This window comes from Streptomyces sp. NPDC058650 (assembly GCF_042717315.1).
Taxonomy (GTDB): domain Bacteria; phylum Actinomycetota; class Actinomycetes; order Streptomycetales; family Streptomycetaceae; genus Streptomyces.
This window is the reverse complement of the sequence record NZ_JBHXRL010000004.1, coordinates 19,384-73,548: the sequence shown is the minus strand read 5'-3', so window position 1 is coordinate 73,548 and position 54,165 is coordinate 19,384. Positions and strand designations below refer to the sequence as shown.

The window sequence follows — 54,165 nt, the reverse complement described above, 5'->3', positions numbered from 1 at the left end:
TCGGGCGTGACGGCGGAGAGGGGGAGCTTCCCGGCGAGGTAGATGTCGCCGAGGCCGTCGACCGCGTAACTCACCCCGTACAGCTTGAGGTTGCGTTCGAGCAGCCAGCGGTGGACGCCCGGCTCGTTCTCGTCCGGGTGCCGGATGACGAAGGCGTTGAGGGAGAGCGAGTGGCGGCCGGCGCGCAGCGAGAGCGTCGTGAAGAGCTTGCGCGTGCCCGGGAGTTTGACGACGTACGAGCCGGGCTCGGGGGACTCCCACTCCACTTCCGCGTCCTGGAGCGTGGACTCGATGATCCGCCGTACGTCCGCGGCGACGTCACCCTTGGTCACGCCGCTCTTGGTCACGCCGTCCTTGGTCACGTCGCCCTTGGTCACGCTGTCCGCGTCCACGCCGTCCCTGGTCACGTCGTCCCTGGTCACGTCCTCAGCCATGGTGGGAGCGTACGCGACGGCGGTTCTCGCGGACCCGGTGGTCGTGCATGGCGGCCGTGTACACATCGGCCGTGCCCGAGGCCGCCGTGTCCCAGCCGAACGACCCGGCGTGCAGCGCCGCCGCCGCGCCCATCCGGTCCGACAGGCCCGGGTCGGCGACGAACCGGCCGAGCGCGCGGGCGTAGTCCGCCGGGTCGTGCCCCTGGACGAGGAAGCCGGTCACGTCGTCCCGCACGGCGACGGGCAGACCGCCCACCGCCGCCGCGACGACCGGGGTGCCGGCCGCCTGCGCCTCGATGGCGACCAGGCCGAAGGACTCGCTGTACGAGGGCATGACGAGGACGCTGGCCGCGCGGAACCAGTCCGCGAGCCGGTCCTGCCCCACCGGCGGGTGGAAGCGCACGACGTCCGAGATCCCGAGCCGGGCGGCGAGCTTCTGGAGGCCCTCCGGCTTGGCGAGGCCGCTGCCGCTCGGGCCGCCGACGACCGGGACGACCATGCGCGAGCGCAGCGACGGGTCCTGCTCCAGGAGCCGGGCGGCGGCATGCAGCAGGATGTCCGGGGCCTTGAGGGGCTGTATGCGGCCGGCGAAGACCGGGATGAAGGCGTCCTGCGGGAGCCCGAGGCGGGCGCGGGCGGCGGCGCGGCCGTCGGCGGGGCGGAAGTGGTCGAGGTTCACGCCCGGGTGGACGACCGCGATCTTGCCGGGGTCGGCCTCGTAGAACCGGGCGAGCTCGTCGGCCTCCTCGGCCGTGTTGGCGATGAGCCGGTCGGCGGCCGAGACGATCTGCATCTCGCCGATGACGCGGGCCGCGGGCTCGGGTGTGTCGCCCTCGGCGAGCGCCGCGTTCTTGACCTTCGCCATGGTGTGCATCGCGTGGACGAGCGGGACGCCCCAGCGCTCGGCGGCGAGCCAGCCGACGTGGCCGGAGAGCCAGTAGTGGGAGTGGACGAGGTCGTAGTGGCCGGGGCGGTGACCCGCCCACGCCTGCATCACGCCGTGCGTGAAGGCGCAGAGCTGGGCCGGCAGCTCCTCCTTGGCCAGACCCTCGTACGGGCCGGCGTCGACGTGCCGGACGAGGACGCCGGGGGTGAGCTCGACGACCGGCGGGAGGCCGCCGGTGGTGGCCCGGGTGAAGATCTCCACCTCGATGTCGATGGCGGCGAGGCGCCTGGCCAGCTCGACGATGTAGACGTTCATGCCGCCCGCGTCACCCGTGCCCGGCTGGTGCAGCGGGGAGGTGTGGACGCTGAGCATGGCGATCCGGCGCGGGGTGCGGTTCCGGCCGGGGAGCCGGAGCCGGGTCGGCGCCTGGTGCCGGTGCCGGGCACCGGCGAACCGGGACACGTACTGGCTCACGTCGGCGGTCCTTCCGCTCGGGGGAACTGCGCTGCGTCGGGCATGACAGCTGAAGGGCGGGTGACGCCCTTCAGCCCCGACAACAGCGGAATGCTCCCTTTCATTTCCGGCGGCCCGGGCGCTTTGCCAATTCATTACCGGTCGAGAACAGTGAGGAGCGGTCGCGGAACGGCCGCCGAACGGTCACACCTGGTCGCGACCGGTCCGCCGTACCCCACCCCTTACGCTCGTGTCATGGCCCCGCGCACCACCCGCCCCGTCGGCACACCGACCCGCGGGACCACCAACCCCAACCGTCTGCGCCGCATGGACCGCTGGATCGCCGCCGTCCACGGCCCCGCCCTGCGCCGCTCCCCCGAGCCGCCGCTCGCGGTCGACCTCGGATACGGGGCCGCCCCCTGGACCGCCGTCGAGCTCCTCGCCCGGCTGCGCACCGCCGAGCCCCGCACCCGGCTCTACGGCATCGAGATCGAGCCCGCCCGCGTCGAGGCCGCGAAGCCGTACGAGCACGAGGGCATCTCCTTCCTGCACGGCGGCTTCGAGGTGCCGGTGCCCGGCACGGTCGCCCTGATCCGGGCGGCGAACGTGCTGCGCCAGTACGACGAGGAGCAGGTCGCGGCCGTGTGGGCCCGGCTGTGCGGGCGGCTCGCGCCCGGAGGGCTGCTCGTCGAGGGCACCTGCGACGAGATCGGGCGGCGGCACGTGTGGGTGGCCCTCGACCGGAGCGGTCCGCGCACGGTGACCTTCGCGACCCGGCTCGGCTCGCTGGAGCGGCCCTCGGATCTGGCGGAGCGGCTCCCGAAGGCGCTCATCCACCGCAACGTACCGGGCGAGCCGGTGCACGCCTTCCTCCGGGACTTCGACCGGGCGTGGGCGGCGGCCGCCCCGTACGCCTCGCTGGGCGCGCGGCAGCGCTGGATCCGCTCCGTACGCGAACTGGCGGCGGACTGGCCGCTGACGGACGGTCCGCGGCGGTGGCGGCAGGGCGAGGTGACGGTGCGGTGGGAGGCGCTGGCGCCACGGCGCTGACGATGCCCGGGCCCTGCCGGCCCTCCCCTTCCCCGGGCGCTTTCCCCAACTCCCGCTGAATTTCGCGTACGTCGGGAACGCCACCCGCGCATCACTCGTCCCCTTGAGGAGGACCGGCCCGACAGGCCCAGGTTTCCCCTGTTGTTTTCCGGTCTCGCATGGCACTATCGCCAAGGTCACCGCTAAGTTACTGACGGTAAATCAGATAGAGACGCGGGCCGTTTACGAGGGGGAGCTTGTGAACCGACGTCGCCACACCACCGCCGCGATCACCGTGATCTGCGCCCTGGCGGTGCTGGCCTCACCCGCGCTGACCCTCCAGGCCGCCGCCGCGCCGCTGCCCCCTCCCCTGCCGAAGAAGAGCCTGGAGGAGGTACGCAAGGAGATAGACGGCCTGTACCGGCAGGCCGCCGTCGCCACCGACGCGTACAACCTCGCCGAGGAGAACACCAAGGAGCAGTCCGCCGAGATCGTCCGGCTCGCCCGGATGATCGTCGAGGGCCGCGAGAAGGTCGAGGACCTCAAGGCGAAGGCGGGCGCCGCCGCCCGCGCCCAGTACCGCAACGGCGGGCTCCCGGAAGGCGCGCAGCTCGTCCTCACCGACGACCCGCAGCTCTTCCTCGACTCCGCGGGACGGCTCAAGGCCGGGGCGAAGGCCACCACGGACCTCCTCGGCGAGATGACCCGCACCCAGGCCGAATTGGGCCTCTACGCCAAGGACGCCGGCGACAACTGGACCAAGCTGGAGGCCCACCGGGTCAAGCAGGCCCAGGCGAAGAAGGAGATCAACGACAAGATCGCCGCGGCCAAGAAGCTGGAGTCCGCACTCGCCGCCGAGGAGCGCGAGCGACTGCGCCGCCTTGAGGAGCAGGCGCAGTACCGGGCCCAGACGACGTGGCTCGACACCGGCATCCTCGGCGACCTCAAGACCGGGGCGACCGCGCAGGGCAAGACGGCGGTGCAGTTCGCGACGGCGCAGATCGGCAAGCCGTACGTGTGGGGGGCGGAGGGCCCGGACTCGTTCGACTGCTCCGGCCTGACCCAGCTGGCCTGGGCCAAGGCGGGGCTCCCGATCCCGCGCACCTCGCAGGAGCAGTGGAGGCTGCTGCCGCGCGTGGACATCAAGGACATGCGCCCGGGCGACCTGATCGTCTACTTCAAGGACGCGAGCCACATCGGGATGTACATCGGCAAGGGCGCGATGGTGCACGCGCCGCGCCCGGGCCGGAACGTGACGATCGCGGGGGCGGGCTCGATGGAGATCCTGGGAGTCGTCCGACCGGGGTAGCGCGGGCCGAGGCAGTCACGGGCCGGGGTGGCAGCCGGCCGGGGCCGCATTCCGGCGGGACCCGGCAGGATTCCGGCGGCGTTCCGGCGGCGTTCCGGCGCGAGCCCAGCCGCATTCCCGTGGGGTTCCGGCGGGATTCCGGCCCTCTGTGACCGGATTCATCCGCCCGACCTGACGGACGTCCCGCACCCGGCGTGACCTTTCTCATTGCCGCCGGGCCCCTCCCACGGCCCCCGCGCCCCTTCCCACGACAACTACCTCCCCTTCCGCGGCATATGCCAAGCCCGGGGAGGCCACTCCCCCACTGATCACCATTCCGTTGCGCACCGACCTACCGCTAGGGTCCGGGACGGGCGGGGCGCCACCCGGCGCCCTGCGCACCCTCGGGGGGAGGGAAGGAAGCTCCGGACCGATGCCCGTATCCGTACCGCGTCAGAGAATCGTCTCTGCTGCCGCGGGACCCGGCGACGCCACCGCTATGGACGCCACCGTTATGACAGGCACAGGCACAGGAACCGACCGCGATCGCACCGATCTCACTCTCCTGGTCGTCGAGGACGACCCGGCGGGTGCCCTCGCCGTACCCGAACTGCTCGACGCGGCGGACGCCTCCGGGACGCGCGTACGCATCCGTACCGCCCGCAACCTCACCGAGGCCGAGCGGCTCCTGACCGACGACGTCCACTGTGTCCTCGTCGACCTCTCGCTGCCCGGCCCCCGCGCCGCCGCGGGGGACGACCCGCTCGCGCCGCTCCGGCACATCCTGCGCCTCGCGCCGCGCCACGCCGTCCTCGCCCTCGCGGCCTCGGCGGACGCGGAGCTGGCGGCCGAGGCGGTACGGGTCGGGGCCCAGGACCACCTCTTCCGCGAGGAGCTCGACGGGCGGCTGCTCACCCGGGCCATCCGGTACGCGGTCGAGCGCAAGCGCGCCGACGCCGTCCAGGTGAAGCTGGCCGAGTCCCGGCTGCGGGCCCAGGAGAACGCCCGCCTGGAGCGCGGGCTGCTCCCGACCCCGCTCCTGGAGGGCTCGGACCTGCGGTTCGCGGCCCGCTACCGGCCCGGCCGCTCCCGCGCGCTGCTCGGCGGCGACTTCTACGACACCGTCCGCACGCCCGACGGCACCGTCCACGCCATGATCGGCGACGTCTGCGGTCACGGCCCCGACGAGGCAGCCCTCGGGGTCGAGCTGCGGATCGCGTGGCGGGCGCTGACCTTCGCGGGGCTGTGCGGGGACGAGCTGCTCTCGACGATGCAGCAGGTCCTGGAGCACGAGCGGGAGAGCGAGGAGATCTTCGCGACCCTCTGCACCGTCGACATCGCACCCGACGGGCGCCGGGCGGGCCTCTGCCTCGCCGGCCACCCGTCACCGCTGATCGCCCGGCAGGGACGGGCGGCCCGGCTGCTCCCGTACGAGGACGGCGGCCCGGCCCTGGGGCTGCTGCCGCGCGCCCGCTGGCCGCGCCGCCAGGTGGAGCTGGGCGGGGCGTGGAGCCTGCTCATGTACACGGACGGACTGATCGAGGGCCGCTCGGCCGGCCCCGGCTCGCCGCGGCTCGGCCAGGACGGGATGGTCCAGATGATCAACCGGCAGCTGGCCGAGGGCCTGCGGGGCGAGGAGCTCCTGGAGGCGGCCGTGACGGAGGTGCGGTCGCTGAACGGCGGCGAGCTGACGGACGACGTAGCCGTCCTGGCCCTGGAACGGGACAGGGCCCGGGGATAACCCCAGGCCCTGCCCCGCAGAAATCTCCTGCGCTCCGCTATCGGCCGCCGTTGTAGGGGCCGTACGGTCCGTCGCTGCTGGAGCCGCCGCCACGGTGGCCCCGGCCTCCGCCGGAGACCTGCGCGAGCGCGGGGCGCACGTCCACCATGAAGACGATGGCGGCGATGACCCCGGCGATCTGCAGGAACAGCATCGGCACCAGCAGGTTCAGGGCGAGGTTGATGCCCAGGATGATCAGCCAGAACTTCTTCGTCTGCTTCTCGGCGGCGCGGTAGGCGTCCTCGCGCGCCATGGCGGCGAAGACGAGCGCGGCCACGGCGAAGCCGGTGAAGATCAGGAAGATCACCAGGGTGAGAAGGGAGTCGAATCCCGCGCGCAACATACTGAGCACCGCCTAGTGGTGATGTGGAGAAAGCGCCTCGCGGTCAAGGTACCCGTTACAACGCGTCGGCTACCCGTATTGGTGCCCGCCCTCTCCCCTCCTCCCTGAGTCCCTCACTCCTTCGCTCCTTCACTCCTTCTCGGCGGCGACCGTCGTCTTCTTGGCGGAGGCCTTGCGAGCGGTGGTCTTCCTGGCGGGCGCCTTCTCGGCCTCGGCCTCGGTCTCGGCCTCGGCGACCGGCTCGTCCGCTGACGGCTCGTCCGCCACGGGCGTCTCGTCCGACACCGGCTCGACGACGATGGCGATCTCCGTGATCTGCTCGGCGGCCTCGCCACGCCAGGCCTTGACGGCCTCCTCGCCGTGGGCGGCGACCTCCTCGTACTTCTCGCGCGCCTTGACCGCGTACTCGGCGGCGACGCCCACGCCGCGGAGGGCGAGGTCCTGGGCGGTCTCACCGAGCTTCTTGAGGTCCGTGTCGAGACCGCCGACGACGTCGGCGAACTTCGACTGCACGGTGACCTGGGCCTCCTTGGCCTGCGCGGTCACCTTCTCCTGCACGGCCTTCGGGTCGGTCTTCCGCACGGCCTCGATACGGGCGGGCGCCTCGGCGGCGATCTGCTCGATCAGGCCGGGGACCTTCTTGGCCTGCCGCACGGCGAGGTCGGCGGTGCCGGCGGCGAAGTAGAGAGGGGTACGCAGTTCGTCGATGATGGCCATGCTGGTGGTCCTCCCGGGTGTGACGTACGTACTAACGCGAAGGCGATTCGGCATCGGGTGCGGCGGCGGCCGGAACCTCGGCTCCGGCGGCCTTGGCGGCTGCCTCGGCCTCGGCGAGGTTCTCCTTGCGGAACGAGTCGTAGATCTGGAGCAGCACCTGCTTCTGCCGCTCGTTGATCGAGGGATCGGCCAGGATGACGGCGCGCGTCTCCAGCTCCTCCCGCTCCTTCTCGTCGAGGATCCCGGCCCGCACGTAGAGCGTCTCGGCGGAGATCCGCAGCGCCTTGGCGACCTGCTGCAACACCTCCGCGCTGGGCTTGCGCAGCCCGCGCTCGATCTGACTCAGGTACGGATTCGACACGCCGGCGGCGTCGGCGAGCTGCCGCAGGGACAGCTGCGCGGTCCTCCGCTGCTCGCGGAGGTACTCACCGAGATTGCCGACGTTGAGCGATGCCATGCCCCCGACCATGCCAGCCTCTGCTAACTATTGCAAGCAGGCGCTTGCAATAGTGTCGCGCGGCGTGGGCGTCAGTCAGTCGTCGAGGGCCTGGTAGAGCGTGGTCCAGAAGTCGTGGATGAGGCGCGCGGAGTCGGGGGTGGACATCCCCACCTGGGTGAGCAGGATTCCGGTGAGCCCGTTTTCCGGGTCGGCGTAGGCCGTGGTGCCCGTACCGCCGTCCCAGCCGAACTGGCCGACGGGCGCGTAGTCGCCGCGGTGGGTGCGGACCGCCATCCCGAAGCCCCAGCCGCCGTGCTGCCCTTGGCCGACGGTGACGTGGGCGATGTTCCCGTACATGGCGTCGCGGGCGGCTTGCTGCGCGGGCGCGAGGCGGTTCGTGGTCATCAGCTCGACAGCCGGTCGGGAGAGGATCCGTTCGCCGCCGTGCATGCCGTGGTTCAGCAGCATCCGGAAGTAGGCGTGGTAGTCGTCGACGGTGGAGACCAGCCCGCCGCCGGCGCCCTGGAACGCCGGAGGCCGGCTGGTCCTTCCGCCCTCCGCTTCGTCCCACACGAGGAACTCGCCGGTCTGCGGGTCCGGTCCGTAGAGGGGCGGCAGCCGGTCGATCTTGTCGGCGGGTACGTGGAATCCGGTGTCCTTCATCCCCAGCGGATCGAGGACGCGCTCGCGCAGGAACGTCTCCAGCGGCCGGCCCGCGACCCTGGCGACCAGCACGCCCAGCACCTCGTTGCTCAGGTCGTACTGCCACCGTTCTCCGGGCTGGTACGACAGGGGCAGCTCGCCGAGGCGGCGCATCCACTCGTCCGGCTCGGGCGCCGGGCCGGACGCCACGCTGTAGTCGGTCCGCTCGAAGGTCGCGGCCCTGATCGGGGAGTCCAGCAACGCGAAGTCCACGCCGAGCCCGAAGGTGGAGGTCAGCAGGTCCCGTACGGTGATCGGCCGCCGCGCCGGCACGGTGTCGTCCAGCGGGCCGTCGGGCCGTGTCAGCACCCGCCGGCCGGCGAGTTCGGGCAGCCACGGATCCACCGGCTCGTCCAGGCGCAACCTGCACTCGTCGAGCAGGATCATCGCCGCCGCCGTCGTGACCGGCTTGGTCGTGGACGCCATCCGGAAGATCGTGTCCCGGCGCATCGGCGCGCCACCGTCATGGCGCATCGTCCCGACCGCTTCGACATGCGTCCGGCCGCCGCGGCTGACCAGGGCGACCAGCCCGGGAATCCGCTTCGACTCGACGTGCCGTTCCAGCACCTCGCGCAGGCGCCGCAGCCCTGCCTCGGAGAAGCCGCCGTTGCTCGTGTACGTCGCGCTCGTCGCGCTCGTCGTGCTCGTGCTCGTCGTGCTCGTGCTCATCGTGAAGCTCCTTGCCCACAGCGTTCGATCCCCTGGAAGCCCCCTTCGCGGCGGCCGTGCGGCGAGCGTGCACCTTGACCCGAGGTCAAGGTCAACCGCTGTCGCGGCAGGGGGTGATGGGCGGGAACAGGCGCGCTACCCTCGCCCCTGTGATCGTCACCTTCCGCCCGCACCACGACGTCCGTGCCGTCGCCGACGCTCCGAAGGGGCGCTGAGCCGATGGCAGACGGACTCACGATCGGTCAGGCGGCGGCGTTCGTCGGCGTCACGATCAAGACCGTGCGGCACTATCACCGGCTCGGCCTGGTCGCCGAGCCGGAGCGTGACGGTTCCGGCTACCGGCGTTACGGGTCGGCCGACCTGCTCCGGCTGGTCCAGGTCCGGACCCTGGCCGGGGCCGGTGTGCCGCTGGCCGAGATCGGCGACCTGCTCGACGCCGATCCCGAGCGGTTCGCCGTCGCCCTGGACGACGTCCGGCGTCGGCTCACCGAACAGATCGAGGAGCTGACCGCGCGGCGCGACACCCTGCACCGACTCACCCACGGAGACCGGGCTCTGCTGCCCGACCGGGCCTGTGCGGTCCTGGACCGTCTCGCCGACCTCGGCTTCACCGCCGACTACGTGGCCGCTCAACGGGAAGCCCTGGTGCTGACCCGGGCGCTGGTTCCGGGGATCTTCGACAGCTTCCTGACCCGGCTCGAAGGCTCGCTCGACGATCCCGAGTCCGTCGAGCTGACCAAGCGCGGCGTGGACGCGAGGGCCTGGGACGCGGACGACCCGCGGATCGAGGAGCTGGCGTCCGCACTGGCCGACAAGCTGCTGGCCGACCGCGCGCTGCTGGCGATGCCGACCGGGTTCCGGCGCCAGTCCGACGCGGCTTCCCGGTACGGAGTGGTCAACCACCACCGGGAAGGCCAGGAGCCGTCCATCGCCCGGCTGAACGCGTTGGTCGAGGCGCACCTGCGCGCGGCCGGCATCGACGTCCCGCGTCAGTGACGGCCGCCGAAGCCGCCGAAGCCGCCGAAGCCGCCGAGGCCACCGGGACCGCCGAGGCCACCAAGGCCGCCGGGACCGCCGAAGCCACCGGGTCCGCCACGGCCGCCGGGTCCGCCACGGCCGCCGAAACCGCTGGTCAGGTGCCGTGTCGGCGTCGCGTGCGATGCTGGGGAACGTGAGGCTGGAGGATCTGGTGCGGTTGCGGCGCGCGCGGGACGTGATGGACCGCGACTACGCGCTGCCGCTCGACGTACCGGCGCTGGCCAGGGTCGCGCTGATGTCGGCCGGGCACTTCTCCCGCAGTTTCCGCGCCGCCTACGGCGAGACGCCGCACAGCTACCTCATGACCCGGCGCGTCGAGCGGGCGAAGGCGCTGCTGCGGCGCGGCGACCTGAGCGTGACCGAGGTCTGCTTCGCGGTCGGCTGCACCTCGCTCGGGTCGTTCAGCTCGCGCTTCACGGAGCTGGTGGGCGAGACCCCGAGCGCGTACCGGGCCCGGCGTCACGAGGCGGGAGCCGTGATCCCGGCGTGCGTGGCGAAGGTCCTCACGCGCCCGACCAGGAACGACTGACGGCGGACGGAGCGGCCGCCGAAGCGGTCACGATCGGAGAAGCGGATTCCGGATCACCGCCGTAGCGTCGAAGCCATGAACGTCAAACTCTCGCAGTGCTTCATCGCCGTCGACGACCACGACAAGGCGCTCGCCTTCTACCGCGACGCCCTCGGCCTGGAGGTCCGCAACGACGTCGGTTTCGAGGGGATGCGCTGGGTGACCGTCGGTTCGCCCGCGCAGCCGGACGTGGAGATCGTCCTCGAACCGCCGCTCGCCGACCCCAACGCCTCGGCCGCCGACCGCCAGGCCATGGCGGAGCTGCTGGCCAAGGGCATGCTGCGCGGCGTGATCTTCTCCACCGACGACGTCGACGCCACCTTCGAGCACGTCCGGGCGGCCGGCGGCGAGGTGCTTCAGGAGCCGGTCGACCAGCCGTACGGCGTCCGCGACTGCGCCTTCCGCGACCCGGCGGGCAACATGCTCCGGTTCTCCCAGCCCCGCCACGCCAACTGACCCACCGTCCCCTCCCTCCGCTCCTTCATGGCAGCATGCCCTGAGGTCAACAGGGAGGGTACGCATGACAGTTGAGACGCACACCCCGGATACGGCGGGCCCCCGGCGCCGCGCGGACGTCCTCGACGAGACGGCGACGCGCCCGGGGCCGCGCCGCTTCAGCGGCCCCGCGACCGGGGACGAGCGGCGGATGCTCGTCGGGTTCCTGGCGGACCAGCGCGCGACCCTGGTGCTGAAGTGCGCGGGCCTCACGGACGACCTGGCCGACCGCGCCGTCGCCCCGTCCACGCTCTCCCTCCTCGGCCTGGTCCGGCACCTCGCCGACGTCGAACGCCGCTGGTTCCGCGGGGTCCTCGCCGGTCAGGCCGATGCGGCGCCGCTCTTCTCCTCCCCCACCGACCCGGACGGGGACTTCGACGGCGCGACCCCCGACGCGGCGGCCGTCACGGCGGCCTGGGACGCCTGGCACGCGGCCGTCGCCTTCGCCGAACGCTTCACGGCCGAGGCCCCCGACCTCGACGTCTCGGCCCACGACTCCTGGCGCGGAACGGTCTCGCTGCGCTGGGTCCTCATCCACATGATCGAGGAGTACGCCCGCCACAACGGCCACGCCGACCTCCTCCGCGAACGCATCGACGGCACGACCGGCATGTGAGCGGCGCTCACCCCGCCCAGTCGACGAGCGCCGCGTAGTCGGCGTCGCCGAGCCCGCGCCGGGGGTCCACCCGGTGGAGGAGCGCCCGTCCGGGATGGCGGCCGGCGACCCACGCCCGGTCGACGGCCCCGATCTCGTCGTCCACCCAGGCGAACGACCGCCCCGCCGCCCACGCCACCAGCGCCGGCGCCTTCCAGTGGAGTCCCGGCACCCGCTCCTCCTCCCCGGGGCCGTCCGGCCAGGGGACGAGCGGCAGATCGGGCAGCCCGAGGCGCGGGGCCACCCAGGCGTTGGCGTCCTCCTCCCAGGTCGTCGCCCACACCAGCTCGTACGGGAGCGCCGCGAGCCGTGTCCCTTGCGCGGGGTCGAGCCGTGCGAGGAGCGGGCTGACGGACGGGGGCGGCGCGGGCGGATACGTCGGGTGCGGCCGTTCCCGTACGCCGAACGGGATCAGCGGCCCGTCCATGTCCAGGAAGAGCAGGGGCCTGGTCACACCCCCATCGTGCCCGGCCGGGCCTGCCCCCACCAGAACCTCGTCCGCTTCCTTACCATCCGCGACGGATCGACTTTCGTTACCCTGGCAGACATGACAGCCATGGCGCCCACCCGCACCGAGCCCGACCTCTCCTACCTCCTCGACCACACCAGTCACGTCCTGCGCAGCCGCATGACCGCCGAACTCGGCGAGATCGGGCTCACCCCCCGCATGCACTGCGTCCTCGTCCACGCCCTGGAGGAGGAGCGCACGCAGGCGCAGCTCGCCGAGATCGGGGACATGGACAAGACCACGATGGTGGTCACCGTCGACGCCCTGGAGAAGGCCGGCCTGGCCGAGCGGCAGCCGTCGAGCACCGACCGGCGGGCACGGATCATCGCCGTCACCGAGGAGGGGGCGAAGGTCGCCCAGCAGAGCCAGAAGATCGTCGACGGGGTCCACGAGAAGGCCCTGGCCTCCCTCCCCGACGAGGAGCGCGAGGTCCTGCTGCGTGCACTGAACCGCCTGGTCACCGGCCACCTGGAGACCCCCGCCGAGGGCCCGAAGGCGGCTCGCCGCGCACGGCAGCGCGCCTGACCCGGCCAACTCCTCCCGTAAAAAATAGTCTGCAACAAAACCATCTGCTAATGTCTCTCCTGTTGCCTCCACCGAACAGGGAACAGGAGAGAGAGCTCATGTCCGCGCCTGCCAGCACCCGCCCCAGCACCTCCCGCGCCAGCACCTCCCGCCGGCTCGCCCTCGGCGTCCTCGCCACGAGCATGCTGATGACGGTCCTCGACGGCAGCATCGTCACCGTCGCGATGCCCGCCATCCAGAGCGACCTCGGCTTCACCCCGGTCGGCCTCAGCTGGGTCGTCAACGCCTACCTCATCGCGTTCGGCTCGCTCCTCCTCCTCGCCGGCCGCCTCGGCGACCTCATCGGCCGCAAGCGGATGTTCCTCCTCGGCACGGGCCTCTTCACCGCCGCCTCGCTCCTCGCCGGCGCCGCCACCTCCCCCGAGGTCCTGATCGCCGCCCGCTTCCTCCAGGGCGTCGGCAGCGCGATGTCCGCCGCCGTCAGCCTCGGCATCCTCGTCACCCTCTTCGCCGAACCCCGCGAACGCGCCAAGGCCATCGCCGTGTTCAGCTTCACCGGCGCCGCCGGCGCCTCCCTCGGCCAGGTCCTGGGCGGAGTCCTCACCGACGCCCTCGCCTGGAACTGGATCTTCTTCATCAATCTCCCCATCGGCATCGCCGCCCTCCTCCTCGCCCTCCCCGCCCTGCCCTCCGACCGCGGCCTCGGCCTGAAGGCCGGCGCGGACGTCATCGGCGCGCTGCTCGTCACCTCCGGCCTGATGACCGGGATCTACGCCGTCGTCACCATCGAGGAGTACGGAGCCGGTTCGGCGCACACCCTCGGCTTCGGCGCCCTCGCCGTCGCCCTCCTGGCTGGCTTCCTCGTCCGCCAGACGAAGGCCGCCAACCCGCTCATGCCCCTGCGGATCTTCCGCTCCCGCAGCGTCTCCGGCGCCAACCTGGTCCAGATGCTGATGGTCGCCGCGCTCTTCTCCTTCCAGATCCTCGTCGCCCTCTACCTGCAGAAGGTCCGCGGCTACGGCGCCGCCGAGACCGGCCTCGCGATGCTGCCCGCCGCCGCCGTCATCGGCGTCGTCTCCCTCGGCGTCTCGGCCCGCCTCATCGCCCGCTTCGGCGAGCGGAACATCCTCCTCACCGGCCTCCTCCTGCTCGTCGGCGTCCTCGGCCTGCTGACCCGCCTCCCCGTCGAGGCCGACTACGCCACCGACCTGCTCCCCGTGATGCTGCTCGCCGCCGGCTTCGGCCTCGCGCTCCCCGCCCTCACCTCGCTCGCCATGTCCGGCGCCGAGGAGAAGGACGCGGGCCTGGCCTCCGGCCTCTTCAACACCACCCAGCAGATCGGCATGGCCCTCGGCATCGCGGTCCTCTCCACCCTCGCCGCCTCCCGCACCGAGTCCCTCACGGAGGCCGGCCGGTCCACCGCCGAGGCCCTGACCGGCGGCTACCACCTGGCCTTCGCCGTCGGCACCGCCCTGGTCCTCGCCGCTCTGGCCGTCGCCTTCACCGTCCTGCGTCCCGCACGGAACCAGCCGGAAGCCCCGGTGGGCTCGAAGGAGGACGCGGAGGAGGACTCGAAGGACGCGCGGCCCGCCCTCGTCACGCTGTGACAATGGCGCCATGAGAGCCGACCGCCTCGTCGCCGCCCTGCTCTTCCTCCAGACCAGGCAACGCGTCACCGCCGCCGAACTCGCCGCAGAACTGGGCGTGTCCGAAAGGACCGCCCGCCGGGACCTCGAAGCGCTCGCGAGCGCCGGGGTCCCGGTCCGTTCCCAGGCGGGCGTGGGCGGCGGTTGGTCGTTGGTCGGCGGAGCCCGTACCGATCTGACCGGCCTCACCGCCCCCGAGGTCCGCGCCCTGTTCCTCCTGATCGACAAGACGCCCCCGAGCCCGCAGACCCGGACCGCCCTGCGCAAGCTCGTACGGGCCCTCCCCGCGCCCCTCCGCGCGGGCGCCGAGGCCGCCGCCCGCGCCGGGACCGCCGACGGCACCGACTGGGCCGGCGCCCCCGTCTCGGTCCCGGAGGAGCCCCGACTGGCCGCTCTCCAGCAGGCCGTGGTCGAGGAGCGCGAACTCACGATCGGGTACGCCCGCCCGGGCCGGGAGCCGAGCGAACGGACCGTCCACCCGCTCGGGATCGCCACGAAGACCGGCGTCCACTACCTCGTCGCCGGTACGGAGCACGGCCCGCGCGTCTTCCGGGTCGGCCGGATCACCTCCGTGACCGAGACGGGCGCCCCCGCCGTCCGCCCCGAGGGCTTCGACCTCCCCACCGCCTGGCGCGCGCTCGCCGCCCGCATGGAAGGCCGCATGGTCGCCGCGACGGTCCGGGGCAGGGCGGCCCCGGGCACGGAGTCCGTCCTCGAAGGCCTCGTCGAAGGGCGGATACGGTACGGGGAACGCGCCCCGGACGGCTGGACGTCCATCGAGATCGACGGGCCGTCACCCGAGGTCGTCGCCGCCCGACTCGCGGGCCTGGGAGCCCGCGTGGAGCTCCTCGACCCACCCGGGGCCCGCGCGGCACTCGCCCGCATCGGCGCCGAACTCAGCGCGCTGTACGCGAAGCGGACACCGGATTCCGCGGCACCGACCCCGCCCCCGGCACCGGCCCCGCCCCCAGGCACGCCGGAAGCTCCTCCGCGTGCACCAGCGCCAGCCGCGACACGGCCCGGGTGAGCACCACGTACAACCGGTTCGTCCCGCGCGCCTCGGCCGCCACGATCGCGGCCGGTTCGACCACGACGACGTGGTCGAACTCCAGGCCCTTGACGGCCGTCGCGGGCAGCACGGTCACCCGCTCGCCCGCGCCCGCCCCCGCCCCCGCCCCGCAGCCGCGCACCGCCTCCTCCACCTCCCCCACGAGACCGTCGGCAGTGATCACCCCCACCGAGCCCTCCGCCGCGAGCGCGGCGCGCACGGCCCGGCGGGTCGCGGCGGGGAGGTCCGACGTCTCCGTCGCCCGGTGGACCGTCACCTCGCCGTCCGTTCGGACCGACCGGCCCGCCGGCACGTCCGCGCCCAGGTGCGGCAGGAGCCGGTTGGCGAGGTCCACGATCGCCGCGGGCACGCGGTAGCCGAGGGTCAGCGGCACCACCGGCGCCTCGGCCCTGCCCAGGTGGGCCAGTTGCTCGCGCCAGTCGCGGGCCGCCCACGGGGTGGTGCCCTGGGCGAGGTCCCCGAGGACGGTGAGCGAACCGAAGGCGGTCCGGCGGGCGATCGCCCTGCACTGCATGGGCGAGAGGTCCTGGGCCTCGTCGACGACGACGTGGCCGTAGCTCTCGGGGCGCTCGATCAGGCCCGCCAGCTCGTCGAGGAGGACGAGATCGGCGGCGGTCCACCGCGCCGAGCGGTACGAACGCGGCGGCCGGGTCCAGCGGATCGCCGCCGACTGGCCCTCCGTCAGCCCGCCGCCCGCCGACTCGCCCCCCGCCAGCCCGCCCCCCGCCGACTGGCCCTCCGTCGGCCCGCCGCCGGAAGCCGGGGCCCCCACCGCGTCCGGGTCCGTCAGTACCTCCGCGAGCACCTCCTCCGGTGTCGTCCTCGGCCAGCACGCGTCGAGGAAGGCGGTCACCTCCCTGGCCCGTTCGACGCGCCGCACCCAGGCCGCGCCCACCGCCCCCGACCGGCGTTCGGCCCGGAGTTGGAGGGCCCTGACGACCCGGGCGCGGACCCGCTCGCGCCCCGTGGCGTAGGGCGGCGCCTCCTCCCGTACCGCCGCGACGATCGCGGCGAGCTCGGCGGCCGGCAGCCGCCAGTGGTACGAGCCGTCGGGGACGGCCAGGTCGCCCGGCGGGACCGGGTCGACCCTGCCGTACAGCGCGCGGTGCAGCACCCCCGCCATGCGGGCGTCGTGCTTGACCCGGGCCGCCGCCTCCCCGTCCTCGGCCCGGACGGGGTGGCGGGCGAGCTCCTCGTCGAGCGTGGCCTGCCGGACGCCGGTCTCGCCGAGCGAGGGCAGCACCTCGGCGATGTACGACAGGAAGGCCCGGTGCGGGCCGAGGACGAGCAGGCCGGAGCGGCGGATCCGCTGCGGATGGCTGTAGAGGAGGTACGCGGCCCGGTGCAGGCCGACGGCGGTCTTGCCGGTGCCGGGCGCGCCCTGCACGCAGAGCGAGGCGGCCGGGTCGGAGCGTACGAGGTCGTCCTGTTCGGGCTGGATGGTGGCGGCGATGTCCCGCATGGGGCCGACCCGGGGTCGCTCGATCTCCCCGGCGACGAGCGCGCTCACCGCCTCCCCCGCCCCGCCGTCCGCGAGGCGTTCGTCCTCCAGGGCGGTGAGGTCCTCCGTGGCGCCCCGGCTGTGCGGGGCCCAGCCGAAGCGGCGGCGCCGGAGGACGCCCTGCGGGTCGTGGGCGCCGGCCTGGTAGTAGGCGCGGGAGACGGGGGCGCGCCAGTCGACGACGAGCGGCGGGGCGGCGGGGTCCTCGGCGATCCGGCGGCGGCCGATGTGGTGGGTCTGGCCGTCCTCGCGGTCGAGGCGTCCGAAGAACAGCGGGCCCGGGGGCTGTTCGCCCATCTCCTTGGCGCGGCTGCGGAGGTGGAAGCCGAGGGCCTCGGCGTCGGCGCCGGACGCGGCGACGTCCTCGCCGGTCACGACCTGTTCGGAGACGTCCGCGGCCATCCGGGTCAGGGCGGCGCGGCAGGCGTCGTGGTGGGCGCGTTCGCGGGCGAGCTCAAGGTCCAGTGACGTCATTCCGACAAGGCTAACGGAAAACGTTACCGGGTTACATTTTTTACTCGCCTACCCCTGCGCCGAAGGTCAGTACGGAAGGCCCTCCCGCAGCGCCCGGAACGCCCGCCCGGCCGCCGCCACCGCGTCCGCCTCCACCTCACCGGCCGTCTCGCCGCCCGCGATCCGGGCCGCGTTCTCCTCGGCGAGGACCCGCAGCACGGCCACGATCTGCCCGGCCGCGATCCGCGCGTCCAGCGGATCGCCGCCGAGCGCGTCCGCGAGGGCCGCCTCCGACCGCGCCCGGTACGCGTGGAGGCGCGCGACCAGGGCCGGAGTGCCGTACAGGAGCCGGTGGTACGCGAGCACGGCCGGGTGGTCGCAGAGACCGGTCACCGGGTCCCGCCGGCCGAGCCCGTCGAGCACGTGCGCGTACAGCGCGTCGAGCGGCGCGGCACCGGCCGGGCGCCCCGCCACCACCCGCGCGGCCTCGTCCTCGTGGTCCGCGAACCGGTGGAGGACGAGGTCCTCCTTGGCCGGGAAGTACCGGAAGAGGGTCGGCTTCGACACCTCGGCGGCGGCGGCCACCTCCGCGACCGAGACCGCGTCGAAGCCCTTCTCCAGGAAGAGCGCGACGGCGGCGTCCGACAGGGCCTGCCGGGTGCGCTCCTTCTTCCGTTCGCGCAGCCCGGGGACGGGAGCGGCGGAATCCGGGGCGCCGGAGCCGGGAGTGCCGGCGGAGCCCGGGGCGGCGGCGCCGGTGCCCCGGCTCATGACGCGCGCCCGTCCACCAGCACCGCGACCCCGTCCAGGATCCGGTCGAGGCCGAAGCGGAACTCGGCCTCGGGCTCGTCCGCGACGTCCAGCGCGCCCGAGTCCAGCAACCGCCCCACCGCCGGGTACTTCTCCGGGTCGGCGAGCCGCCTCAGCGTGCGGCCGTAGCGGGCGATGACCTCGTCCGGACGGGCGCCGCCCGCGGCCATCGCGGCGGCGAGGTCGGCGGTCATCAGGGCCTCGTTCTTCACGAATCCGGCGACGAGCAGGGTCACCGAGATCTTGGCGCCCTCGTCGAGGCCGGTGTCCTCCATGGCGACGAGGGCCTTCTCCCACCAGGCGACCATGTGCGGGGTCGCGGGCGGGCCGAAGACGGGGACCCGCAGCATCCAGAGGTTGCGGTGGTAGACCTCGCGCATCGCCCAGGCCCAGGCCCCCATCGCCTCGCGCCAGCCCGTGCCGGGCGGGAAGAGCTCGGGCGGGGCGCCGGTCGCGGTCTCCTGCATGAGGACGTACAGCTCGCTCTTGGCGGAGACGTACCGGTAGAGCGACATGGGCGAGACGCCGAGCTCCTTGGCGACCCGGCCCATGGAGACGGCGTCGAGCCCCTCGGCCGAGGCGAGGGAGACGGCCGCGCCGACGATCCGGTCCAGCGTCAGACCGGGCTTGGGCCCCTTCGAGGGGCGCTCCCGCAGCCCCCAGGCCGCCTCGATGCTCGGCGGCAGGAAGGTCCCGCCGTCGTCCGCGCCGTTACCGCCGTCGTCGCCCGCCATGACCCGCCGCCTCCGCACCTCGCACTCGTCCCGCACTTGACGCCCATCCTAGTAATGCGTAACCCTTACGCAGTAACGCGTATGCCATACGCAGTACGCGGCGCCGTTCACGGCACCTCGCCGCGACCGCATGAGCCCAGGGAGCACGCCATGCCACCTCCGGCCGTCGAAGCCACCGGCCTGACCAAGACCTACGGAGGCGTACGCGTCCTCGACGCGCTCGACCTCCACGTCGCGGCCGGCACGGTCTTCGCCCTCCTCGGCCCCAACGGCGCCGGGAAGACCACCACCGTCCGCATCCTCGCCACCCTCACCGCGCCCGACGCCGGCCACGCGCGCGTGGCCGGGCACGACGTCGTCACCGCGCGCTCCCGGGTCCGCCGCGCGATCAGCCTCACCGGACAGTTCGCCGCCGTCGACGAGACCCAGACCGGCGCCGAGAACCTGTGGACGGCGGCCCGGCTCTCCGGCCTCTCCCGGCCCGCCGCCGCGCGCCGCGCCACCGAACTCCTCGAACGCTTCGGCCTCGCCGCCGCCGGCGACCGGCTGACCAGGACGTACTCGGGCGGCATGCGCCGCCGCCTCGACCTGGCCGCCGGACTCGTCCGCGACCCCGGCGCGACCCGCGTGATGTTCCTCGACGAACCGACCACCGGCCTCGACCCGCGCAGCCGGCAGGAACTGTGGGCGGTGGTCCGCGAACTCTCCGCGAGCGGTACGACGGTCTTCCTGACCACCCAGTACCTGGAGGAGGCCGACCGGCTCGCCGACCGCATCACCGTCCTCGGCAACGGCCGCACCCTCGCCGAAGGCACCCCCACCGAACTCAAGGCCCGGTACGCCGCCCACCGCCTCGACCTCGTCGCGTACGACCAGGAGAGCTACCTACGGCTCGCCGCCCAAGCCGCCCAAGCCGCCGGGGCCACCCGAGCCGCCGGGCCCGCGCGTGCCGTCCACACCGCGCACCCGGCGACCCCCACGGCGACCCACGACGCCGCGACCCTCGACCCCGCGACCCGCACGCTCGGCGTCCCCACCGACGGCAGCGCCGTCCACGTCCGCGAACTGCTCGACGCACTCGACCCCGAGCGCCGGGACATCGCCCGCTTCGCCCTGCACACGGCCACGCTCGACGACGTCTTCCTGACCCTCACCGCCGACGACGACAAGGAGCCCAGCCATGTCTGACAGCCTCACCGGCGGCCTCACCGCCGCGAGCACCCTCGCCGGGCGCGGCCTCCGCCTCAGCCGCCGCAACCTCGACGCCGTCATCACCTCGATGATGATGCCGATCATGCTGATGCTCGTCTTCGTCTACTTCTTCGGCGGAGCCATCGACACCGGCACCCGGTACGTCACCTACGTCGTCCCCGGCGTGCTCGTCCTCTGCGCCGGATTCGGTGCGGCGGGCACCGCCGTCACCGTCAGCGAGGACATGCGGAGGGGGGTCGTCGACCGGTTCCGCACGCTCGACATCGGCGGAACGCCGTTCCTCGCCGGGCACGTCGCGGCCACCGTCACCCGCAACGCGCTCGCCACCACCCTCGTCCTCGGCGCGGCCTTCCTCATCGGCTTCCGCCCGACCGGCACACCGGGCGGCTGGCTCGCGGCGATCGGACTGCTGCTCGCCTGGATCACCGCCGTCTCCTGGCTGTCGGCGGCCCTCGGACTCGTCACCAGGACGGCGGAGGCCGCCGGCGCGATCACGTTCTTCATGATGTTCCTGCCGTACCCGAGCAGCGCGTTCGTGCCGATCGACACCATGCCGAGCTGGCTGCACGGCTTCGCCGAGCACCAGCCGGTGACCCCGCTCATCGAGTCGATGCGCGGCCTGCTCCTCGACCGACCGGTCGGCGACGCCCCATGGGTGGCGCTGGGCTGGTGCGCGGCCCTGCTCACCCTGGCGCTCGCCGCCTCCGGCTTCCTCTTCCGCCTCCGGACCCGCTGAGGTCAGAAGATGTCGGGCGAGAACGGCCGCAGCGGCGTACGGAACAGCAGGTCGGCACGGGCGGCCGCGCCCGGCGTGAGCTCCTCGACGCGCCCCAGCCGGGCCAGCCGTACCGCCGACTCGTCGCCGAACGCCAGTGTCCCCAACTCCGCGATGTCGAAAGCGAGATCGGCGGAGCCGGCGGACTCGGCGGTACGGACACAGGCCGCGCCCGCCGGGGAGGCGTCGAGGCGGTAGCGCCCGCCCGCCAGACCGTCCGCGTCCCGCAGGTCGAGGACGAGACTCCCCTCCACCGGATACGTCCGGCTCTCCAGGACCCGGACGACGTCGAGGACCCGGACCCACAGCATGTCGGCGTACGTCAGCGTCTTCGCCGCGCGCGGGTCCGGCAGGAGCAACGGCAGCAGATCGTCGGGCGCCCGGTAACCGGAGCGGACCGTGGTGATCCAGTCGATCGAGCAGACGTACTGCCAGAGGGCCCGCTCGGCAGCCGGGGTGACGGCGATCAGGTCCCGTACGGACGCGGTGTTCACGGGCTGCTTGGCGTCGTCCCACTTGTCGTCGGCGGTGTAGGCGGCGAACCCCTCCACCTCGCCGGACGCGGAGCGGTAGACCGCGTAGAACGGCTCCTTCCACGGGTCGAGCTGGTACCCGAGACCGGTGCCGAGCTCCCAGTCGCGCGTGCTGCGGTCGGTGACCCCGGCGCGGACGCCGGCGAGCCGGCGGTGCACTTCGGGACCGATCTTGCGGATCTCCTCGCCGTCGGCCAGGTCGATCCGGCCGCCGTCCTCCGGGCGCCCCGTGCGCCGCGGGTCGAGCCCGGCCCGCCGTACGTCGACGCTCCACTCGGTGCACCAGCTGGCCGGGCCGAAGCCGTACCGCCCGTAGATCGGGTACTCGGCGGCGATCAGCGTCGCGATCGCGTCGCCCCGCTCCTTCGCGGCGGCGAGGTCGGCGCGCATCATGCGGCTCAGCAGCCCCTGGCGCCGGTGCGTCGGGGAGACGGTGACCTGGGTGATGGCGTCGGCGGTGAGGCTGCCGCCGCCGACCGTGCTGACCTCCTGCCGGAACGACCGGAGGGTACCGACGATCCGGTCGCGGTCGAAGGCCCCCAGCGTCCGCGCGAGGTCGGAGTTCGCGAGGCGGTCGGCGACCAGGGCGTCGGGGACGCCGGGCGGCCGGAGGAACCCCGTCTGCAGGGCGAGGAGCCAGCCGGGGAAGTCGGATTCCGTCACCGCGCGCACGTCGACACTCATTCCCCGACCCTACGCAGCGCCGCCCCGGCACCGCACGCGGGTTTCCCCGACACCCGCCGCCCTTCACGACCGGGGGCCACCCGCCGCCCCTCAGGCCGGCCCTCCACCGCCCTCAGGACCGGCCATCCGTCGCCCCTCAGGACCAGCCATCCACCGCCGCCAAAACCGGGCCACCCGCCGCCCCTCAGGCCAGCAGGTCGTCGACCTGTGCCTCGCCCTCGCGGTAGCGGCGGGCGATCTCCCCGCTGCAGTCGTCGGCGGTCCGCTGGAGGCCCTGCCGCCGGAGCGAGATCTGCTGCTCGTACCCCGCGAGCCGCCCCATCGCCGCGTGCAGTTCCTCGTCCGTACGGGCCGTCAGGTCCGACAGCTCGACCTCCGACAGCATCTCGGACGCCAGCCGCCGGTACTCCTCGCCGCGCGGAGTCGACAGCGTCACGTGCCGCGCCGAGGTCCGGTGGCGCGAGGGCACGTCGGCGAGGATCTCGGAGAGCCGGTCGAGGACCGGGGCCTCCGGGTCGGTCCGCCGCGCCAGCTCGGCCCGCAGGATGTCGATCCGGCCCTGGAGCATCCGACGTACGTAGCTCAGGTCGGCCTCGTCGCTCTGCGCCTCCCGGCGCAGCGCGCGCAGCTCGGGCAGCCGCAGCGCGCCGAGGTCCGACTGCGCCCGGTCCGTCAGGGCCGGCTCTACGGTCCGCTGCACGGGCGGACGCGCGATCGGGCTTCCGCCCATGCCTCCTCCAGGGCTTCGTCCCGCACTTCCGGCGCGGAACAGCGGTACGGGGCCGGACGGCGTCGGCCCGGTGCCAGGTGCACTCATGAGAATCGTCCCCTCGACCGGTGCGGAGCCGCACCGCCTGACAGGCATCGTGCCACTCCCACCCGTGCACGTGCAGGCGCTCTGCACCCGTTCGGCCCCCCACTGTTCCCGGCCGGTACGTTGGGACACATGCGAGCCGTGGTGCAGAGAGTGGACGGCGCGAGCGTCGTCGTCGCAGGGGAGACCGTCGGAGAGATCGTCGGCGAGGGGCTGTGCGTCCTGGTCGGGGTGACCCACGACGACACCCCGGAGAAGGCCGCCCAATTGGCCAGAAAGCTCTGGTCCGTCCGGGTGCTCGACGGCGAGAAGTCGTGCTCCGACGTGAACGCGCCGCTGCTGGTGATCTCTCAGTTCACCCTCTACGGAGACGCCCGCAAGGGCCGCCGCCCCACCTGGAACGCCGCCGCCCCCGGCCCGGTCGCCGAACCCCTCGTCGACGAGGTCGTCGCGCAGCTGCGGAACCTGGGGGCGCACGTGGAAACGGGCCGCTTCGGAGCGGACATGCGCGTCTCGCTCACGAACCACGGCCCGTTCACGGTCCTGCTGGACGTCTGAGCCCTCGTACAGGCCCGGCCTACGACTCAGGCCCTGTCTACGGCTCGACGACCGTCTCCTGAGCCGCCGCCGTGTTCCCGACGACCAGCGGCGCGTCCACCGGGACGTTCCGCTTCACCAGCGCCAGGGCGATCGGCCCCAGCTCGTGGTGGCGGACGGCGGTCGTCACGAAACCGAGCTGCCGGCCCTCCTCCCCGTCGGCGGCCAGCCGGACCGCCGCACCGTGCGCGGGCAGCAGCACCTCGCTGCCGTCCAGGTGCAGGAAGACCAGTCGGCGCGGCGGCTTCCCCAGGTTCTGCACGCGGGCGACGGTCTCCTGCCCCCGGTAGCAGCCCTTCTGGAGGTGGACGGCGCTGCCGATGAGGCCGACCTCGTGCGGGATGGTCCGGTGGTCGGTCTCGAAGCCGAGCCGCGGCCGGTGCGCCTCGACGCGCAGCGCCTCGTACGCGAGGATCCCGGCGGCCGGGCCGTGCGAGGCGGCGAACGACTCCAGGTCGGCACGGGGCAGGAGCAGATCGCGGCCGTACGGGGTCTCCCGTACGACGACGCCCTCGGGGACCTCGGCGACGGAGCCGGCCGGGAGGTAAACGACCGCGAGGTCGTCCGTACGGTCGGCGACCTCGACCCGGTAGAAGAACTTCATCGACTCCAGGTACGCGACGAGCTCCTCCCGCGTCCCCGGCTCGACGTGCGCCCAGAGCGTCTCGCCGTCGTCGACGAGGTACAGGGCGTGCTCGATGTGCCCGTTCGCGGAGAGGACGAGCGCCTCGGTCGCCTGCCCGGGCGGCAGGTCGGTCATGTGCTGGGTGACGAGCAGATGGAGCCAGCTCAGCCGGTCGTCGCCGGTGACGGCGACGACACCGCGGTGGGAGAGGTCGACGAAACCGGAGCCGTCGGCGAGGGCGCGCTGCTCGCGGAACAGCTCGCCGTAGTGGGCGGCGACGCCTTCGTCGCGGCCTTCGGCCGCGACGGCGCCGGGCAGGGACAGCAGAGGGCTCTTCATGGAAGAAAGCCTACGACTCGCCGGCCGTGGCCTTCCCGGTGCACTCCGCGCAGCGGCCGAAGATGGCGAAGTGCTTCATGTCCGTCTCGAAGCCGAAGGCCTCACGGAGCTTCCCGGTGAACTCGGCGGCCACCTCGACGTCCGCCTCGATGACGCCGGAGCAGTCCCGGCAGACCAGGTGCAGATGGTGGTGCCGGTCGGCGAGGTGGTACGTCGGAGCCCCGTGCCCCAGATGGGCGTGGCTCACGAGCCCGAGCTCCTCCAGGAGCTCCAGGGTCCGGTACACGGTGGAGATGTTCACCCCGGAGGCGGTCCTGCGGACCTCGACCAGGATCTCGTCGGGCGTCGCGTGCTCCAGCGCGTCGACGGCCTCCAGGACGAGCTGCCGCTGCGGCGTCAGCCGGTAGCCGCGCTGCCGCAGGTCGCTTTTCCAGTCGGTGGTCACCACGCCCCCCAGTGTAGGAGGGCGCGGCGCGCCACCCCCAGGTGTCTAGCGGAAGAAGGCGATGCCGTCGTCCGGCAGGTCGCCGAGGTTGCGGGCCATCTCCGCGACCTCCTCGGGCGTCACGACCTTCTTCAGGTGCGCCGACATGTAGGGGCGGAGCGGGACCTCGGGGGTCGCCTTCTCGCCGACCCACATGAGGTCGCTCTTGACGTAGCCGTAGAGGCGCTTGCCACCGCTGTACGGGCCCGAGGCCGCCGTCCGGGCGACGGCGTCCGTCGCGAGGTCGATCTGCGGCTTCTGGTCGGCGAGCTCGCCGTACCAGATCTCGACGATGCCCTCGTCACGGACCATGACGATCTCGACCTTGCGGTCCTTGTCGATGCGCCAGTAGCCGCTCTCGCTCTCCAGCGGACGGACCTTGTTGCCGTCCTTGTCGAGGACCCAGGAGTGCGAGTGGTACTCGAGGAAGTCCCGGCCGTCGTGGCTGAACGTCACGGACTGGCCGAAGTTGCACTTCTCGGCGCCGGGGAAGTCGGAAACGCCCGCACCCTCCCACGTACCGAGCAGGAACGCGAGGGGGACGAGGTCCGGATTGAGGTCGGACGGGATCTCGATCATGAGCAGCTCTGGCGTTCTCTAGAAGTGGTTAGCGCTGGCCCTGGTACAGCTTCTTCACGGCCAGTCCGGTGAAGGCGAGCACGCCGACAGCGACCAGAACCAGCAGAACTTCGAAGAAAATGATCACAGGGTGCTCCTCGACTGAGCGGTGAAGGCGGAACGGGCCGGACCCCAGCTTAGTGGGCGGGGGCCCGGCCCACTCTGTGAGGTGGGTCTAGCGACACACGGTGGCGATCAGCCGAGCAGCTGCGCCTGGAGGGCGACGGTCTGCTGGAAGGGCACGACGAGCGCCTCGCCCTTACGGGTCTGGGTGATCAGCCCGAGGGTGTCGCCGGCCTGGATGTACGCCCACCGGGTCTGCTCGGGTCCGTACGGCTTCCGCTCGTCGAAGGCGTACAGGGAGAGGGAGGGCACCCGGACGTCCTTCAGTGCGGTGTCCGCCGTCTCGCCGTCGACGCCGGCCGGGAGCCTGCTGCCGCGTACGCCCGTGTCCAGGACGTCGTCCTTGAACGCGTCCGCGAACGCGACCGACGTGAACCGCATCAGGTACACCCGGGTGGTCGTGCCGTCCGGCGTCGTCCAGCCGCGGGCGGCGATGTGCCGCAGGGCGGACTCGGCCAGGGCCTCCTTCACCGCGACCCGGTCGTCGGCGTGGAAGTGCGCGAGGTAGGTGTCGAGACCGATCCAGCCCCCCTTCAGGCGGGGGTCGACCGTGGCGCCCTCCGGGGCGGGCAGCACGAGCTTGCGGAGGTCGGTGTGGTGGACCTCGCCGGCGTTCCCGTCGGAGTACGGACGCGGGACCCCCTCGGGCAGCGCCGGCAAGGCGATCCCGGGGTAGGTCCAGCGGCCGTCGGACTCGGTCGCGAGACCGGGCACCTCGGTGCGCTCCATGGACGTCAGCCCCAGGGCCGTACCGGCTCCGACGCCGCCGCACACGAGAACGGCGGCGGTCCAGCGGGCGATGGCCGCGAGCAGCGGCCGCCGGGACTTCTTCGGCGCGGGGACGGGTGTGGCTTCGACTTCGGCCTCGGCTTCGGCCTGAGGCACGGACGGTGCGGGGATCCGGGGCTCGACCTGAGCTTCGGCCTGGGCCTGGGCCTCGGTCTGCGGCTCGGCCTCCGGCTCGCTCTGTGACTCGGCCTGGGTCTGGGTCTGCTCGGTCATACGTACTCCCCCGGGGACTCGATGTGGTCGAGCTGCTGCTTGAGCAGGTCCGCCACGGCCGCCGGGTCGAACGGCCTGGCGCCCGCCGCCGTGACCGAGACCATGACCTCGGAGTCGTAGGCGACGCAGACCATGCCGTCGAGCTGCTCCTCCCGTTCCTTCTTCTTCAGCGTCTTGTCCTCGGGCATGAGGTAGCAGGCGGCGTTCCGGTGGTCCTTCACCTTGGGCCCCTTCGGGAACTCCAGGACCTCCAGGACCTCCTTGCGGAGCCTGAAACTGTCCTTGATCCGCTTCTTGTCCTTCATCCGCGTGATCTGGACGGAGAGGACGGCGGCGTCGGTCAGGTCCGTGAAGGAGCGGACCGCGATGCCCTGGATGCCGAGCCGGTCGACGTCCTTCTCGTACGCGCGCCGCTTCTTGCCGGAGAGGCCTTCGCCCTCCTGCTTCATCTGCGCGACGGCCTCCGCCTCGCCCAGCTCGCCGTCGTTACCGAACAGCTCGTGGTCGGGGCCGAGCGCGTAGCCGGGCGGCGCGGGCAGCAGCAGTTTGCTCAGCGGCGTGTCCGCCCTGCCGCGCGCGGCGGACTCGGCGGCAGGGTCGGTGTCGTTCGCGGTCGTCTCCGCCGGGCCCCACACCTCCGTCGGCGCGGTGCGGTCGGCGGAGGAGACGGTGACGGCGGTGTACGTCACGCCACCGCCCGCCGCGCCGAGGACCAGCACGGCGGGCAGGACGACCCCGAGCAGGGTGCGGCGCGCGCCGCGCTTCGGCTGCCGCGGGCCCTCGGCGGCGGCTTCACCGAGTGGGGTGGGTTCCATGGGTTCGGTGGGTTCGATGGGTACGTTCACGTCGTTCCGGTCCTCAGTCACAGGCGCCCCAGCTGTCGCTCGGCCAGCGAACGGATGTCCTTCTCCGCGATCTTCTTCGAGTCGAAGATGAAGATCTCGACCGCGATGTCGCCGCGGTGGAAGTAGGCCCTGGCCTCGTAGAAGTCCAGGTAGCCGGCCTCCCGCCGCACGGGGAAGACGTAGTAGCGGCCGTCGCCGGAGCCCTTGAGGGCCTCGCCCTCGCCCTCCGCGTACTCCTCGTCGGGCATGTAGCCCTGCTGGTCCTCGACGTGATCCTGCGCGCCGAGTTCGTCGCCCGGGCGGTACTGGATCAGGCGGACCTGGCTCAGCCGGTTCTCGCCCGTCTTCCAGGACGTGACCGCGACGCGCCGGATGCCCAGCTCCAGCTGGTAGCTCAGTGCCTCCCCGGCCCGCTCGAAGTCGGAGGCGTATTCGCGGACCGACATCCAGCCGTCGTGGTCTCCGAACTCGTCCTTCTTCGCGCCCGCGGGCTTCGGGACCAGCAGCTTTCGCAGGTCGCCCTGTGCCTTGGCCTGACGGTCCTCCGAGGCCGGGAGCGGATCCGGCGCCTGGCCCTTGGGAAGAGGCTTGGGATAGGCGAGGGCAGGCTGGTTCAGCGGCGGGAGCGGCGTCGGTTCACGCTGTGCCTGGACGCCGTATCCGACCGCCGTGCCGCCGACGAGGCCGAGGACGGCGGCGACGGCGATGAGCCCGACCGTACGGAGGGCCCGGCGGCGCGGTCGTACGACCTCGGCCGGTGCCGCCGTTCCCTGATCAGGGATGGTTTCTACGTTGTTCAACAGTCCCCCCACGAGACCTGAATCGCGGATTCCGTAACCCGCGCACCCTGCTGACACGTGAGAGCCGCATGGGGTTGCAGTGCCGCGCATTACAGTTCGGCATATGGCGAAGAAGCTCGTGATCAAGGTGACCGCAGGGGCCGACGCCCCCGAACGCTGCTCCCAGGCCTTCACGGTGGCCGCCGTCGCCGTCGCCAGCGGGGTCGAGGTCTCGCTCTGGCTGACCGGCGAGTCGGCGTGGTTCGCCCTCCCGGGCCGCGCGGCCGAGTTCGAGCTGCCGCACGCCGCGCCCCTGCCGGACCTGATCGACTCGGTCCTGGCGGCCGGCCGCGTGACGCTGTGCACGCAGTGCGCGGCCCGTCGCGAGATCACGGAGAAGGACGTCCTGGACGGCATCCGCATCGCGGGCGCACAGGTCTTCGTCCAGGAGGCCATGGCCGACGAGACCCAGGCCCTCGTCTACTGAGGACGCACTACTTCCGACGCTTCTTGCCGTCGAGTTCGTCCCACCACTCGTCCGACTTCGGATCCCCCGAAGGGTCGTCCCACCAGCGGTCCTCCGGGCCCCGGCGGTTCGCGATCATCGCGGCGAACGGGGGGATGACCATGGCGACGACGCACATGCCGATCGCCACCGGCATCGAGAAGAGCCGCACGACGGCCCAGGCGCCCACGAAAAGCACCAAGCAGGCGCCCATCAGCCAGAAGTAGACGTGGCGACGGCGTGCGTACACCTCTTCAGCGTACGTCCGGACCCCGAGTCCGGACAGACCGGAGGGCCGTGCCTCAAGTCCTGGAAATGGCGTCCAACCCCCCAGGAGGCACGGCCCTCCGGCCGGTATGCGAGGCTTCGCGCCGCGCCGGAATCCGGCGGCCGGAGGCCGACGCGGCGGCTCGAAGCCTGTGCGGCGCCCCCCGCCGAGCGGTGCGAGGGGCGTCAGAGAATCAGACCGCGATGGCGACCTCCGCGAGGCCGCCCTTCTGCGCCACGACCTGGCGGTCGGCGGTGCCGCCCGGGACCAGGGCGCGGACGGTCCAGGTGCCCTCGGCCGCGTAGAAACGGAACTGTCCGGTCGCGGAGGTCGGGACCTCGGCCGTGAACTCGCCGGTCGAGTCCAGGAGGCGGACGTAACCGGTGACGGGCTCGCCGTCCTTGGTCACGAAGCCCTGGATGGTGGTCTCACCGGGCTTGATCGTCGAGGCGTCGGGGCCGCCGGGCTGCGCTCCACACATGGTGTTCTGTCCTTACGGTCGAGGGGTCCGGAGAAGGGGAGGTCCGGAGGACTTACTTGTTGGCGCCGAGCTCGATCGGCACGCCGACGAGGGAGCCGTACTCGGTCCACGAGCCGTCGTAGTTCTTGACGTTCGTGACCTCGAGCAGCTCGTGCAGGACGAACCAGGTGAGCGCGGAGCGCTCACCGATGCGGCAGTACGCGATGGTGTCCTTCGCCAGGTCGACCTGCTCGTCCTCGTAGAGGGCCTTGAGCTCGGCGTCCGACTTGAAGGTGCCGTCGTCGTTGGCGTTCTTCGACCACGGGATGTTGCGGGCGCTCGGCACGTGGCCGGGGCGCTGCGACTGCTCCTGCGGGAGGTGCGCCGGGGCGAGCAGCTTGCCGGAGAACTCGTCGGGCGAGCGGACGTCGACCAGGTTCTGGGCGCCGATCGCGGCCACGACGTCGTCGCGGAACGCGCGGATCGAGGAGTCCTGGGCCTGGGCCTTGTACTCGGTGGCCGGGCGGGCCGGCACGGCGGAGCCGTCGACCAGGTCGCGGGAGTCGAGCTCCCACTTCTTGCGGCCGCCGTCGAGGAGCTTCACGTCCTGGTGGCCGTAGAGCTTGAAGTACCAGTAGGCGTAGGAGGCGAACCAGTTGTTGTTGCCGCCGTAGAGGACGACCGTGGTGTCGTTCCCGATGCCCTTGGCCGAGAGGAGCTTCTCGAAGCCCTCCTGGTCGATGAAGTCACGGCGGACCGGGTCCTGAAGGTCCTGGGTCCAGTCGATCCGGATGGCGTTGCGGATGTGGTTCTTCTCGTAGGCCGAGGTGTCCTCGTCTACCTCGACGATGGCGACCTGCGGGTTGTCGAGGTTGGCCTCGACCCAGTCCGCGTCGACCAGGACGTCGCTGCGAGCCATGCTGTTCTCCTCCGGGGCAGTGTGCGGCGGTGTGGTGCGGTTGGTGCGGGTTTGTGATCCGGTACGCGTCGTCGCGTGGCGTACGCGTGCGTACGGCTGCACAGGTCGGCCCCGACCGCGGTCGAAGGGCCTGAGGGAATACGGGAGTCGGCGCTCCCGCTCAGACTGAGCGACAGAGCATGGCGGCGACGCGGCACAGGTCTACTGCCCGCCGCTTCGTGAGATCCGCCTGTCGCTTCATGCCCTCGATCGTAGGGACGGACAGGCGGCCGTGTCACCGGTGTGTCATATTTTGAGACGCGATCGTCCGAGATGCGAGACGCGATCACCGTACGGGTCGGCTCCGGACGCCTCCGCGCGGCGGTGTCCGGTTCGGTTTCTGCGGATCGGACAGCGACGTCTCAGCATGTGACCAGGCGTGCCGTCCATGGGTCGAGCGGGGCCGAACGGGGCGTACGAGGGCGTACGAGGGCGCATGGGCGCGCACAGAGGCGTACGGGAGCGTGGCGACACAGCCGCGTGGTGATTGGCCGCGTGGTGATGGCCGGTGCCGCTCACGGGCCGCTCACGGGCCGCCGGTGGGGCACTCGCCGTCCTGGTGGGCCGGGACCGTGTCGACGTGCGCCGGCCGGAGTGCGAGGGCGCGGCCAGGGTCCGCGCGCGGGCCCCCGTCGCCCCCTCCGGGCCTCAGCCCGCCAGGGCGATGTCCTTGCCCGTCACCGCGACGGCGAGGCCGTCCGGCCTGGCCTCGACCTTCTCCACCTTCATCCCGGCGATCAGCCCGATCGGCCGCTCGAAGTCGGTCCGCTCGCGGACCAGTTGCTCCACACCCGGAATGCCCTCGCCCGGCACCTCGTCCGCGCGGACCTTGATCGTGTCGCCGTTCACCACGGTCACCGTGGACAGGACCGAGCGGGTCAGCGTGCGGCCCATGATCTCGACCCCGCCGGTGACCTTCACCTTCCCGTCGCCGCCGTAGGCGACGGTGGCCTCGCGGTCGGAGGCGGCCGTGAGGTCCGCGTACGAGATGAGGGCCGTGCCGGACGCCGAGCCCGCCCGCGCGCCCGACCAGTCGCCGGTGACGGTCACGTCCCGGAGCGCGGCCGTCAGCTCGCCGATCCGGATCTGCCGGCTGCCCGCCGTCGCCTCGACGCCCTTCGCCACCACGTCGACCTCGTCGAACCGCTTGTCCGCGACCTGCGTGAGGAAGGGGAAGCCCTTGATGTCGATCTCGATCGAGTCGCTCTTCGTCCCCGAGAGCTTCACCCGGCTCGCCGCCTCCGACTCGGCGTACGCCACGGCGAGCCGGTCGATCCCGACGAGCACCCCGCCCAGCACGACGGCCACGATCAACAGAATCCGCAGTGCTCGCATGGGTTGTGCGTCTCCCCGGTAGACAGAAATGCGACTGGATAAGTGTTCGGCCCCCCGACACGAAGATCGACGTGTCGAGGGGCCGATTGGTTCCCTTCCGGGTCCTGGCCGGACTCAGGCCAGGGCACGGCCCAGCAGGTAGACGGCGGGCGCGGCGGCCGTCAGCGGCAGCGCGATTCCCGCGGTCATGTGGACGAAGCGCGACGGGTAGTCGTAGCTGGCCACCCGCAGGCCGACCAGCGCGCAGACCCCGGCCGCGAGGCCGATCAGCGCGCCGGAGGTGCCCAGGTCGGTCAGCCCGCCGGCCGCGATGCCCGCGCCCGCGCCCGCGAGGAGCGCGACGACCAGCGAGACCGGGCCGGGCAGCGGGAGCGCCCGGGCGACGACGGCCGCGGCGACCGCGATCCCGCCGACGACGACCGCGTCCGGGGCGGCGCCGAGGTGCCCGGCGGCGACGACCGTCAGCGCGGCCGAGGCGACGCCGGCCATCAGGCCGTACATGCGCTCGTCCGGGTCGGCGTGGCTGCGGAGCTGGAGGACGAGACAGAGCAGGACCCAGGCGCCGAGCGTGCCCAGGATCGCGGCGGCCGCGTGCTCCCGGCCGGCGGCCAGGAGGGCGGCGTCGGCGACGAGACCGCCGACGAAGGCGAGGGCGATGCCCTGCCGGGCGGGCCACATGCCGTTGAGCCGGAACCAGCCGGCGGCGGTGAGGCCCTGGAGGAGGACGAGCGGGACGAGCAGCCCGTACGGGCCGAGGGTGGCGCCGCCGGCGAGCAGCAGGCCGAGGACGGCGGTCAGGGCCGCCGGCTGGAGACCGGGCTCGATCACGGGCGAGCGGCCTTCGGCCCGCGCGCGCTGGGCGTCGGTGATCCGGGTGTTGCCGGAGGTGGTCGGCGACGAATAGCCGGCCCCCGCCGCCTCGGCCACGGGAGCGGCGGCGGCCACGGGCTCGGGCGCGTACTCCACCGGTACGGGCGTGTCGTACGCCATGGGAGCAGCCGGAGCCGCCGGAGCCGCCGCGTACTGCTGCTGCTCGTACGGCTGCGGCTGCTGCGGCTGCTGCTCGTACGTCATGCCCTGCGGCGGCAGGTACGCCGTGTTGTCGTACGCGGGCTCGTACGCGGGCTGCGCGTACGGATCCTGGTGCTGCGCCTCGTACGCCACGGGCTGCGGCGGCTGCTGCTGGACCGCGGGCTGGAACTGCGTGTCCCAGGTCTGGCCCTCCCACGTCTGCGTGACGTCGTGGCCGTGCTGCCCGTTCGCGTACGGGTCGTACTGCTGGTCGTTGCTCATGCTGCGGGGTTCACCCTCCTGCGAACGGGGGGAGCACCTCGACCGTGCCGCCCTCGGCAAGCCGTACGGTCTCATGGCTCCGGGTGCCGACGGGGTCGCCGTCGATCAGGAACGAGCACCGCCGGAGGACCTGGGCGAGCTCGCCCGGGTGCTGCTCGCGGGCCGCTTCCAGGGCCTCCGCCAGGGTCTCGGCGGTGTACGGCTCCTCGGCGACACCGGCGGCGGCCTTGGCCGCGGCCCAGTAGCGGATGGTTCCCGCTGCCATAGCGGCGCTCCCTTCGTTCGTGTGCGCGCCGCTCCCCATGATGGGCTATCGGCGCGTGAGCCAGTCCCCCAGCCGCCCCTCCGTACCCCGCTCCAGGGCCGCGTGGCAGGACGACGGACCCGCCCATGGAGAAGCCGACCGTCACGCGAAGGCGCGGGCGGCGCGCCGGACGGCGCGCCGGACGGCCGATCCGGTGAAGCCGCGGGCGACGACCACGGCCGTTTCGGTGACACTTGCCGCAGGGGGTTCGTCAACCGACTCGATACGGACACCGTCATCCGTACGCAACATCACACGCCGCGGATCACGCGGATGGACGGAAGTGAGCGACGAGACATCCACCATGTGAAATCAGCTCTCTCCCTCTGAACTCATGTGGGCTATTCTGCTGGGCATGAGGATCCGGGCGACGCAGCCCCCGGGTCCTTTTGCGTTTTCCGACCGTTGTTACGGATAGGTGAACAAAAGCTCTCAGGGCGCGAGAGCTTTCAGTGATCTGTACGAAGCAGTGCACGTCCTCGCAGGGACCGAGGAGGAACCGCGTGATGAGCGAGCGAACGAAGCACGACCGACCGATGACAGGTGGCGCGGTATGAGCTCTCTGCTGCTCCTGACCAACGCCCTCCAGCCGTCGACCGAGGTGCTGCCCGCACTCGGCCTGCTGCTGCACAACGTCCGGGTGGCTCCGGCCGAGGGCCCGGCCCTCGTGGACACCCCCGGCGCGGACGTGATCCTCGTCGACGGCCGGCGCGACCTCCCGCAGGTCCGCTCGCTCTGTCAGCTGCTGCGCTCCACGGGGCCCGGCTGTCCGCTGATCCTCGTCGTCACGGAGGGCGGTCTCGCGGCCGTCACCGCCGACTGGGGCATCGACGACGTCCTCCTCGACACCGCGGGACCGGCCGAGGTCGAGGCGCGGCTGCGGCTCGCGATGGGCCGCCAGCAGATCGTCTCCGACGACTCCCCGATGGAGATCCGCAACGGCGACCTGTCGGTCGACGAGGCGACGTACAGCGCGAAACTCAAGGGCCGGGTCCTGGACCTGACCTTCAAGGAGTTCGAGCTCCTCAAGTACCTGGCCCAGCACCCTGGCCGGGTCTTCACGCGTGCCCAGCTCCTCCAGGAGGTGTGGGGGTACGACTACTTCGGCGGCACCCGTACGGTCGACGTCCACGTGCGGCGGCTGCGGGCGAAGCTGGGCCCCGAGCACGAGTCGCTGATCGGCACCGTACGGAACGTCGGCTACCGCTTCGTCACCCCGGAGAAGGTCGAGCGCGCGGCCGAGGAGGCCCGGGCGAAGGACACCCGGACGGAGGAGGCCGCCCGCGCCGCCCGTGTCAAGGAGGCCGACCGGGACGTCACTCCGGCGGAGGACAGGAACGTGGCGGACGCCACAGTGCGACCTGCCGGTAGGTAGGTCACCCCGCGTAGACTGCCGCGCGTGGCCAAGGTGACGCGGGATGACGTAGCTCGACTGGCAGGTACTTCGACCGCGGTCGTGAGCTACGTCATCAACAACGGACCCCGGCCGGTCGCCCCGGCCACGCGCGAGCGTGTCCTCGCCGCCATCAAGGAGCTGGGGTACCGCCCCGACCGGGTGGCCCAGGCGATGGCGTCCCGGCGCACGGACCTCATAGGCATGATCGTCCCGGACGCCCGGCAGCCGTTCTTCGCGGAGATGGCGCACGCGGTCGAGCAGGCCGCAGCCGAGCGCGGAAAGATGGTGCTCGTCGGCAACTCCGACTACCGGACCGAGCGCGAGGTCCACTACCTGCGGGCCTTCCTCGGCATGCGGGTCTCCGGACTGATCCTGGTCAGCCAGGGCATGAGCGAGCAGGCCGCGAGCGAGATCGAGGCCTGGGACGCCCGCGTGGTGCTGCTGCACGAGCGCCCCGAGGCGATCGACGACGTGGCCGTCGTGACGGACGACATCGGCGGCGCCCAGCTCGCCACCCGGCACCTCCTGGAGCACGGCCACGCCTACGTGGCCTGCCTCGGCGGCATCCCGAACACCCCGGCCGTCGGCGACCCGGTCGCCGACCACGTCGAGGGCTGGCGGCGCGCCATGGCGGAGGCGGGCCTCACGACCGAGGGCCGGCTCTTCGAAGCCCTGTACAACCGCTACGACGCCTACCAGGTGGCGCTGAAGCTGCTCGCGGGCCCGGACAGGCCGCCGGCCATCTTCTGCTCGACCGACGACCAGGCCTTCGGTGTCCTGCGGGCCGCGCGCGAGCTGCGCATCGACGTGCCGTCGGAGCTGGCGGTCGCGGGCTTCGACGACGTGAAGGAGGCGGCGCTCACCGACCCGCCGCTGACCACGATCTCCTCGGACCGCCCGGCGATGGCCCGGGCGGCGGTGGACCTGGTCCTGGACGACAGCCTGCGCGTGGCGGGCTCGCGCCGCGAGCGGGTCAAGCTCTTCCCGTCGGGCCTGGTCGTCCGCCGCTCCTGCGGCTGCGGCGAGTAGGCGTTCACGCCGGTACGGGCAGCGCGCCCGTACCGTGCGCCGGGCGCTCCGCCCTCGGTGGACGACGGCTCGGACGGAGCCCCGCCCAGGGGGATCCTTATTTCGGGCATACAGGGTTCTGTCGGGCTTCTCAGCCGGTCCTCAGGCGGCTCTCATGTACGGCTCCGAGAGTCATAGCCATGACGGACTTCCAGGAGCAGCAGCCGCAGCAGCAGCCGTACTACCCGCCGCAGCCCCCGAGGCCCCCGTACGCCCCGACGCAGCAGCAGGGTGACCGGCAGCCGCACGACGCCACGCAGCCGTACGAGACCACGCAGCCGTACGAGGCGGCCCGGCCGTACGAGGCGACCCGGCCGATCACCACCGAGCCGGGGACCACGATCTGGCCGTCCGGCGGGCACGTCCCTCCGTCCGGCGGGCACCTCCCGCCGCCGCCCCTGGACCCGCCGGTCGCCGTCGCGGCGGCCGCCGCCCCGGGCGCCGGGCGCCGCGCCAAGCGCGGGGTCGGGCTCCTCGCGGCCGTGGCCATCGCGGCCGCGGCGGTCGGCGGCGGCACCGCGACCCTCGTCCAGCAGCTCACCACCGACGCCCCCGCCACCGCCTTCTCGGGCGTGAACGGCACGAACGTCTCCGCGAGCAGCGTGGGCACGGTCGCCGGCGTCGCCCAGGCCGTCTCCCCCTCCATCGTCGAGATCTCCGCGACCTCGGACGCCGGCAAGTCCACCGGCTCGGGCGTGATCATCACCTCCGACGGCGAGATCATCACCAACAACCACGTGATCTCCGGCGCCTCCCAGGTCAGCGTGCAGCTCAGCGACGGCAAGTCGTACCGGGCGGAGGTCGTCGGCACCGACCCCGACAAGGACCTGGCGCTGATCAAGCTCCAGGGCGCCTCCGGCCTGAAGGCCGCCACGCTCGGCGACTCGTCCAAGGTGAAGGTCGGCGAGGAGGTCGTGGCGATCGGCTCCCCCGAGGGCCTGACCGGCACGGTCACCAGCGGCATCGTCTCCGCGCTCGACCGGGACGTGACGGTCGCCAAGAACGACGACGGTGACAGCTCCGGCCAGGACCAGCGGCAGCCGCAGTACGACCCGCGACAGGGCTGGCCGTTCGAGTTCGGCGGACAGCAGTTCAACGGCGACACGGGCACGTCGAAGACGACGTACAAGGCGATCCAGACCGATGCCTCGCTCAACCCGGGGAATTCCGGCGGTGCGTTGATCAATATGAACGGCGAGATCATCGGAATCAATTCGGCCATGTACTCGCCCAGCGCTTCGAGCGGTTCCACGGCCGGAAGTGTCGGCCTCGGATTCGCCATTCCGGTCGACACGGTGAAGGCCGACCTCGACGGCCTCCGTTCCGGCGGCGACAACTGACCGGTGTCCGGAGTGCGTGCGAGGCTGGTGCCATGACTGGCCAGGTGAACGAAGGCGCCCGCGAGCGCATCCTGATCGTCGAGGACGAGCCCGCCGTGCGGGAGGCCCTGCGCCGCAGCCTCGCCTTCGAGGGGTACGACACTCAGGACGCCGTCGACGGGCTCGACGCGCTCGCCCGGATCGAGGCGTACGCCCCCGACCTCGTCGTCCTCGACGTCCAGATGCCCCGGATGGACGGGCTCACCGCGGCCCGGCGGATCAGGGCCTCGGGCTCGACCGTGCCGATCCTCATGCTGACCGCCCGCGACACCGTCGGCGACCGGGTCACCGGCCTCGACGCGGGCGCGGACGACTACCTCGTGAAGCCCTTCGAGCTGGACGAGCTCTTCGCCCGGATCCGGGCGCTGCTCCGGCGCAGCTCGTACGCCTCCGCCGCCGCGGCCCCGGCCGACGACGACGTGCTGTCGTTCGAGGACCTGCGGATGGACCTGGCGACGCGCGAGGTGACCCGGAGCGGGCGGACGGTGGAGCTGACGCGCACCGAGTACACGCTCCTGGAGATGTTCCTGGCGCACCCGCGACAGGTGCTGACCCGGGAGCAGATCCTCAAGGCGGTCTGGGGCTTCGACTTCGAGCCGAGCTCGAACTCGCTCGACGTGTACGTGATGTACCTGCGGCGCAAGACGGAGGCGGGCGGCGAGCCGCGCCTCGTGCACACGGTGCGGGGCGTCGGCTATGTCCTGCGCGGAGGAGGAAGCGAGTGACCGACGACGCGGCCCGGCAGGCTGCCGACGGAGCGCCCAGGACCGGGAGCCGTTTCCGGCCCCTGGCCTGGTTCCGCTCGCGGCCGCTCCGGTCGCGGCTCGCGCTGCTCACCGCGTTCGCGGTGGCGGTCGCGGTCGCGGCGGTCTCGCTGGCCTGCTGGTTCGTGACGCGGGCCCAGCTGGAGGCGGAGATGGACTCCTCGCTGCGCAGCAGCAGGCTGGACGACGCCTCGGTGCAGAACCTGCTCACCCTGTGCCGCCTGGGCACGACGCCGCCGCCGGTGGGGGGCTCGTACACGGTGCAGGTGATCTTCGCCAACGGCAGTGTGTGCACCTCCGGGAAGGCCGCGATCCCCGCCGGCCCCGCCGACCTCGCGGTGGCGCGCGGCGGGCTGTCGTACGCGCTGCACACGGTGCAGGACGACGACGGCCGGGAGATGCGGGTCTACACGTACCCGCACGCGGGCCCGCCCGGGCTCGCGGTCTCCGTCGCCCGCCCGCTCGCCGAGATCGACAACTCGATGTCCACGCTGCGCTGGATGCTGCTCCTGGTCTCCGGGATCGGCGTCGTCGGCGCCGGCGCGGCGGGCCTGTGGGTGGCGCGGACCGGTCTCGAACCGGTGAACCGGCTGACCGGCGCCGTCGAGCACGTGGCGGCGACCGAGGACCTGACCATCCGCATCCCGGTGGACGGCGAGGACGAGATCGCCCGCCTGTCGCGGTCCTTCAACGTGCTGACGGCGGCGCTCGCGACCTCCCGCGACCGGCAGGCACAGCTGATCGCGGACGCCGGCCACGAACTCCGCACGCCCCTCACCTCCCTCCGGACGAACGTCGAACTGCTCGCGCGGAGCGAGGAGACCGGCCGGGCGATCCCGCCGGACGACCGCCGGGCCCTGATGGCCTCGGTGAAGGCGCAGATGACGGAGCTGGCGGCGCTGATCGGCGACCTCCAGGAGCTGGCCCGCCCGGACACGGTGCGGCCGGGACCGCTCGAAGTGGTGCCGCTGCACACGATCCTGCGCGCGGCCCTGGACCGGGCCCGGCTGCGCGGGCCGGAGCTGACCTTCGTCACGGACCTCGCGCCCTGGTACGTACGGGCGGAGCCGGCGGCGATCGAGCGCGCCCTCGTCAACGTCCTGGACAACGCGGTGAAGTTCTCGCCGCCCCGGGGCACGGTCGAGGTGACCCTGATGCGGGGCGAGCTGACGGTCCGGGACCACGGCCCGGGCATCCCGCCGGACGAACTCCCGCACGTCTTCGACCGTTTCTGGCGCTCCCCGTCGGCCCGCAGCCTGCCGGGTTCGGGCCTGGGCCTCTCGATCGTCGCCCGTACCGTCCACCAGGCGGGCGGCTCGGCGAGCCTCGCCCCGGCCCCGGGCGGCGGCACGGTCGCGACCGTCCGCCTGCCGGGCGCCCCGACACCGCCACCCCGATCGTCAGTTGTGCCGAAGAAGGGCCTCGACGAGGCCTGACCGGGTGTTCGGGTAGTCCATGGGGACGATCCCGAGCCCGGTCGCGCCGGACGCGGCCGCGCTGTCGAGGTAGCCGTGCACGCGCGGGTTGAGCCGGTCGGCGTTCCAGCGGGGCGGGAGCGCGGCGGCGGTCGACACGTAGTTGACGTACAGCTTCCCGGGCTGGGCGACCGCCTTGCGGAAGTGGGCCTCGATCTTGGGGTACTTGCCGAACGGCTCGGCCATGTAGTCGTCCTGGATGTCGAAGAGCGACCCGTCGCCGTAGCGGACGCCCGGCAGTCCTCCGTTGTCGGCGAGCAGGACGACCCGGCCGCGGGCCTCGCCGAGCAGCGGCAGTCCGCCGCCGATCCGGAAGAGGGAGCGCCAGCCGCGCGCGTCGAGGTAGTCGTCGAAGACGGCGCGGAAGGTGGCGTCGGACTCCTCCGAGTACTCCTGCTTGACCCGCATGAGGACGGTCTCGGAGGGGTGGGCGGCGAGGAAGGCCCGGCAGGCGACGAGGACGTCCCCGAACATCATGTTCTGGTACGAGGCGCCGTGGTGGATCGCGAAGGACCCGCCGGTCACCCGGCACCGGATGTCCAGGAACCGGATCCCGCTGTCCAGCTGCTGGGAGATGGTGGAGTTCTGGCATTCGGTCCAGGGGCCGCCGTACCGGGCCCCTGAGTCGTGCGTCCCGGGGATGGTCAGCTGCCGCAGGGCCGTACCGTCCCCGTGCGCCGCCATCCAGGCCCGTACGTCCACGGCGGACGCGGCGGGCGCCCCGAGCATCACTCCGGCCCCGGCGGCGAGAGCCCCCACGAGAAAACGTCGTCGCTCCATGGCCAGATGATGTCAGGGCCACGACAAACACACCAGGGTTCTTCCGGACGTACGCGAAAGGGGGCGGCGACCCGTCGGAACGGTCCGCCGCCCCCCCTCGCTCAGGGGCCCGGAAGGGCTACTTGACGACCGTGATGCGGTCCGTCGCCGGCGGAGCCAGCGGCGCGGTGGCCGAGGAGTGCGCCGCCAGGTAGGCGGTGAACATGTCCAGGTCGGACGCGCCGACCAGCTTGTTCTTGTGCTCCTTCAGGACCGGGAAGCCGTCGCCGCCACCGGAAAGGAACTCGTTCATCGCGACCCGGTAGGTCTTCGCCGGGTCGATCGCCTCACCGTTGAGCCGCACCGAGTCCACCACGATCTGGTCGGCACCGGTCTTCGTCATGTCCAGGGTGTACGTGAAGCCCTTCGACACCTGGAGGATCTTCGGGGACGCCAGGTTGAGGCCGCTGACCTGCTGCTGGAGCGTGGTGACGAGCTGGGCGCCGGTCAGGTCGACCGCCGTCATCATGTTGGTGAACGGCTGGACGGTGTACGCCTCGCCGTAGGTCACGACCCCGTCGCCCTCGGCGCCGGACGTCTTGCGGGTCAGCGGCGCGCGGACGCCGCCCGGGTTCATCAGGGCGAGCTGCGCACCGCCCTTGTCCGCCGGGGCCATGCCCTCCAGCTGCGCGTCCGCGATCAGGTTGCCCAGCGGCTTCTCGTACACCGTCGGTTCGAGGGGGTTGTCGATGTCGGCGGAGATGTGGCCGACGGGACGGCCGGCGATCGGCGCGGCCAGGTCCTTCCAGCGCTCGATCAGGGTGCTCATGTCGCGGGCCCGCTTCACGTCACGGGTGACGACGTGGTTCGCGGAGGCGACGGCGGTGCGGACGATGTCCTTCGTACGACGGTCGTAGGTGAGCGTCGTGTCGGTGTAGAGCCGGCCGAAGGAGGCCGCCGAGGTGATCGTGCGCGGCTTGCCCGCCGGGTCCGCGATGGTGCACGCGTAGGCCTGGTGGGTGTGGCCGGTGACCAGGGCATCGACCTGCGGGCTGACGTTCTTGGCGATGTCGACGATCGGGCCGGAGATGCCGTTGCCGGGACCCGGGCTGTCACAGTCGTAGTTGTACGCGCCGGAGGCCGGCAGGCCGCCCTCGTGGAGCAGGGCGACGATCGACTTCACGCCCTTGCGCTCCAGCACCTTGGCGTACTTGTTGATCGTCTCGACCTCGTCGCCGAACTTCAGGCCCTTGATGCCCTCGGCGGACACGATGTTCGCCGTGCCTTCGAGGGTGACGCCGATGAAGCCGATCTTGACGCCGTCGCGCTCCCAGACGAAGTACGGGTCGAGCAGCGGCTTGCCGCTCTTCTCGTCCGTCACGTTGGCCGCGAGGTAGGGGAAGTCCGCGCCCTTGAAGGTCCTGCCCTCTTCGAAGCAGCCCTCGGTCGGGTGACAGCCGCCGTTCTGCATGCGGGCCAGCTCGCGCGCGCCCTCGTCGAACTCGTGGTTGCCGACCGAGCTCACGTCGAGCTTCAGCTTGTTCAGCGCCTCGATGGTCGGCTCGTCGTGGAACAGCCCGGAGACCAGCGGCGAGGCGCCGATCATGTCGCCCGCGGCGGCGGTGACGGAGTACCGGTTGCCCTGGCGGGCCTGCCGCAGGTGCGTAGCCAGGTACTCGACGCCGCCTACGTCGTTGATCGTCCCGGTCGTGCCGTCTTCCTTGAGGTGGGTGAGCCGGCCCGACGAGCCGGTCGGCGGCTCCAGGTTGCCGTGGAGGTCGTTGAAGGACAGCAGCTGGACGTCGACCATCCGGCCCCATCCCTTGCCGTTCCCGTAACCGTTCTCGCTCCCGGCGGCGAACGCGTCCCCGGCGGCACCCGCCGACGACGGCATCGCGGCGAAAAGCGCCCCGACGGTCGCGAGTCCCGCACCGGCGGCCAGAATCCGCCGCCCGGTCTTGTTCTTCCGCTTCTTCCCCGGTATCGCTGCCATCTCTCCCCTTGCCCCTTGCCCCTTTTGCGGCGTTGATCTACGCACCCGTCTGCCGGTGCAGCCTAGAGTCAACGCGCGTAGCGCAACAGGGGGTAGCGGGTTACAAGACAGTTGCCGCCGCCTTTCCCCTGGGCGGCGGTACGTCACCGTAGGCTCGTACCCATGACTTCCGACGCGGCGCCGGCCCTCGAACCGGGACGGCAGATCCACACGTATGACGAGCTCTCCCCCGAGCAGGTCCAGGACGTACTGGAGCTCCTCGAGGCCGCCGACCGGGCCGACGGACTGCACGCCGTGTCCGAACAGGGGCGGCTCTACCTGCGGCACGGCCGCCGCGAGGGCGTGCGCCACTTCCTGCTCACCGTCGGCCCGCACCTGTACGGCTACGCCCAGCTGGAGGAGACCGACCCGATCGAGGCCCCGGCCGCCGAGCTCGTCGTCCACCCGAGCCACCGCGGCCGCGGCCACGGCCGGGCACTCGGCACCGCCCTGCTCGCCGCCTCCGGCAAGCGGCTGCGCGTCTGGGCGCACGGCGGCAAGTCGGCGGCCCGGCACCTCGCGCAGGTCCTGGGCCTGACGCTCTTCCGCGAACTCCGCCAGCTGCGGCGGTCCCTGACGCCGCTCGACATCCCGGAGCCGGTCCTGCCCGAGGGCGTCACCGTCCGAACATTCGTCCCCGGCCAGGACGACGCGGCCTGGCTCGCCGTCAACGCGACCGCCTTCGCGCACCACCCCGAGCAGGGCTCGCTCACGCAGCGGGACCTGGACGACCGGATGGCCGAGCCGTGGTTCGACCCGAAGGGCTTCTTCCTCGCGGAGAAGGACGGGAAGCCGATCGGCTACCACTGGACGAAGACGCACGCCGAGGAGCAGCTCGGCGAGGTGTACGTGGTGGGCATCCTGCCCGAGGCGCAGGGCGGCGGCCTCGGCAAGGCGCTGACGGCGATCGGCCTGCGGCACCTGGCGGCGCAGGGGCTGCCGACGGCGATGCTGTACGTGGACGCGGACAACACGGCGGCGGTGACGGTCTACGAGCGGCTCGGCTTCGCGACGCACGAGGTTGACCTGATGTACCGCACGGAGTCGTAGCCCGCGTAACGGCTGTTGCACAGGGGGCGGTTGACACCGCCCCCTTCTTTGCACCACCCTTTCACTACTTGATTAGTGAAAGGGTGGTGGAAGCGATCGTGGTCGAGTACCGCATCGACCGGCGCAGTGGCGTCGCCACCTACCTCCAGATCGTCCAGCAGACGAAACAGGCCCTCCGGATGGGCCTCCTGGAGCCCGGCGACCGACTGCCCACCGCACGCGAGGTCGTCGAAGCGACGGCCATCAATCCGAACACGGTCCTCAAGGCCTACCGCGAGCTCGAACGCGAAGGCCTCGTCGAGGCCCGCCGAGGCCTCGGCACCTTCGTCCGAGCCACCCTCGGCACCGGCCCCGCCGACTCGCCCCTCCGCGGCGAACTCACCGACTGGGCCCGCCGCGCCCGCGCCGCCGGCATGGACCGCGAGGACGTGTCCGCGCTCTTCACATCCGTACTGAAGGAACACTTCGAGGGGGACGACGCATGACGAGAGACGGCATCGCGCTGGAGGCCGATCTCCTGGGCAAGAAATACGGCGGGAGAGGACGCGGCTGGGCCCTGCGGGAGTGCGACTTCGCCCTCCCCGCCGGCCGGATCTGCGCCCTCGTCGGCCCCAACGGCGCCGGCAAGTCCACCCTCCTCGCCCTCGCCGCCGGGCTCCTCCGCCCCACCGAGGGAACGATCCAGGCCCCGGCTCGCGAACACCTCGCGTACGTCGCCCAGGACAAGCCGCTCCACCCCCGGCTCTCCGTCGCCGACACCCTGCGCATGGGCCGCGAGCTCAACCCGGGCCGCTGGGACGAGACCGCCGCGCAGCGCGTGATGGCCGACGAACTCGACCCGCGCGCCCTCGTACGCGACCTCTCCGGCGGCCAGCGCACCCGCGTCGCCCTCGCGCTCGCCCTCGGCAAGCGCGCCGCACTGCTGCTCCTGGACGAGCCGATGGCCGACCTCGACCCGCTCGCCCGCCATCAGCTGATGGGCCTGCTCATGGCCGACGCCGCCGAACACGGCACGACCGTCGTCATGTCCTCGCACATCCTCACCGAGCTGGAGGGCGCCTGCGACCACCTCCTCCTGCTCCACGGTGGCCGGATCCGCCTCGACGGGCCCGTGGACGAACTCCTCGCCGCCCACACCCTGCTCACGGGCCCGATCGCCGACCTCGCCCCGCACACGGTCGTCGAGTCCCGCACGACGGGCCGTCAACTCACGGCCCTGATCCGCCACGAGGGCCCGGTCGAAGGCCCCTGGGAGACGAGCGAGCCGTCCCTGGAGGACCTCCTCCTCGCCCACCTCCGCGCCCCCGAAGGAGCCACGGCATGAGCACCCTCGCCCTGAAGGGCCCCTACTGGGTGACGGTCCGCCAGTACCGACGGACGCTGTGGCTGGCGGGGGCCCTGGTGGCGCTGACCCTGACCGTGGTCGGCGGGCTGCGGATCTGGGACGCGCAGGTCCCCGACATCTACCTGGAGCAGCGCTACCGGGCCGTGTCCGGCGACAACCGCGGCTACCCATGGCTCCGCTTCGTCATGGAGTACGTCTCCGGCGGCATGGTCCTGCTCCCGCTGCTGATCGGCGCGTTCGTCGCCGGACCGCTGGTCGCCCGCGAACTGGAGTCCGGCACGTACAAGCTCGCCCTCACGCAGGCGATCAGCCCGGCCCGCTGGCTCGGCTCGAAGCTGCTCACCGCGGGGGCGGTGGCTCTCGCGACCGTCTGGCTGCTGACGGCGACCTACTGGATCGGGTGGGCACGGGTCGACGGCAGCAGTCAGTTCCACTGGGGGGACCGCGGCCCGTACGAGATCACCGGCACCGCCCTCACCGCCTACGTCCTGCTCGCCGTGGCCGTCGGCGCCCTCGTCGGCCTGCTCGTCCGGCGCACCCTCGTCGCCATGGCCGTGACCGGAGGGATCGTGGGCCTGGTCCTCCTCGTGCTCGGTGCCCTCCGCTGGGACTTCCTGTCGGTACGCACGGTCACCGGTCCGGCCGTGCCGGATGCCTCCACGGTGATGATGCCCGAGAACGGACTGATCATGGGACAGGGCCTGCTCTCCGACACGGGGCAACGCATGCCCGGCTGGTTCTGCGCATCGGACGCGCCTGCGGCAGCGTGCCGCACCGATGTGAAGGTCACCGCCGAGTACCTCGACTACCACCCCCAGTCCCACTTCTGGCCCACCCAGTTCATCGAGACCGGCATCGTCCTCGCTCTCGCCGCCCTCGCCCTCTTCGCCGCCTTCCGCGCCCTGCGCGCCCGGCACCCGTAGCGAAAACCCGTAGCAAAAGAGAAGGGGCGGGGCCCGCACACGGCCCCGCCCCCGATCAGCCCCCGATTCCCGAACGACATGTCGTCGTTACCGGCCATTCAGACGCGCTTGCGACGCTCACGCAATGAAGCGCTCCGTGACCACGCCCGGCAGGGCGGTCCTCCCCAAAGGGAGACTTCCCTCCCCCACGGCCCGCTCCGACGCGCCCGATGACCTCTTCGCGCGGAAGAATGGGGCCATGAGCAAGCAGCCCGCCGAGGTCCCGGTCCAGTCCTCCGCCACGCCGTCCGCCCAGACGTCCACAAACGCGTCCGCGACCCCGTCCGCGAAGACGTCCGCCTCGTCGTCGTCCCTCGGATCCATAGCCGCGCACCGCCCGCTCGGCGCGAGCGCGACCGCCGCGACCGACGCCACCGTCGCCGGCATGGACGCCGATCCCAACACGTACGTCGCCGACAGCACGCTCGGCGACGACCTGCCGCAGGGACGCTTCCTCGACCGGGAACGAAGCTGGCTCGCGTTCAACGAACGCGTCCTCGAACTCGCCGAGGACCCGACGACCCCCCTCCTCGAACGGGCGAACTTCCTCGCGATCTTCGCCTCGAACCTCGACGAGTTCTTCATGGTCCGGGTCGCCGGCCTCAAGCGCCGCATCGCCACCGGCGTCGCCACCCGCTCCGCCTCCGGCCTCCAGCCCCGCGAGGTCCTCGAACTCATCTGGACCCGCTCCCGCGAGCTCATGGCCCGGCACGCCGCCTGCTACCAGCAGGACGTGGCGCCGGCCCTCGCCGACGAGGGCATCCACCTGATCCGCTGGCCCGAGCTCACGGAGAAGGAGCAGGCGCGGCTCTTCACCCTGTTCCGGCAGCAGATCTTCCCGGTCCTCACCCCGCTGGCCGTGGACCCCGTGCACCCGTTCCCGTACATCTCCGGCCTGAGCCTCAACCTCGCCGTGGTCGTACGCAATCCGGTCAGCGGCCACCGCCACTTCGCGCGCGTGAAGGTCCCGCCGCTGCTCTCCCGCTTCCTCGAGGCCTCCCCGCAGCGCTACGTACCCCTTGAGGACGTCATCGCGGCGCACCTGGAGGAGCTGTTCCCCGGCATGGAGGTGCTCGCGCACCACATGTTCCGGGTGACGAGGAACGAGGACCTGGAGGTCGAGGAGGACGACGCCGAGAACCTGCTCCAGGCCCTGGAGAAGGAGCTCATGCGGCGCCGCTTCGGCCCGCCGGTCCGCCTGGAGGTCGAGGAGTCCATCGACCCGTACGTCCTCGATCTCCTCGTGCGCGAGCTGAAGGTCTCCGACGCCGAGGTCTACCCGCTGCCCGGCCCCCTCGACCTGACCGGGCTCTTCGGGATCGCCGGGCAGGACCGGCCGGAGCTGAAGTTCCCGAAGTTCATCGCGGGCACGCACCGGGACCTCGCCGAGGTCGAGTCGGCGTCCGCGCCGGACATCTTCGCCGCGCTGCGCGAGCGGGACGTGCTGCTGCACCACCCGTACGACAGCTTCTCCACCTCCGTCCAGGCCTTCCTGGAGCAGGCGGCGGCCGACCCGGACGTCCTCGCGATCAAGCAGACGCTGTACCGGACGTCCGGCGACTCGCCGATAGTCGACGCCCTCATCGACGCCGCCGAGTCCGGCAAGCAGGTCCTCGTCCTCGTCGAGATCAAGGCCCGCTTCGACGAGCAGGCGAACATCAAGTGGGCGCGCAAGCTGGAGGAGGCCGGCTGCCACGTCGTCTACGGCCTCGTCGGCCTGAAGACCCACTGCAAGCTGTCGCTGGTCGTCCGCCAGGAGGGCGAGCTCCTCCGCCGGTACTCGCACGTCGGCACCGGCAACTACCACCCCAAGACGGCCCGGCTCTACGAGGACCTCGGCCTCCTCACCGCCGACCCCCAGGTCGGCGCGGACCTGTCCGACCTGTTCAACCGGCTCTCCGGCTACTCGCGCCGCGAGACGTACCGGCGCCTGCTCACGGCGCCGAAGTCGCTGCGCGACGGGCTGGTCTCCCGGATCACCAAGGAGGTCGCCCACCACCGCGCCGGCCGGCCCGCGTACGTGCGGATCAAGGTCAACTCGCTGGTCGACGAGGCCGTCATCGACGCCTGCTACCAGGCCTCCCGGGCCGGCGTCCCGGTCGACATCTGGGTCCGCGGCATCTGCGCCGTGCGCCCCGGCGTCACCGGCCTCTCGGAGAACATCCGGGTCCGTTCGATCCTCGGCCGCTTCCTGGAGCACTCCCGGGTCTTCGCCTTCGGCAACGGCGGCGAACCCGAGGTCTGGTTCGGCAGCGCCGACATGATGCACCGCAACCTGGACCGCCGGATCGAGGCCCTCGTACGGGTCTCGGACCCGGCCCACCGGGCTGCGCTGACCCGGCTCCTGGAGACCGGGATGTCCGACACCACCTCCTCCTGGCACCTCGGCCCCGACGGGAACTGGACGCGGCACGCGACCGACCCCGAGGGCCGGCCGCTGCGGCACGTCCAGGAGATGCTCATCGACGCGCGGAGGCGCCGGCGTGCACAACCTTGACCCCCTGCGGGACGTCACGGCGGGGGAGGTCGTGGCCCCCTATCTCCACGCCCGGGCCGCGGACTTCCTCCGCGGCCTGCGGATCCACGGCGAGAGCGGCTCGGACTCGGCCGGTACGGACGAGGCGGCCCGTACGCTGCGGGCCGCCGCCCGGCGGATCAGCGGCACCCTCCACACCTTCCGGCCGCTGCTCGAACCCGCCTGGGCCGACCAGCTGCGGACCGAACTGGCGTGGCTCTCCGGGACCCTGGCCCTGGAGCAGGCCTGCACTTCCCGGCTCGTCCGACTGGTGGACGCGCTGTCCCGCCTGTCGAGCAGCGGCGGCCCGGTGCCCGCCGCCCGCGGCGGCGAAGGACCGAGAGCGGGCGCCGGTCCGGGCGCCGGCACCGGTCCAGGGGCAGGTGCGGGGCTCACCGTGGGTGCCGCCCGGGCCGGTGCCCTCCTCGAACGCCAGCTGACCCTGGCCCGGACACGCGCCCACTCGGCGGCCCTCCAGGCCCTCGGCTCCGCCCGCTTCCACGCGGTCGCCGACGCCGTCGCCCTCCTCGCCTCCGAGGTGCCGCTCGGCCCCGCCGGCGCGGCCCCCGCCATGGAGGTCGTCGACGCGCCCGCCGCGGTCGCCGAGCGGCGCCTCCTCGAATCGGTGGCCGCGCTTCCCCTGACCCGGGCGGCCCACCCGTACAACGCCGAGGCCCTGGCCCTCGCCGCCGGGGAGGCCCAGGACGCGCCCTGGCACCGGACGCGGCACCTGCTGCGCCTGCACCGGTACGCCTCCGAGGTCCTGCACACCGGCGGCGAGCCCGACCCCGTCCTCTACGAGTCCGCCCGCGCCCTGGACCGGCACCGCGACGCCGCCGAGGCCGCGTCGGCCGCCGCCGCGGCGGCCCGCACCCCCCGGATCGCCCCGGCGACGGCGTACGCCCTCGGGGTCCTCCACGCCGACCAGCGCCACGACGTCGAGGCGGCCCGCTTCGCCTTCCAGCACGCCTGGCGAAGAGCGACGGCCCCGGTCTCGTGACCACACCCGGCCCCATGACCACCCCGGACCCCGGTCCGATCCTGGCCGCCGGGTGCGTCCTCTGGCGCCCGGCGATTTCCGGCCACGGCATCGAGATCGCGCTCGTCCACCGGCCGAAGTACGACGATTGGTCGCACCCGAAGGGCAAGCGGAAGCGCGGCGAGACGGCCGAGGCCTGCGCGCTGCGCGAAGTCCTGGAGGAGACGGGCCGGCGCTGCGCGCTCGGCCCCCGCCTGCCCACGGTCCGCTACACGGTGGCCGGCCGCCCCAAGGAGGTCGCCTACTGGGCGGCCCGCGCCCTCGACGGCGCCTTCGCGCCGAGCCGCGAGGTCGACCGCCTCGTCTGGCTGCCGCCGGGCGAGGCCAGAGTCCGCATCACCCAGGCCCGCGACCGCGAGCTCCTGGACGCCGCCGTGGCGACCTCACGCCACTGACACCTCGTCCGGCGGACCCGCACCCGGCCTTACGGCACGGTTCACTTTCCGTTCACTCTCTTCGGTCGGGCGCTTCACCTGTTCTGCCTAATTTCGGACTCACACGGTGCATGAAGCGCAACGGTGCACCACCACCCGACACACGCCGCCGTAGAACGATCAGGACACTGGGTCCGCGGCAAGGCGGCTTCTGGAAGGAACACCCGAAAGTGAAGCTTTCGCGCAAGAACGGGCTTCGCGCCTCCGCGATCGGTGCCCTCGTCGTCTCCGGCGCCCTGGTCCTCTCGGCGTGTGGCTCGGACGACAACACGGAGACCCCGGCGAAGGAAGGCGGCAAGACGACGACCTCCGCCGCCGCGTCGAACATCGCGTGCGAGGGCGCCAAGGGCAAGCTGCTCGCCGCCGGCTCCAGCGCCCAGCGGAACGCGATGGACCTGTGGGTCAAGAACTTCCAGGCCGCCTGTGAGGGCGTCGAGATCAACTACCAGGGCATCGGCTCCGGCGGCGGCATCACCAAGTTCAACCAGGGCCAGGTCGCCTTCGCGGGCTCCGACTCCGCCCTGAAGGACGAAGAGGTCGCCGAGTCGCAGAAGATCTGCAAGGGCGGCAAGGGCATCAACCTGCCCATGGTCGGTGGCCCCATCGCCGTCGCCTACAAGCTGGACGGCGTGGACAACCTCATCCTGGACGCCTCCACCATCGCCAAGATCTTCGACAACAAGATCACCAAGTGGAACGACCCGGCGATCACCAAGCTGAACCCGGGCGCCAAGCTGCCCGACAGCACGATCCAGGCCTTCCACCGCTCGGACGAGTCGGGCACCACCCAGAACCTGGGCAAGTACCTCTCCACCGCCGCCCCGGCCGACTGGAAGCACGACCCGAAGTCGAAGTCGTGGCCCGCCCAGGGCGGCCAGGCCGCCAACGGCTCCTCCGGTGTCGCCACCGCGGTCAAGGACACCGAGGGCTCCATCAGCTACATGGAGCTCTCCTACGCCACCGCGAACAAGTCCTCCACGGTCAGCATCGCCACCGGCGCGGCCGCCCCGGTCGCCGCCACCTCGGAGAACGCCTCCAAGGCCATCGCCGCCGCCAAGGTCAAGGGCACGGGCAACGACGTCGCCCTCTCCCTCGACTACAAGACCAAGGCCGAGGGCGCCTACCCGATCGTCCTCGTCACGTACGAGATCGCCTGCGACAAGGGCAACAAGGCGGAGACCCTGCCGACCCTGAAGGCGTTCCTCAACTACACCGTGAGCGAGGAGGGCCAGAAGGTCCTCACCGACGCCGGCTACGCCCCGCTCCCGGCCGAGATCGCGGCCAAGGTCCGCGCGATCGTCCCCACCCTGTCCTGACCCCCGGCCGGGCCCGGCCCCTCCCCTAGGGGGCCGGACCCGGCATCCGGTGCACCGCCGCCAGGAGCCCGCACACCCGTACGGGCACCGCAGACCGGAGAAGCAGATGGCTACCACCACACCAGACATACAGAGGAGCCGGCGCGCCAAGAGCGCGTCCCGCCCCGGGGACCGCATCTTCAGCGGTCTGTCCCGAGGCTCCGGCATCACCCTCCTCGTGATCATGGCCGCGATCGCCGGCTTCCTCACCTACCGTGCCGTCCTCGCCATCTCGAAGGACAGCACCAACTTCTTCACCACCTTCGAGTGGAACCCCGCCGGCAACCCGCCGGTCTTCGGCATCGCCGTCCTCGCCTTCGGCACGATCGTCTCGTCGATCATCGCGATGCTCATCGCCGTGCCCATCGCGATCGGCATCGCGCTCTTCATCTCGCACTACGCGCCGCGCAAGCTGGCCAAGCCGCTCGCGTACGTCGTCGACCTGCTCGCCGCCGTGCCCAGCATCATCTACGGCCTCTGGGGAGCGATCTTCCTCGTCCCGTACCTGGACGGCCTGAACCAGTGGCTCGACCAGTACCTCGGCTGGACGTACCTCTTCGACAAGGCCACCGACGGCCCCGCCCGCAACCTCTTCACCGTGGGCATCCTGCTGGCGATCATGATCCTGCCGATCATCACCAACGTCACCCGCGAGGTCTTCCTCCAGGCCCCGAAGATGCACGAAGAGGCCGCCCTCGCCCTCGGCGCCACGCGCTGGGAGGTCATCCGCATCTCGGTGCTGCCCTTCGGCCGCTCCGGCATCATCTCCGCCTCCATGCTGGGCCTCGGCCGCGCACTCGGCGAGACCATGGCCGTCGCCGTGGTCCTCTCCCCCAGCTTCCTCATCTCGGGCCACCTGCTCGACCCGGGCGGCGGCACCTTCGCCCAGAACATCGCCGCCAAGTTCAACGAGGCCAACGAGTTCGGCCGGGACGCGCTCATCGCCTCCGGTCTCGTCCTCTTCGTCATCACCCTGCTGGTCAACGGCGCCGCCCGCTGGATCATCGGCCGCCGCAAGGAGTACTCGGGGGCCGCGGCATGAGCCACGCCATACAAGAACGTCCGGTCTCCGTCGCACCGCGGCGCGGATCCCTCTCCCACGCCCGCCTCCCGCGCTGGACCCCGGCCGCCGTGGCCGCCTTCTCCATCGCCGCGGGCATCGGGATCGGCCTCGCCACCGGCTGGCACAGCAAGGTCCAGTGGGGCATGATCGCCGCCCTGCTCTTCGTCCTCACGACGTACGCCGTCACCACCAAGGTCGAGGGCGCCCGCCAGGCCAAGGACCGCGTCGCCACCAGCCTCGTCTGGGTCTGCTTCGTCCTCGCCGTCATCCCGCTGCTCTCCCTCGCCTGGGTCACGATCAGCAAGGGCATGGCCGTCCTCGACGTCTACTTCCTGACCCACTCGATGAACGGCGTCCTCGACACCGAGGCCGGCGGCGGCGTCTACCACGCCCTGCTCGGCACCATCGAGCAGGTGGGCATCGCGACCCTGATCGCGGCCCCGATCGGTCTCCTCACCGCGGTCTACCTCGTCGAGTACGGCGGCGGGAAGCTCGCCCAGGCCGTCACCTTCTTCGTCGACGTCATGACGGGCATCCCGTCGATCGTCGCCGGCCTCTTCATCCTCGCCACGTGGAACCTTATGCTGGGCTTTGGTCCCTCCGGTTTCGCCGGCGCGATGGCTCTCGCCATCCTGATGATGCCGGTCGTCGTCCGCTCCACCGAGGAGATGCTCAAGCTCGTCCCGAACGAGCTCCGCGAGGCCTCCCTCGCCCTCGGCATCCCCAAGTGGCGCACGATCCTGAAGGTGGTCCTGCCCACCGCGATCGGCGGCATCACCACGGGCGTCATGCTCGCGGTCGCCCGCATCACCGGTGAGACGGCCCCCGTCCTCCTCCTCGTGTTCGGTACGAAGCTCATCAACCCGAACCCCTTCGAAGGCGCCCAGTCCTCCCTGCCGCTCTACGTGTACGAGCAGTACGCGGTCGGCACCGACGCCGCCGTGGCCCGCGCCTGGGCCGCCGCGCTCGTCCTGATCGCCTTCGTCATGATCCTCAACCTGGTGGCCCGCGGCATCGCCCGCTGGAAGGCCCCGAAGACCGGCCGCTGACCGCGGCTTATTGGAAGTGATTCACATGGCCAAGCGAATCGACGTCAGCGGCCTCTCCGCCTACTACGGCGCCCACAAGGCGATCGACGACATCTCGATGACCGTCGAACCCCGCTCGGTGACGGCCTTCATCGGCCCCTCCGGCTGCGGCAAGTCCACCTTCCTTCGCACCCTGAACCGCATGCACGAGGTCACCCCCGGTGGCCGCGTCGAGGGCAAGGTGCTGCTGGACGACGAGAACCTGTACGGGAGCAGCGTCGACCCGGTCGCCGTGCGCCGCACGGTGGGCATGGTCTTCCAGCGCCCCAACCCCTTCCCCACCATGTCGATCTTCGACAACGTGGCGGCGGGCCTGCGCCTCAACGGCAAGTACAAGAAGGCCCAGCTCAACGACATCGTCGAGAAGTCCCTCAAGGGCGCGAACCTCTGGAACGAGGTCAAGGACCGCCTGAACAAGCCGGGCTCCGGCCTCTCCGGCGGCCAGCAGCAGCGTCTGTGCATCGCGCGGGCCATCGCCGTGGAGCCCGACGTCCTGCTCATGGACGAGCCGTGCTCCGCCCTCGACCCGATCTCCACCCTCGCCATCGAGGACCTGATCGGCGAGCTGAAGGAGCACTTCACGATCGTCATCGTGACGCACAACATGCAGCAGGCCGCCCGCGTCTCGGACCGCACGGCCTTCTTCAACCTGGCGGCCGTCGGCCAGCCCGGCAAGCTGATCGAGCTGGACGACACCGAGCGCATCTTCTCCAACCCGAGCGTCCAGGCGACCGAGGACTACATCTCCGGCCGCTTCGGCTAAAGCGCTCCACCCCAGGACCGTCATACGGTGCTGCATGGCGGTGCCACCGTAATGACGAAGGGCCCGGCTCCCCCACAGGGGAGCCGGGCCCAACCATTTTGCCCAGGTGCGTCAGCGTCACCGTCAGCGTCAGCCGAAGAACAGCTTCACGACCCCCTGGGGGGATAACCCCCGGACCCCCAGCAAGACCGGGTGGCGCCGTCCGTCAGCCGAAGAACAGCTTCACGACGTAATAGCTCGCCGCAGCGACCAGCGCCGCCGCCGGCATGGTGATACTGCATCCCCCAGGGGATAACCCCCGGACCCCCAGCAAGACCGGGTGGCGCCGTCCGTCAGCCGAAGAACAGCTTCACGACGTAATAGCTCGCCGCAGCGACCAGCGC

The 54,165-nt window shown here is 72.1% G+C and carries 56 protein-coding genes and 1 pseudogene (1 of these 57 only partly in view); 30 read left to right on the top strand and 27 right to left on the bottom strand.

Features of this window, described 5'->3' with window-relative positions:
* Together ACFWWU_RS08510 and mshA are read right to left on the bottom strand one after the other, a co-directional pair.
* A protein-coding gene (locus tag ACFWWU_RS08510) for a YbjN domain-containing protein (RefSeq protein WP_384140889.1) crosses the window boundary here: on the bottom strand, window positions 1-434 show its 5' portion. Its footprint begins 178 nt before the window's first position; 434 of the gene's 612 nt are visible here — the first part of the coding sequence; its start codon is at window positions 432-434; its stop codon lies beyond the left edge, outside the window.
* Window positions 427-1,794 carry a D-inositol-3-phosphate glycosyltransferase gene (mshA, locus tag ACFWWU_RS08505; protein ID WP_384140886.1) on the bottom strand — a complete coding sequence of 456 codons (1,368 nt, stop codon included), beginning with the start codon at window positions 1,792-1,794 and terminating at the stop codon, window positions 427-429. The genes ACFWWU_RS08510 and mshA overlap by 8 nt, the downstream gene beginning before the upstream one ends.
* Before the next feature lie 234 nt (window positions 1,795-2,028).
* Here mshA and ACFWWU_RS08500 point away from each other — a divergent pair, with 234 nt between their 5' ends.
* The 3 genes from ACFWWU_RS08500 (at window position 2,029) to ACFWWU_RS08490 (ending at window position 5,831) form a co-directional block, all read left to right on the top strand.
* Window positions 2,029-2,823, top strand: coding sequence for a class I SAM-dependent methyltransferase (locus ACFWWU_RS08500; protein ID WP_384140883.1), 795 nt, complete (start codon window positions 2,029-2,031; stop codon window positions 2,821-2,823).
* 238 nt (window positions 2,824-3,061) lie between these two features.
* Window positions 3,062-4,111, top strand: coding sequence for an NlpC/P60 family protein (locus tag ACFWWU_RS08495; protein WP_384140880.1), 1,050 nt, complete (start codon window positions 3,062-3,064; stop codon window positions 4,109-4,111).
* A 478-nt stretch (window positions 4,112-4,589) separates the two neighbouring features.
* On the top strand, window positions 4,590-5,831 hold the full coding sequence (locus tag ACFWWU_RS08490; RefSeq protein WP_384140877.1) for a PP2C family protein-serine/threonine phosphatase: 1,242 nt from the start codon (window positions 4,590-4,592) through the stop codon (window positions 5,829-5,831).
* 37 nt (window positions 5,832-5,868) lie between these two features.
* On the opposite strand, the gene ACFWWU_RS08485 is transcribed toward ACFWWU_RS08490, so the two are convergent.
* The 4 genes from ACFWWU_RS08485 to ACFWWU_RS08470 all read right to left on the bottom strand — a co-directional run bounded on the left by ACFWWU_RS08485 (window position 5,869) and on the right by ACFWWU_RS08470 (window position 8,740).
* Window positions 5,869-6,213: a DUF2516 family protein gene (locus ACFWWU_RS08485; RefSeq protein ID WP_384140874.1), complete on the bottom strand. Its 345-nt coding sequence runs from the start codon at window positions 6,211-6,213 to the stop codon at window positions 5,869-5,871.
* Window positions 6,214-6,342: 129 nt separating this feature from the next.
* Complete coding sequence (locus ACFWWU_RS08480) at window positions 6,343-6,930, bottom strand: hypothetical protein (protein WP_384140871.1); 588 nt, start codon at window positions 6,928-6,930, stop codon at window positions 6,343-6,345.
* A 31-nt stretch (window positions 6,931-6,961) separates the two neighbouring features.
* Window positions 6,962-7,387 (bottom strand): helix-turn-helix domain-containing protein, encoded by a 426-nt coding sequence (locus ACFWWU_RS08475; protein WP_384140868.1) that lies wholly within the window; start codon window positions 7,385-7,387, stop codon window positions 6,962-6,964.
* 75 nt (window positions 7,388-7,462) lie between these two features.
* Entirely contained in the window at window positions 7,463-8,740 is a 1,278-nt protein-coding gene (locus ACFWWU_RS08470) for a serine hydrolase domain-containing protein (RefSeq protein ID WP_384140865.1), read from the bottom strand.
* Between the two features lie 219 nt (window positions 8,741-8,959).
* Here ACFWWU_RS08470 and ACFWWU_RS08465 point away from each other — a divergent pair, with 219 nt between their 5' ends.
* The 4 genes from ACFWWU_RS08465 (at window position 8,960) to ACFWWU_RS08450 (ending at window position 11,457) form a co-directional block, all read left to right on the top strand.
* The gene (locus ACFWWU_RS08465) at window positions 8,960-9,736 is read left to right on the top strand and encodes a MerR family transcriptional regulator (protein ID WP_384140862.1); all 777 of its coding nucleotides are present in this window, start codon (window positions 8,960-8,962) and stop codon (window positions 9,734-9,736) included.
* A 175-nt stretch (window positions 9,737-9,911) separates the two neighbouring features.
* A complete protein-coding gene (locus tag ACFWWU_RS08460; RefSeq protein WP_384140859.1) occupies window positions 9,912-10,307 on the top strand; it encodes a helix-turn-helix transcriptional regulator in 396 nt (131 codons plus the stop codon).
* 75 nt (window positions 10,308-10,382) lie between these two features.
* Window positions 10,383-10,802, top strand: a complete 420-nt coding sequence (locus tag ACFWWU_RS08455) for a VOC family protein (protein ID WP_384140856.1) — start codon at window positions 10,383-10,385, stop codon at window positions 10,800-10,802.
* 64 nt (window positions 10,803-10,866) lie between these two features.
* On the top strand, window positions 10,867-11,457 hold the full coding sequence (locus tag ACFWWU_RS08450; protein ID WP_384140853.1) for a DinB family protein: 591 nt from the start codon (window positions 10,867-10,869) through the stop codon (window positions 11,455-11,457).
* Between the two features lie 7 nt (window positions 11,458-11,464).
* Here the strand turns inward: ACFWWU_RS08450 and ACFWWU_RS08445 are convergent, their stop codons facing one another.
* Window positions 11,465-11,923: a hypothetical protein gene (locus tag ACFWWU_RS08445; RefSeq protein WP_384141865.1), complete on the bottom strand. Its 459-nt coding sequence runs from the start codon at window positions 11,921-11,923 to the stop codon at window positions 11,465-11,467.
* Between the two features lie 120 nt (window positions 11,924-12,043).
* On the opposite strand from ACFWWU_RS08445, the gene ACFWWU_RS08440 reads away from it, so the two are divergent.
* The 3 genes and pseudogenes from ACFWWU_RS08440 to ACFWWU_RS08430 form a co-directional block, all read left to right on the top strand.
* Window positions 12,044-12,529: a MarR family winged helix-turn-helix transcriptional regulator gene (locus tag ACFWWU_RS08440; protein WP_384140850.1), complete on the top strand. Its 486-nt coding sequence runs from the start codon at window positions 12,044-12,046 to the stop codon at window positions 12,527-12,529.
* A 98-nt stretch (window positions 12,530-12,627) separates the two neighbouring features.
* On the top strand, window positions 12,628-14,136 hold the full coding sequence (locus tag ACFWWU_RS08435; protein WP_384140847.1) for an MFS transporter: 1,509 nt from the start codon (window positions 12,628-12,630) through the stop codon (window positions 14,134-14,136).
* Window positions 14,137-14,146: 10 nt separating this feature from the next.
* Window positions 14,147-15,058: pseudogene (locus ACFWWU_RS08430) on the top strand (helix-turn-helix transcriptional regulator); the annotation flags it as partial.
* 13 nt (window positions 15,059-15,071) lie between these two features.
* Here ACFWWU_RS08430 and ACFWWU_RS08425 read toward each other — a convergent pair.
* From ACFWWU_RS08425 to ACFWWU_RS08415, 3 genes are all read right to left on the bottom strand, one after another.
* The gene (locus tag ACFWWU_RS08425) at window positions 15,072-17,219 is read right to left on the bottom strand and encodes a HelD family protein (RefSeq protein ID WP_384140844.1); all 2,148 of its coding nucleotides are present in this window, start codon (window positions 17,217-17,219) and stop codon (window positions 15,072-15,074) included.
* Between the two features lie 66 nt (window positions 17,220-17,285).
* Window positions 17,286-17,969 carry a TetR/AcrR family transcriptional regulator gene (locus tag ACFWWU_RS08420; protein WP_384140841.1) on the bottom strand — a complete coding sequence of 228 codons (684 nt, stop codon included), beginning with the start codon at window positions 17,967-17,969 and terminating at the stop codon, window positions 17,286-17,288.
* Entirely contained in the window at window positions 17,966-18,742 is a 777-nt protein-coding gene (locus ACFWWU_RS08415; protein WP_384140838.1) for a TetR/AcrR family transcriptional regulator, read from the bottom strand. Before ACFWWU_RS08415 ends, ACFWWU_RS08420 begins: the two co-directional genes overlap by 4 nt.
* A 150-nt stretch (window positions 18,743-18,892) precedes the next feature.
* Between ACFWWU_RS08415 and ACFWWU_RS08410 the strand changes: the two genes are divergently transcribed.
* Together ACFWWU_RS08410 and ACFWWU_RS08405 are read left to right on the top strand one after the other, a co-directional pair.
* Window positions 18,893-19,930, top strand: coding sequence for an ABC transporter ATP-binding protein (locus ACFWWU_RS08410; RefSeq protein WP_384140835.1), 1,038 nt, complete (start codon window positions 18,893-18,895; stop codon window positions 19,928-19,930).
* Entirely contained in the window at window positions 19,923-20,690 is a 768-nt protein-coding gene (locus tag ACFWWU_RS08405; protein ID WP_384140832.1) for an ABC transporter permease, read from the top strand. Before ACFWWU_RS08410 ends, ACFWWU_RS08405 begins: the two co-directional genes overlap by 8 nt.
* 2 nt (window positions 20,691-20,692) lie before the next feature.
* Here ACFWWU_RS08405 and ACFWWU_RS08400 read toward each other — a convergent pair whose 3' ends face one another.
* Both ACFWWU_RS08400 and ACFWWU_RS08395 read right to left on the bottom strand, forming a co-directional pair.
* Window positions 20,693-21,946, bottom strand: a complete 1,254-nt coding sequence (locus ACFWWU_RS08400) for a GNAT family N-acetyltransferase (RefSeq protein WP_384140829.1) — start codon at window positions 21,944-21,946, stop codon at window positions 20,693-20,695.
* A 184-nt stretch (window positions 21,947-22,130) separates the two neighbouring features.
* Window positions 22,131-22,763, bottom strand: a complete 633-nt coding sequence (locus ACFWWU_RS08395) for an ABC transporter substrate-binding protein (RefSeq protein ID WP_384140826.1) — start codon at window positions 22,761-22,763, stop codon at window positions 22,131-22,133.
* 129 nt (window positions 22,764-22,892) lie between these two features.
* On the opposite strand from ACFWWU_RS08395, the gene dtd reads away from it, so the two are divergent.
* Window positions 22,893-23,318, top strand: coding sequence for a D-aminoacyl-tRNA deacylase (gene dtd, locus ACFWWU_RS08390; RefSeq protein ID WP_317597702.1), 426 nt, complete (start codon window positions 22,893-22,895; stop codon window positions 23,316-23,318).
* A 37-nt stretch (window positions 23,319-23,355) separates the two neighbouring features.
* Here the strand turns inward: dtd and ACFWWU_RS08385 are convergent, their stop codons facing one another.
* The 6 genes from ACFWWU_RS08385 to ACFWWU_RS08360 all read right to left on the bottom strand — a co-directional run bounded on the left by ACFWWU_RS08385 (window position 23,356) and on the right by ACFWWU_RS08360 (window position 28,193).
* Window positions 23,356-24,321 carry a YgfZ/GcvT domain-containing protein gene (locus ACFWWU_RS08385; protein ID WP_384140823.1) on the bottom strand — a complete coding sequence of 322 codons (966 nt, stop codon included), beginning with the start codon at window positions 24,319-24,321 and terminating at the stop codon, window positions 23,356-23,358.
* 10 nt (window positions 24,322-24,331) lie between these two features.
* Window positions 24,332-24,769 (bottom strand): Fur family transcriptional regulator, encoded by a 438-nt coding sequence (locus ACFWWU_RS08380; RefSeq protein ID WP_384140820.1) that lies wholly within the window; start codon window positions 24,767-24,769, stop codon window positions 24,332-24,334.
* A 42-nt stretch (window positions 24,770-24,811) separates the two neighbouring features.
* Window positions 24,812-25,384, bottom strand: a complete 573-nt coding sequence (locus ACFWWU_RS08375; RefSeq protein ID WP_317597697.1) for an FABP family protein — start codon at window positions 25,382-25,384, stop codon at window positions 24,812-24,814.
* Between the two features lie 234 nt (window positions 25,385-25,618).
* The gene (locus ACFWWU_RS08370) at window positions 25,619-26,548 is read right to left on the bottom strand and encodes a hypothetical protein (protein WP_384140817.1); all 930 of its coding nucleotides are present in this window, start codon (window positions 26,546-26,548) and stop codon (window positions 25,619-25,621) included.
* Window positions 26,545-27,393, bottom strand: coding sequence for a hypothetical protein (locus ACFWWU_RS08365; protein ID WP_384140815.1), 849 nt, complete (start codon window positions 27,391-27,393; stop codon window positions 26,545-26,547). Before ACFWWU_RS08365 ends, ACFWWU_RS08370 begins: the two co-directional genes overlap by 4 nt.
* A 17-nt stretch (window positions 27,394-27,410) precedes the next feature.
* Window positions 27,411-28,193 (bottom strand): hypothetical protein, encoded by a 783-nt coding sequence (locus ACFWWU_RS08360; RefSeq protein WP_384140812.1) that lies wholly within the window; start codon window positions 28,191-28,193, stop codon window positions 27,411-27,413.
* A 103-nt stretch (window positions 28,194-28,296) separates the two neighbouring features.
* On the opposite strand from ACFWWU_RS08360, the gene ACFWWU_RS08355 reads away from it, so the two are divergent.
* Window positions 28,297-28,659: a DsrE family protein gene (locus tag ACFWWU_RS08355; protein WP_384140809.1), complete on the top strand. Its 363-nt coding sequence runs from the start codon at window positions 28,297-28,299 to the stop codon at window positions 28,657-28,659.
* 7 nt (window positions 28,660-28,666) lie between these two features.
* Here the strand turns inward: ACFWWU_RS08355 and ACFWWU_RS08350 are convergent, their stop codons facing one another.
* The 7 genes from ACFWWU_RS08350 to ACFWWU_RS08320 form a co-directional block, all read right to left on the bottom strand.
* Window positions 28,667-28,927: a DUF3099 domain-containing protein gene (locus tag ACFWWU_RS08350; protein ID WP_384140806.1), complete on the bottom strand. Its 261-nt coding sequence runs from the start codon at window positions 28,925-28,927 to the stop codon at window positions 28,667-28,669.
* Window positions 28,928-29,138: 211 nt separating this feature from the next.
* Window positions 29,139-29,426 (bottom strand): DUF1416 domain-containing protein, encoded by a 288-nt coding sequence (locus ACFWWU_RS08345; RefSeq protein WP_017242395.1) that lies wholly within the window; start codon window positions 29,424-29,426, stop codon window positions 29,139-29,141.
* Window positions 29,427-29,478: 52 nt separating this feature from the next.
* On the bottom strand, window positions 29,479-30,324 hold the full coding sequence (locus ACFWWU_RS08340; protein ID WP_055642244.1) for a sulfurtransferase: 846 nt from the start codon (window positions 30,322-30,324) through the stop codon (window positions 29,479-29,481).
* Between the two features lie 160 nt (window positions 30,325-30,484).
* Complete coding sequence (locus tag ACFWWU_RS08335) at window positions 30,485-30,565, bottom strand: putative leader peptide (protein ID WP_350497993.1); 81 nt, start codon at window positions 30,563-30,565, stop codon at window positions 30,485-30,487.
* A gap of 446 nt (window positions 30,566-31,011) precedes the next feature.
* Complete coding sequence (locus ACFWWU_RS08330) at window positions 31,012-31,698, bottom strand: DUF2993 domain-containing protein (RefSeq protein WP_317597690.1); 687 nt, start codon at window positions 31,696-31,698, stop codon at window positions 31,012-31,014.
* A gap of 114 nt (window positions 31,699-31,812) precedes the next feature.
* Complete coding sequence (locus ACFWWU_RS08325; RefSeq protein ID WP_384140801.1) at window positions 31,813-32,991, bottom strand: hypothetical protein; 1,179 nt, start codon at window positions 32,989-32,991, stop codon at window positions 31,813-31,815.
* 10 nt (window positions 32,992-33,001) lie between these two features.
* Window positions 33,002-33,256, bottom strand: coding sequence for a MoaD/ThiS family protein (locus ACFWWU_RS08320; RefSeq protein WP_384140798.1), 255 nt, complete (start codon window positions 33,254-33,256; stop codon window positions 33,002-33,004).
* 592 nt (window positions 33,257-33,848) lie between these two features.
* Here ACFWWU_RS08320 and ACFWWU_RS08315 point away from each other — a divergent pair.
* The 5 genes from ACFWWU_RS08315 (at window position 33,849) to ACFWWU_RS08295 (ending at window position 39,338) form a co-directional block, all read left to right on the top strand.
* On the top strand, window positions 33,849-34,670 hold the full coding sequence (locus ACFWWU_RS08315) for a winged-helix domain-containing protein (RefSeq protein ID WP_384140796.1): 822 nt from the start codon (window positions 33,849-33,851) through the stop codon (window positions 34,668-34,670).
* A 24-nt stretch (window positions 34,671-34,694) separates the two neighbouring features.
* Window positions 34,695-35,720 carry a LacI family DNA-binding transcriptional regulator gene (locus tag ACFWWU_RS08310; RefSeq protein WP_384140792.1) on the top strand — a complete coding sequence of 342 codons (1,026 nt, stop codon included), beginning with the start codon at window positions 34,695-34,697 and terminating at the stop codon, window positions 35,718-35,720.
* Between the two features lie 179 nt (window positions 35,721-35,899).
* On the top strand, window positions 35,900-37,099 hold the full coding sequence (locus tag ACFWWU_RS08305) for a S1C family serine protease (RefSeq protein WP_384140789.1): 1,200 nt from the start codon (window positions 35,900-35,902) through the stop codon (window positions 37,097-37,099).
* Window positions 37,100-37,131: 32 nt separating this feature from the next.
* Window positions 37,132-37,863: a response regulator transcription factor gene (locus tag ACFWWU_RS08300; RefSeq protein WP_329622117.1), complete on the top strand. Its 732-nt coding sequence runs from the start codon at window positions 37,132-37,134 to the stop codon at window positions 37,861-37,863.
* Between the two features lie 62 nt (window positions 37,864-37,925).
* A complete protein-coding gene (locus ACFWWU_RS08295; protein ID WP_384141862.1) occupies window positions 37,926-39,338 on the top strand; it encodes a sensor histidine kinase in 1,413 nt (470 codons plus the stop codon).
* Here ACFWWU_RS08295 and ACFWWU_RS08290 read toward each other — a convergent pair.
* Both ACFWWU_RS08290 and ACFWWU_RS08285 read right to left on the bottom strand, forming a co-directional pair.
* On the bottom strand, window positions 39,303-40,157 hold the full coding sequence (locus ACFWWU_RS08290) for a phosphatidylinositol-specific phospholipase C (protein ID WP_384140786.1): 855 nt from the start codon (window positions 40,155-40,157) through the stop codon (window positions 39,303-39,305). The genes ACFWWU_RS08295 and ACFWWU_RS08290 overlap by 36 nt on opposite strands.
* Before the next feature lie 118 nt (window positions 40,158-40,275).
* Window positions 40,276-42,129, bottom strand: coding sequence for a bifunctional metallophosphatase/5'-nucleotidase (locus ACFWWU_RS08285; protein ID WP_384140783.1), 1,854 nt, complete (start codon window positions 42,127-42,129; stop codon window positions 40,276-40,278).
* Window positions 42,130-42,291: 162 nt separating this feature from the next.
* On the opposite strand from ACFWWU_RS08285, the gene mshD reads away from it, so the two are divergent.
* From mshD to pstB, 11 genes are all read left to right on the top strand, one after another.
* Window positions 42,292-43,218: a mycothiol synthase gene (gene mshD, locus ACFWWU_RS08280; protein ID WP_384140780.1), complete on the top strand. Its 927-nt coding sequence runs from the start codon at window positions 42,292-42,294 to the stop codon at window positions 43,216-43,218.
* Between the two features lie 98 nt (window positions 43,219-43,316).
* Window positions 43,317-43,703 carry a GntR family transcriptional regulator gene (locus tag ACFWWU_RS08275; RefSeq protein ID WP_384141859.1) on the top strand — a complete coding sequence of 129 codons (387 nt, stop codon included), beginning with the start codon at window positions 43,317-43,319 and terminating at the stop codon, window positions 43,701-43,703.
* Complete coding sequence (locus ACFWWU_RS08270) at window positions 43,700-44,542, top strand: ATP-binding cassette domain-containing protein (protein ID WP_384140777.1); 843 nt, start codon at window positions 43,700-43,702, stop codon at window positions 44,540-44,542. The genes ACFWWU_RS08275 and ACFWWU_RS08270 overlap by 4 nt, the downstream gene beginning before the upstream one ends.
* Complete coding sequence (locus ACFWWU_RS08265) at window positions 44,539-45,486, top strand: ABC transporter permease (protein WP_384140774.1); 948 nt, start codon at window positions 44,539-44,541, stop codon at window positions 45,484-45,486. The genes ACFWWU_RS08270 and ACFWWU_RS08265 overlap by 4 nt, the downstream gene beginning before the upstream one ends.
* A 238-nt stretch (window positions 45,487-45,724) precedes the next feature.
* The gene (locus tag ACFWWU_RS08260) at window positions 45,725-48,022 is read left to right on the top strand and encodes an RNA degradosome polyphosphate kinase (protein WP_384140771.1); all 2,298 of its coding nucleotides are present in this window, start codon (window positions 45,725-45,727) and stop codon (window positions 48,020-48,022) included.
* Window positions 48,009-49,040, top strand: a complete 1,032-nt coding sequence (locus ACFWWU_RS08255; RefSeq protein ID WP_384140768.1) for a CHAD domain-containing protein — start codon at window positions 48,009-48,011, stop codon at window positions 49,038-49,040. Before ACFWWU_RS08260 ends, ACFWWU_RS08255 begins: the two co-directional genes overlap by 14 nt.
* 14 nt (window positions 49,041-49,054) lie before the next feature.
* A complete protein-coding gene (locus ACFWWU_RS08250) occupies window positions 49,055-49,474 on the top strand; it encodes an NUDIX hydrolase (RefSeq protein ID WP_384140765.1) in 420 nt (139 codons plus the stop codon).
* Between the two features lie 209 nt (window positions 49,475-49,683).
* Complete coding sequence (gene pstS, locus ACFWWU_RS08245) at window positions 49,684-50,829, top strand: phosphate ABC transporter substrate-binding protein PstS (RefSeq protein WP_384140763.1); 1,146 nt, start codon at window positions 49,684-49,686, stop codon at window positions 50,827-50,829.
* Window positions 50,830-50,935: 106 nt separating this feature from the next.
* Entirely contained in the window at window positions 50,936-51,910 is a 975-nt protein-coding gene (pstC, locus tag ACFWWU_RS08240; RefSeq protein WP_384140760.1) for a phosphate ABC transporter permease subunit PstC, read from the top strand.
* Complete coding sequence (pstA, locus tag ACFWWU_RS08235; protein ID WP_384140757.1) at window positions 51,907-52,980, top strand: phosphate ABC transporter permease PstA; 1,074 nt, start codon at window positions 51,907-51,909, stop codon at window positions 52,978-52,980. The genes pstC and pstA overlap by 4 nt, the downstream gene beginning before the upstream one ends.
* A 25-nt stretch (window positions 52,981-53,005) precedes the next feature.
* On the top strand, window positions 53,006-53,782 hold the full coding sequence (gene pstB, locus ACFWWU_RS08230) for a phosphate ABC transporter ATP-binding protein PstB (protein ID WP_384140754.1): 777 nt from the start codon (window positions 53,006-53,008) through the stop codon (window positions 53,780-53,782).
* Window positions 53,783-54,165 lie beyond the last annotated feature (383 nt).

What these genes read in the sequence shown, in the direction of transcription:
- ACFWWU_RS08490 (WP_384140877.1), top strand. Translation starts at nt 4,590, where the DNA reads ATGGACGCCACCGTTATGACAGGCACAGGCACAGGAACCGACCGCGAT.
- ACFWWU_RS08305 (WP_384140789.1), top strand. Translation starts at nt 35,900, where the DNA reads ATGACGGACTTCCAGGAGCAGCAGCCGCAGCAGCAGCCGTACTACCCG.
- ACFWWU_RS08300 (WP_329622117.1), top strand. Translation starts at nt 37,132, where the DNA reads ATGACTGGCCAGGTGAACGAAGGCGCCCGCGAGCGCATCCTGATCGTC.
- ACFWWU_RS08425 (WP_384140844.1), bottom strand. Translation starts at nt 17,219, where the DNA reads ATGACGTCACTGGACCTTGAGCTCGCCCGCGAACGCGCCCACCACGAC.
- ACFWWU_RS08385 (WP_384140823.1), bottom strand. Translation starts at nt 24,321, where the DNA reads ATGAAGAGCCCTCTGCTGTCCCTGCCCGGCGCCGTCGCGGCCGAAGGC.
- pstA (WP_384140757.1), top strand. Translation starts at nt 51,907, where the DNA reads ATGAGCCACGCCATACAAGAACGTCCGGTCTCCGTCGCACCGCGGCGC.
- dtd (WP_317597702.1), top strand. Translation starts at nt 22,893, where the DNA reads ATGCGAGCCGTGGTGCAGAGAGTGGACGGCGCGAGCGTCGTCGTCGCA.
- ACFWWU_RS08410 (WP_384140835.1), top strand. Translation starts at nt 18,893, where the DNA reads ATGCCACCTCCGGCCGTCGAAGCCACCGGCCTGACCAAGACCTACGGA.
- ACFWWU_RS08375 (WP_317597697.1), bottom strand. Translation starts at nt 25,384, where the DNA reads ATGATCGAGATCCCGTCCGACCTCAATCCGGACCTCGTCCCCCTCGCG.
- ACFWWU_RS08325 (WP_384140801.1), bottom strand. Translation starts at nt 32,991, where the DNA reads ATGAGCAACGACCAGCAGTACGACCCGTACGCGAACGGGCAGCACGGC.
- pstC (WP_384140760.1), top strand. Translation starts at nt 50,936, where the DNA reads ATGGCTACCACCACACCAGACATACAGAGGAGCCGGCGCGCCAAGAGC.
- ACFWWU_RS08420 (WP_384140841.1), bottom strand. Translation starts at nt 17,969, where the DNA reads ATGAGCCGGGGCACCGGCGCCGCCGCCCCGGGCTCCGCCGGCACTCCC.
- ACFWWU_RS08500 (WP_384140883.1), top strand. Translation starts at nt 2,029, where the DNA reads ATGGCCCCGCGCACCACCCGCCCCGTCGGCACACCGACCCGCGGGACC.
- ACFWWU_RS08320 (WP_384140798.1), bottom strand. Translation starts at nt 33,256, where the DNA reads ATGGCAGCGGGAACCATCCGCTACTGGGCCGCGGCCAAGGCCGCCGCC.
- ACFWWU_RS08455 (WP_384140856.1), top strand. Translation starts at nt 10,383, where the DNA reads ATGAACGTCAAACTCTCGCAGTGCTTCATCGCCGTCGACGACCACGAC.
- ACFWWU_RS08405 (WP_384140832.1), top strand. Translation starts at nt 19,923, where the DNA reads ATGTCTGACAGCCTCACCGGCGGCCTCACCGCCGCGAGCACCCTCGCC.
- ACFWWU_RS08330 (WP_317597690.1), bottom strand. Translation starts at nt 31,698, where the DNA reads ATGCGAGCACTGCGGATTCTGTTGATCGTGGCCGTCGTGCTGGGCGGG.
- ACFWWU_RS08475 (WP_384140868.1), bottom strand. Translation starts at nt 7,387, where the DNA reads ATGGCATCGCTCAACGTCGGCAATCTCGGTGAGTACCTCCGCGAGCAG.
- ACFWWU_RS08260 (WP_384140771.1), top strand. Translation starts at nt 45,725, where the DNA reads ATGAGCAAGCAGCCCGCCGAGGTCCCGGTCCAGTCCTCCGCCACGCCG.
- ACFWWU_RS08340 (WP_055642244.1), bottom strand. Translation starts at nt 30,324, where the DNA reads ATGGCTCGCAGCGACGTCCTGGTCGACGCGGACTGGGTCGAGGCCAAC.
- ACFWWU_RS08445 (WP_384141865.1), bottom strand. Translation starts at nt 11,923, where the DNA reads ATGGACGGGCCGCTGATCCCGTTCGGCGTACGGGAACGGCCGCACCCG.
- ACFWWU_RS08250 (WP_384140765.1), top strand. Translation starts at nt 49,055, where the DNA reads ATGACCACCCCGGACCCCGGTCCGATCCTGGCCGCCGGGTGCGTCCTC.
- pstB (WP_384140754.1), top strand. Translation starts at nt 53,006, where the DNA reads ATGGCCAAGCGAATCGACGTCAGCGGCCTCTCCGCCTACTACGGCGCC.
- ACFWWU_RS08435 (WP_384140847.1), top strand. Translation starts at nt 12,628, where the DNA reads ATGTCCGCGCCTGCCAGCACCCGCCCCAGCACCTCCCGCGCCAGCACC.
- ACFWWU_RS08470 (WP_384140865.1), bottom strand. Translation starts at nt 8,740, where the DNA reads ATGAGCACGAGCACGACGAGCACGAGCACGACGAGCGCGACGAGCGCG.
- ACFWWU_RS08450 (WP_384140853.1), top strand. Translation starts at nt 10,867, where the DNA reads ATGACAGTTGAGACGCACACCCCGGATACGGCGGGCCCCCGGCGCCGC.
- ACFWWU_RS08270 (WP_384140777.1), top strand. Translation starts at nt 43,700, where the DNA reads ATGACGAGAGACGGCATCGCGCTGGAGGCCGATCTCCTGGGCAAGAAA.
- ACFWWU_RS08440 (WP_384140850.1), top strand. Translation starts at nt 12,044, where the DNA reads ATGACAGCCATGGCGCCCACCCGCACCGAGCCCGACCTCTCCTACCTC.
- ACFWWU_RS08485 (WP_384140874.1), bottom strand. Translation starts at nt 6,213, where the DNA reads ATGTTGCGCGCGGGATTCGACTCCCTTCTCACCCTGGTGATCTTCCTG.
- ACFWWU_RS08465 (WP_384140862.1), top strand. Translation starts at nt 8,960, where the DNA reads ATGGCAGACGGACTCACGATCGGTCAGGCGGCGGCGTTCGTCGGCGTC.
- mshD (WP_384140780.1), top strand. Translation starts at nt 42,292, where the DNA reads ATGACTTCCGACGCGGCGCCGGCCCTCGAACCGGGACGGCAGATCCAC.
- ACFWWU_RS08265 (WP_384140774.1), top strand. Translation starts at nt 44,539, where the DNA reads ATGAGCACCCTCGCCCTGAAGGGCCCCTACTGGGTGACGGTCCGCCAG.
- ACFWWU_RS08285 (WP_384140783.1), bottom strand. Translation starts at nt 42,129, where the DNA reads ATGGCAGCGATACCGGGGAAGAAGCGGAAGAACAAGACCGGGCGGCGG.
- ACFWWU_RS08395 (WP_384140826.1), bottom strand. Translation starts at nt 22,763, where the DNA reads ATGAGTGCACCTGGCACCGGGCCGACGCCGTCCGGCCCCGTACCGCTG.
- ACFWWU_RS08370 (WP_384140817.1), bottom strand. Translation starts at nt 26,548, where the DNA reads ATGACCGAGCAGACCCAGACCCAGGCCGAGTCACAGAGCGAGCCGGAG.
- ACFWWU_RS08400 (WP_384140829.1), bottom strand. Translation starts at nt 21,946, where the DNA reads ATGAGTGTCGACGTGCGCGCGGTGACGGAATCCGACTTCCCCGGCTGG.
- ACFWWU_RS08345 (WP_017242395.1), bottom strand. Translation starts at nt 29,426, where the DNA reads ATGTGTGGAGCGCAGCCCGGCGGCCCCGACGCCTCGACGATCAAGCCC.
- ACFWWU_RS08315 (WP_384140796.1), top strand. Translation starts at nt 33,849, where the DNA reads ATGAGCTCTCTGCTGCTCCTGACCAACGCCCTCCAGCCGTCGACCGAG.
- ACFWWU_RS08415 (WP_384140838.1), bottom strand. Translation starts at nt 18,742, where the DNA reads ATGGCGGGCGACGACGGCGGTAACGGCGCGGACGACGGCGGGACCTTC.
- ACFWWU_RS08335 (WP_350497993.1), bottom strand. Translation starts at nt 30,565, where the DNA reads ATGAAGCGACAGGCGGATCTCACGAAGCGGCGGGCAGTAGACCTGTGC.
- ACFWWU_RS08480 (WP_384140871.1), bottom strand. Translation starts at nt 6,930, where the DNA reads ATGGCCATCATCGACGAACTGCGTACCCCTCTCTACTTCGCCGCCGGC.
- ACFWWU_RS08355 (WP_384140809.1), top strand. Translation starts at nt 28,297, where the DNA reads ATGGCGAAGAAGCTCGTGATCAAGGTGACCGCAGGGGCCGACGCCCCC.
- ACFWWU_RS08290 (WP_384140786.1), bottom strand. Translation starts at nt 40,157, where the DNA reads ATGGAGCGACGACGTTTTCTCGTGGGGGCTCTCGCCGCCGGGGCCGGA.